This window comes from Pseudomonas sp. MWU13-3659, from assembly GCF_023757525.1.
In the GTDB taxonomy this organism is placed as follows: domain Bacteria; phylum Pseudomonadota; class Gammaproteobacteria; order Pseudomonadales; family Pseudomonadaceae; genus Aquipseudomonas; species Aquipseudomonas entomophila_E.
The window spans coordinates 1-56412 of record NZ_JAMSHW010000023.1 but is presented as its reverse complement, the minus strand read 5'-3'; the positions used below and the strand labels follow the sequence as shown (position 1 = coordinate 56412).

Genomic DNA, 56412 nt, shown 5'->3' with positions numbered 1-56412 from the left:
CGGCGCGTCGTTCGAAGGTCCTACCAAGGGACTGCTTCATCCGCCAACGCCGGATATGTGCATGGTTGCCACTTAGCAACACGTCGGGAACACGCTGATCCGCATACACCTCAGGTCGGGTGTAGTGCGGGCAATCCAGCAGACCGTCGGTGAAAGAGTCTTCCTCCGCCGAGTCCACATGCCCTAAAGCTCCGGGCAGCAGCCGTGTAACCGCATCGATCAGTACCATGGCCGGCAGCTCGCCACCGGAAAGCACATAGTCGCCAATCGACCACTCCTCATCGACATGAGCCTCGATAAAGCGCTCGTCGATGCCTTCATAACGGCCGGCAATCAGGATCAACGACTCCTGTTCGGCCAGGCCTTTGACCGCCTGCTGAGTCAGCTTGCGGCCTTGTGGCGAGAGGTAGATCACCTTCGCCGCAGCTCCAGTCGCCTGCCTGGCACTGGCCAGGGCGTCTTCCAGAGGCTTGATCTTCATCACCATGCCCGGACCACCGCCAAACGGCCGATCATCCACCGTGTGGTGACGATCTGTGGTGTAGTCCCGCGGGTTCCAGCAGGTCACTTGCAGCAACCCCTGTTTCACCGCGCGGCTGGTAATGCCGTACTCCGTGATGGCCGAGAACATCTCGGGGAACAACGTGACGACTTCTACGCGAAGGGTATCCATCGTTTAGAAATCCGCGTCCCATTCAACGCGCATCACACCGGCTTCCAGGTCGACTGCCAGCACGCATTGCCCGGTATAGGGCAACAGACGCTCGCGATCATCCAGGCTGCCTGAGCAAGGCTTGACCACCAATACATCGTTCGCGCCGGTCTCCAACAGGTGATCGATCTTGCCGAACAAGTGTTCGTCCTGATTGATGACCTTCAGGCCTACCAACTGGTACCAGTAGTACTCGTCGGTTGCCAGGTTGGGCAAAAGGCTTCGCGAAATGCAGATTTCATGACCACTCAGAAGACGGGCTTCATCACGATCATCGAGGCCTTTGAGCTTCACGACCAGGCCCTTCTGGGAGCCACGACCGCTGACCAGCTCGACCTGTTTTACCTTGCCTTCGTGCCGAAGCGTCCAGCGTGGGTAATCCAACAGGTTTTCAATCGGATCGGTAAAGGAATACACCTTCACCTCGCCGCGAACGCCGTGAACCGAAAAAATCTTGCCAACGACGATGAGGTCGTCAGCCTTTTCTGGCGTCGCGTTCATACTGCTCAGGCTGCAGCCTTGGCAGCTTCCTTCAGCAGCTGAGCAACGCGCTCAGACGGCTGTGCGCCCTGGCTCAGCCAGTAGGTGACGCGCTCTTGGTTGACCGACAGCTTGACTTCGGCGCCCGATGCGATCGGGTTGAAGAAGCCAACGCGCTCAACGAAACGGCCGTCACGGGCGTTACGCGAGTTGGTCACGGTCAGGTGGTAGAATGGGCGCTTTTTCGAGCCGCCACGGGCCAGACGAATGGTTACCATGTGAACATCGTTCCTATAGTCGGTGCTGCAAAACTGAATGCCCAATGGGCACACGGGTGCCCAAAAGGCCGCATATTCTCGGGGAATACACGGACATTTGCAAATGCCTTTTTCGGCGAGCACATGCCCGACCGCTCAGTTCTGCCGGTTTAGCCGCTCAGTTGCGGCCGTTTACCCGCCAAGGCGGGGTTTGAAGGGGCTCCCCTGCTTCTTTATATAAAGCAGGGCAACCCCTCGGTTTCACTTACATCTTCGGCATGCCGCCACCTGGCAGCATCCCGCCAAGGCCACGCATCATCTTGGCCATGCCACCCTTGGCGGAGAATTTCTTCATCATCTTCTGCATCTGCTTGTGCTGCTTGATCAAGCGGCCGATGTCCTGCACCTGGGTGCCGGAACCGAGGGCGATACGGCGCTTGCGCGAACCGCTGATCAGGTCGGGGTCGCGACGCTCGGCCGGGGTCATGGAGTTGATGATCGCCTCCATCTGCTTGAACTGCTTCTCGGCCGCGCCCTGGGCGTTACCCATCTGCGAAAGGTTCATGCCGCCGATGCTGGGCAGCTTGTCCATCAGGCCACCGAGGCCGCCCATGTTCTTCATCTGCTGCAGCTGGTCGCGGAAGTCCTCGAGGTCGAAGCCCTTGCCCTTCTTCAGTTTCTTGGCGAGCTTGTCGGCCTTGGCCTTGTCGATGTTCTGCTCGGCCTGCTCGATCAGGCTGAGCACGTCACCCATGCCGAGGATGCGCGAGGCAATACGGTCAGGGTGGAACGGCTCGAGGGCTTCGGTCTTCTCGCCCATGCCGATGAACTTGATTGGCTTGCCAGTAATGGCGCGTACCGACAGGGCGGCACCACCACGGGCGTCACCGTCGACCTTGGTCAGCACCACGCCGGTCAGCGGCAGGGCGTCGCCGAAGGCCTTGGCGGTGTTGGCGGCGTCCTGGCCGGTCATCGCGTCGACCACGAACAGCGTTTCGATCGGCTTGACCGCGGCGTGCAGGGCCTTGATCTCATCCATCATGTCAGCATCGACATGCAGGCGGCCGGCGGTGTCGACGATGACCACGTCGATGAACTTGAGCTTGGCTTCGCGGATCGCCGCCTCGGCGATGGCCACCGGCTTCTGGCTGATGTCGGACGGGAAGAAGGTCACGCCGATGTCGTTGGCCAGGGTTTCGAGCTGCTTGATCGCCGCCGGACGGTAGACGTCGGCCGACACCACCATCACGCTCTTTTTCTTGCGCTCTTTCAGGTGGCGCGCCAGCTTGCCAGCGGTGGTGGTCTTACCGGCACCTTGCAGGCCGGCCATCAGTACCACGGCGGGTGGCGCGGCGTTGAGCGTCAGCTCTTCGTTGGCCGCGCCCATCAGGCTTTCCAGTTCGGCCTGGACGATCTTGACGAAGGCCTGGCCTGGCGTGAGGCTGCGCGACACTTCGGTGCCGACCGCGCGCTCCTTGATGCTGTTGACGAAATCCTTGACCACCGGCAGGGCGACGTCGGCCTCGAGCAGGGCCATGCGCACTTCGCGCAGCGTGTCCTTGATGTTGTCTTCGGTCAGCTTGGCCTTGCCGGTGACATGGCGCAGCGTCTGTGACAGGCGGTCGGTCAGGTTTTCGAACATGGTGATCCTTTCAGGCCCAGTAAAGCCGAGGTTTTTCAGGCGCCCAGGTGAACAGGTACACGCGCTGGGCACAGCAAGGCGGCGATTATACCGAAGGCAGCCGCAAGCAGCGAGCCGCAAGCGACAAGTAAAAGCTGGCCATACGTCGATCCAATTTTGCTTGCAGCTCATAGCTTGACGCTTGCAGCTTGTGACGCAGTCTTCCTTGCCCACTGCGTTCTATGCCAAACTCCGTCCCTTTAGGGCTTGCCTGCCAGGACTTATGCTCTCTTCACCCAGCCTCATCCCCAATCTGCTCGCCGCCTTCCTTTATGTGGCCGCGACCATCTTCCAGGCCACCGGCCTGGCCCGTGGCGCCCGTGCCGACAAACGGCTGCTCGGCCTGCTCGGTACATTGGCAGTGCTCGCCCAGGGCGGCGCGCTGTTCTTCCAACTGATCACACCACTGGGCCTGAGCCTCGACTTCTTCAGTGCCGCCAGCCTGATCGCCGTGGCGGTGATCGCCCTGACGCTGGTCGCCTGCCTGAGCATTCCGGTGGAAAACCTGCTGGTCCTGCTGTTCCCGCTCGGCGCGGTGACCGCGCTGCTGGCCCAGTTCGCCCCGCCCGGCACGGTACCGTTGATCAACGAGGAACCGGGTATCCTGGCGCACATCCTGCTGTCGATCCTGGCCTATGGCCTGTTCACCATCGCCGTGTTCCAGGCCCTGCTGCTGTTGCTGCAGGACCACCAGTTGAAGAACAAGCACCCGTCCGGGCTGATCCGCAACTTCCCGCCACTGCAAACGATGGAGAGCCTGCTGTTCGGTTTCCTCTGGGCCGGCTGGGGCCTGCTTTCGCTGTCGCTGATCTCCGGCTGGTTATTCCTCGACAACCTGTTCGCCCAGCACCTGGTGCACAAGACCCTGCTGGCCTGCGTGGCCTGGATCGTCTTCAGCGTGCTGCTGTGGGGCCGCACCCGCCTGGGCTGGCGCGGCCACAAGGCGATCCGCTGGACCCTCGCCGGTTTCTGCCTGCTGATGCTGGCCTATTTCGGCAGCAAGCTGGTCCGCGAATTCATCCTGCATATCTGACGGCCGCCCATGGACACCCTGCCGTACGCCCCGCTGCTCGGCACACTCGCACTGGCACTGCTGTGGTCGGCGCTGTTCACTGCCGTGGACACCGCCCGCCAGCAACTCAATGGCCAGGCTGAGCCCACGCTGCCGGCCCAGGCCCTGGTGCTTGGCGCCAGCCTCGGCAAACTGCTGGTGCTGGGCCTGGCCTGCCTGATCGGCCAGCGCCACAACGGTGAGCATGGCTTCTGGCTCGCCGGCCTGGGCGCCACACTCATGCTGCTGGTGCTGGCCGAATACCTGCCGCGGCGCCTGGCCCGGCGCAACCCGCAAGCCTTCCTCAGCCTCGGGGCCAGCCTGCTCAAGCTGCCGCTGGCCACCCTGCTGCCCTTGGGCTGCCTGCTCGACGGCTGCGCCAAGCTGGTCCTGCGCCCGTTTCGCATCCAGCCCAACGCCGTGGCGCTGCATCCCCAGGAGCATGACGACTTCGACGAGGACACGGCGCACGATCCGGCCCGCAATGGGCTGCTCGAAGGCCTGCAGGCGCTGGACAAGGTCACCGTCAACGACATCCTGGTGCCACGCAACGAAGTGGACGGCATCAACCTCGACGACCCCATCGAGCAGATCATCGAGCAACTGATCGTCAGCCGGCATACTCGCCTGCCGGTCTACCACAACGACATCAACCAGGTCGAAGCGGTGCTCAACACCAAGCTGATCAGCCACCTGCTGCCTCGCGCCGAGCTCAGCTTCGAAAAACTCCAGGCCGCCTGCTACGAGCCCTACTTCGTCCCTGAGAGCACCCCGTTGCAGATGCAGTTGCTGAACTTCCACAAGCAGCAGCGGCGCATGGGCGTGGTGGTGGACGAGTATGGCGAGGTGCTGGGCATCGTCACCTTGGAAGACATCCTCGAAGAAATCGTCGGCGAATTCGAGGACGAGCACAGCCTCGACAACCCCCATGTACACCCTCAGCCCGATGGTACCTTCGTCATCGAGGGCACGGCGTCGCTGCGTGAAATCAACCGCACTCTGGGCTGGCACCTGCCTTCCGACGGCGGACCGAAGACCCTCAATGGCCTGGTCACCGAAGCGCTGGAAAGCATTCCGGAAAGCGCGGTTTGCCTGAAGATCGGCCGCTATCGACTGGAGATCCTCGAAACCGAGGACAATTGCGCCAGCAAGGTACTGGTCTGGACCGTGACCCGATAGCTATACTCGGGTCACGCTTACCCAGCCCTGCCGTCCCGCCTGCTACCCGCACCCGGCGCTTTAAGGCCAGTCCGCACCACTGACACGCCCCGCGGTCCTGCTTCAACACCCCGAACAGTGCCCGCTCCCCGCCTCTATCCCCTGGGCTATCGTCAGTCGGGCGACCAACAACAATACGCTCCGGCTCCCGTGTGCCCGCCACATGGGCCGTGCCCCATGGAGCATGACTGTCAGGGACCTTCGCATGACTACCAGCAGCACCTACGCCGAACCTGCTTCGGCGACCCCGGCCAACTCCCCGGCCCGGGTGGCCACCGCCAGCTTCATCGGCACTGCCATCGAGTTCTACGATTTCTACGTCTACGCCACCGCCGCCGCCCTGGTGATCGGGCCGGTGTTCTTCCCGTCCGGTTCCGGCACCGCGCAGATGCTCGCGGCGTTTCTCACCTTTGGCATCGCCTTCCTCGCCAGGCCACTGGGGTCGGCACTGTTCGGCCACTTCGGCGACCGTATCGGGCGCAAGTCGACGCTGGTCGCCTCGTTGCTGCTGATGGGTGTGTCCACCACGCTGATCGGCGTGCTGCCGGGCTATGAAAGCATTGGTGTGTGGGCACCGATCCTCCTCTGCCTGCTGCGCTTCGGCCAGGGCCTGGGGCTGGGTGGCGAATGGGGTGGCGCGGCGCTGCTGGCCACCGAAAACGCCCCGCCGGGCAAGCGCGCCTGGTTCGGCATGTTCCCACAGCTCGGCCCATCGATCGGCTTCCTGGCCGCCAACGGCCTGTTCCTTACCCTGGCCCTGGTGCTCAGCGACGAGCAATTCCGCGAATGGGGCTGGCGCATTCCGTTCTTGCTCAGCGCCGCCCTGGTGCTGGTCGGCCTGTACGTGCGTCTGAAACTGGAGGAAAGCCCGGTGTTCGCCAAGGCGGTCGCCCGCCACGAGCGGGTGAAGATGCCGGTGGTCGACCTGTTCGCCCGCTACTGGCTGCCAACCCTGCTCGGGGCCGCGGCGATGGTGGTGTGCTACGCGCTGTTCTACATCTCCACGGTGTTCTCGCTCAGCTATGGCGTGACCACGCTGGGCTACAGCCGGGAGACCTTCCTGGGGCTGCTGTGCTTCGCCGTGGTGTTCATGGCCCTGGCCACGCCGCTGTCGGCCTGGCTGAGCGACCGCTTCGGGCGCAAGCCGGTGCTGATCGTCGGTGGCCTGCTGGCCATTGCCTCGGGCTTCACCATGGAGCCGCTGCTGACCTCGGGGTCGACCACGGGCGTGGCGCTGTTCCTGGCCATCGAGCTGTTCCTGATGGGGGTGACCTTCGCGCCGATGGGCGCGCTGCTGCCGGAGCTGTTCCCGACCCATGTGCGCTATACCGGCGCGTCGGCCGCGTACAACCTGGGCGGCATCGTCGGCGCCTCGGCGGCCCCGTTCTTTGCCCAGAAGCTGGTGAGCATGGGGGGATTGAGCTGGGTGGGGGGGTATGTGTCGGTGGCAGCGGTGATCAGCCTGATTGCCGTTTTGTGCCTGAAAGAGACACGCGATACAGCGCTTTGAGCCCTTGGGGCTGCTTTGCAGCCCTTTCGCGGCACAAGGCCGCTCCTACAGGGATCGCATACCTCCTGTAGGAGCGGCCTTGTGCCGCGAAAGGGGCGCAGAGCGCCCCCAGCAATCTCAGATCAGAACTCGACCTTGACCGCTTGCGAGGCGCGGGTCGCCTTGGCACGAGCGGCCTCGACCGACTCATCGCGCGCCAGGCACACGCCCATGCGGCGGGTACCATTGATTTCCGGCTTGCCGAACAGGCGAATGGCGGTATCCGGCTCGCTCAAGGCTGCACCGAGGTTGGCGAAGCTGGTCTGCTGCGACTGCCCCTCCGGCAGGATCACCGCCGAAGCCGACGGACCGAACTGGCGAACTACCGGGATCGGCAGGCCGAGAATGGCGCGGGCATGCAGGGCGAACTGCGACAGGTCCTGGGAAATCAGGGTCACCAGGCCAGTGTCATGCGGGCGTGGCGAAACTTCGCTGAACCACACCTGGTCGCCCTTGACGAACAACTCCACGCCGAACAGGCCACGGCCACCCAGTGCGTCAGTGACCGCCTGCGCCACGCGCTGCGACTCGGCCAGCGCTTTCGGGCTCATGGCCTGGGGCTGCCAGGACTCTTGATAGTCGCCCTTCTCCTGACGGTGGCCGACCGGCTCGAGGAAGGTGGTGCCGCCCACATGGCGCACGGTCAGCAGGGTGATTTCATACTCGAAGTCGATGAAGCCCTCGATGATCACCCGGCCCTTGCCTGCACGGCCGCCTTCCTGGGCATAGTCCCAGGCCTTCTGCAGATCGTCGGCGCTGCGCAGCAGGCTCTGGCCCTTGCCCGAGGAGCTCATCACCGGCTTGACCACGCAGGGGTAGCCCAGGTCGGTGACCGCCTTGCTGTAGTCCTCGAAGGTGTCGGCGAAGTGGTACGGCGAGGTCGGCAGGTCCAGCTCTTCGGCGGCCAGGCGGCGGATGCCTTCGCGGTTCATGGTCAGCTGGGTGGCGCGAGCGGTGGGCACGACGTTGAAGCCTTCGTTCTCCAGCTCCACCAGGGTGGCGGTGGCGATGGCCTCGATCTCGGGGACGATGTAGTGCGGTTTCTCCGCCTCGATCACTGCACGCAGGGCCACGCCGTCGAGCATGTTGATCACATGGCTGCGGTGCGCGACCTGCATGGCCGGGGCATTGGCGTAGCGGTCAACGGCGATCACCTCGACCCCCAGGCGCTGCAACTCGATCACCACTTCCTTGCCCAGCTCGCCGCAGCCGCACAGCAGTACACGGGTCGCAGTCGGCGACAATGGGGTTCCGATACGGGTCATTTCAGGTCCTCGAAGGCGTCCGGGGCCGCGCCACGCTGGCTGCCGCCCGCTGAAAAATGGACCAGTATTCTACATCAGGATGCGGCGATCGCGCGCCGCGCCCGCCAGGCCATGATCAGCCACACCGCCGTGACCCCGGTGAACTTCGAGGCCAGTGCCGTGCCGATCACCGCCGGTGTCAGCGCACCGATCATGCCGAAGAAGATGAAGGTGTCCACCGGGATGCTCAGGGCCGAGCTCAGCCACAGGCGATCACGCAGGGGGCGGCGGGTGACGCTGAACACCAGCCAGTCGATCAACTCGGAGACGAAGAACGCAGTGGCGCTGGCCAGGGCGATGGCCGGCTCGGAGGTGGCATAGGACAGCACCAGCGCCACCAGCATCGCCAGCAACGCGCCGTGGCCGTAGCGGGTCTGCACCATGTCGCGCAGGATGAACACCAGCCCCCCCCAGGCGGACCAGATAACGTCCAGGTGCGGCGCGCTGGAGAAGGCGTAGTTGATCAGCACCACGCTGCTGATGTAGGCGACGAGATAGATCATGGTCTGGGTATTCAGGTGGGCAAGCCGCTCAGAGTAGCGTCGGGCCAGCCACTGGACAAGCCCGCGATCCCTTGTAGGAGCCTGCTTTGCTGGCGAATGTACGCGGGCAAGGCTACGCCTTGCGTTCGCCAGCAAGGCTGGCGCCTACAGGCCGATGATCAAGCCTGCGGCGACTGCCCGCTCGTGGCAAAGCTTGAGCACGGCACGGCGCTCCGCGTTGTCCATCCGCCCCCAGCGGGTGATTTCGGCCACCGTGCGCTGGCAGCCGGTGCAGATGTCCTGCTCGTCCAGCGCGCAGATGCTGACACAAGGCGAGGCCACCGGCTTTTCGTCACTCATCGTCAACTACCAGGTCACGGGCATAGCGCTGGGCGTTGTGCACGTAATGGGCGGCGCTGGCTTCAAGCATGCGCTTCTGCTGCTCGGTCAGCTCGCGCACCACCTTGCCTGGCGAGCCCATCACCAGCGAACCGTCGGGGATTTCCTTGCCTTCCGGAATCAGCGCGTTGGCGCCGATGATGCAATGCTTGCCGATGCGCGCACCGTTGAGGATGACCGCGTTGATGCCGATGAGGCTGTAGTCGCCCACCGTGCACCCATGCAGCATGGCGTTATGGCCGATGGTCACGCCCTTGCCGATGTTCAGCGGCGAGCCCATGTCGGTGTGCATCACCGTGCCGTCCTGGACGTTGCTATCCTCGCCGATGTCGATCAACTCGTTGTCGCCACGCAACACCGCGCCGAACCACACACTGGCACGGGCCTGCAGGCGCACCTTGCCGATCAGGGTGGCGTTGGGCGCGGCCCAACTGCTGGGGTGGGTCTCGACCCGCAGGTCGCCCAGGCGATATTTCATGTCTCGCTCCTCACGGCTTAAGCAGATGACGGGGTGGGCCCCGTTCAGTTCTGGATGAAACGTTCCGGTGGCTGGTGCAGGCTGATGCCGGCATCGAACAGCACATTGACCAGCTCGACGATCATGATCGCCGACAGCCCCCAGATCTTGTAGTCGCCGTAACGGTAGCTGGGCACGTACCAGCTGCGGCCCTGATAGTCGATGCGGTGGGTGTGCTCGCGCGGATCCTGGCGGAAGAACGCCAGCGGCACAGTGAACACGGCGGCGATTTCCGCATCGTTGGCGCGGTACTCGACGTAATCGGGGATCAGCCCGACGAACGGTGTCACCTTCAACCCATGCAACGAGATCAGTGGGCTGAGCGGACCGAGCACCTCGACCAGGCCGGGGGGCAGGCCGATTTCCTCCTCGGCTTCGCGCAGGGCGGTGAACACCAGGTCCGGGTCTTCCGGATCGCGCCGGCCGCCAGGGAACGCCACTTCTCCGCCATGGGTGGAAAGCCCCTTGGCACGGAGCGTCAGCACCAGCTCCGGCTCTTCGCCACGGGTGATGGGCAGCAGCACCGCCGCTTCGGGGAAACGGCGGTCCGTCTCCAGTGACGCGGGGGTATGGTTGCTCATTCGGCGAAGAAGCTCGTCCAGCATTACGCACTCTCGATTCCAAGGCCTGCCCTGCATGATGCACCAAAGCCGCGAGGCACCCAAGCCCCGCCCGCGGTCCGCTTGCGGTGGGCGGGTCGGGCGCGCCAAGATAGCCCGACCACACAGGAATGAAAGCATGAAATTCTGCAGCGCGTGCGGCCAGCCGGTCACCCAGCGAATCCCCGAAGGCGACAGCCGCCCGCGGTATGTCTGCGACCATTGCCAGACCATCCACTACCAGAACCCCAACATCGTCGCCGGGGTGCTGCCCACCTGGGGCAGCCAGGTGCTGCTGTGCCGCCGCGCCATCGAGCCGCGCCGGGGCTTCTGGACCTTGCCGGCCGGTTTCATGGAGAACGGCGAGACGCTCGACCAAGCCGCCCGTCGCGAAACCGTCGAGGAAGCCTGCGCCCGGGTGGGTGAAACCCACCTGTACCAGCTGTTCGACCTGCCGCACATCAACCAGGTGCATGTGTTCTTCCGCGCCGAGCTCACGGACCTCGACTTCGCCGTGGGCGTCGAGAGCCTGGAAGTGCGGTTGTTCGAAGAACATGAGATCCCATGGAGCGAGCTGGCTTTCCGGACCGTCACACGCACACTAGAATGCTACTATCGCGACCGCATCAGGCAGCTCTACCCGATTGGCCATGAATACCTGCCGCCGATGAACGTCTCGTCGTCCACCACCTAAGTCTCAGGGATACGGTTTCATGCGCTGGTTGCTTGCCCTCTTCTGCCTCAGTGTCGCCTCGGTGTCGCAGGCTGCCTTCACCGAAACCATCATTCGCAAGCCGCCATCGGCCGTGCAACCTGCCGCGACCGTCCCCCAAGGCCCCATGATCGACAAGGTGCTGGTGCTCAAGTCCGAGCGCCGCTTGCAACTGATCAGCCGCGGCGAACCGCTCAAGACCTACCGCATCTCACTAGGCAAGCAGCCCAAGGGCGCCAAGGAGCGCGAGGGCGACAAGAAGACCCCCGAAGGCCTGTACTGGCTGGACTGGCGCAAGGTCAGCGACCGCTACAACCTGGCCATGCACATCTCCTACCCGAACATCACCGATGCCGCCAAGGCTCGGCGTGACGGGGTGGCGGCCGGCAGCATGATCATGATCCACGGTACACCGATCAACGAGGAGTACCCGGAGTGGTACTTCCACACCCTCGACTGGACCGAAGGCTGCATCGCCATGCGCAACGACGACATGCGCGAGGTGTGGAGCATGGTCAAGGACGGCACCATGATCGAGATCCGCCCCTGAGCCATCGAAGCACGCCTACCCTGTAGGAGCCGGCTTTGCCGGCGAATGCGGTAGTGATCCCACCGACGCAATCGCGGGTAAACCCGCTCCTACAGGTATCGCGCGCGCCTCAAGATCTATTCACTACCACCTGATTTCCCGCTGCCCTTGCAACGTCTCGGCACCCAGCCACTGCACCCCACGCAGCACCGGTGTCAGCGCCGCGTCGGGCTGCACCTCGACACTCACCTGAGCCCGTCGCGCCAGCAGATCGCCGCTCACCACCAGACGATGCTGTCCATCCAGGCTCAACTGCCCTGATGCCCGCCAGCCATCCGCGCAGTTCATCTCGATACCACCCTGCCCCAGCCCCAACGACCACGGTTCGACCATCGCCAGGTCATTCACCTCGAGCCGCCCCTTTGCCTCACGGCATCGCCCACCACCTCCTTGCAGACGCAGCGCGCCTTGCCACTGCCCGGCCAGGCGATACCCTGGGGCGAAGCTGGGCTGGGCCCCCAAGGCCTCGACCTCGGCTTGCCACCGCCAGGGCCAGCCACTGGCATGCAACCGCCATCCCTGCCCCTGGAACCCCATCCACACCTGCGCGTCCCGGTGCCACGGCCGCAACTCCCAACGCAAGGGGCCAACCGCCCCCAGGCGCATCGCTTGCCCTTGCCACAGGCTCCCCATCACACCCTCCACCGGCAGCCCGCTTATCCATGCCAGCCAAGCCGCAGGCAGCTCGGCCAGCAGGCTCAGGCAGAACACCAGCATCAGCCAGGCCACCATACGCCGGCTCAAGGCTGCACCTGCACATCGAAGCGCAACCCGTCACCCTCTCGCGATAACCCCCACTGCACCAACCGCACACCCTCCGTACGAAGTGCCTGCAACCAGTCCTGCAAAGCCTGGGCATTATCGACCTTGCCTCGCACCTGCCAGACTTCATCCTGCGCCTGCACTTCAAGCAACTCGACACGCCGGGCCTGGGCCGACTGGCGCAGGCGCTCAAGGCTCAGCGTCGGCCCGGTTCGCATCCCGACCACCGACTCGGCCAAGGCGCGCCATTGCGCCAGCTCCCGCCAATAACCAAGCCCTTCGCGAAACACCAGGAAGCACGCCAGCAACGCAACCAGCAGCCAGGCCAGCAGCATCCGCCGTCGTTGCAACCATTCGCGGCTCATGTGGCCACCTCCAGGTCGAACACCACGTGACGGGCGCCCTCCTCGACTTGGACCTGGGCGCCCACGGCCGTCGCCATCTCCTGCCAGGGTGGAATAGCTCCGTCCCCCTCCAGCGCCAAGCGCCAATGCCGACCCTCGAAACGCACGGCCTGCAACCGCCAGCCAGGGTTCGCCTGCAGCCAGGCCTGCAACTGCGCCTGCAACCCGTCCAGCCGGCGCAGGCGTAGTTGCTCTTCGCCATGACTGTCACGCAAGCGCTTGAGCGCCTGGGCCGCCTGACGTGATGTGGCCTGCGGGCCGGTCACGGCCAGCACCTGCTCACGATAGGCCTGAGCCTGGCGCCATTGCTGGGCCAGCCAGAGACCACCCCAGGTGACAGCCAACGCGATGCAGGCAAGGGCGAGCCGTCGCTGTACCGGCGCCAGCCGAGGGAACTGACGTGGGCTTCGCGCCTCGAAAAAGCCAGGCAGGCCCTCCAACTGCGCCAGTTCCACGGGCCAGTCTCCCTCCACAAAAACCCGCGCACCTGCCGGCCAAACCATGGCGGGCACCTGGCCGAGCGAGTCGGGCCAGGCCAGCCAATGGATACGCCCCTCGTCCTCCTTCCCAAGGTGCAAGACTTGTTCGCCCCGCCGCCATTGCCAGCATTTCCCCGCCTCAGGTTCAGGCAGCAACTGAAACTCCCCCCAACAGCGCTCGACAGGCAACGCCCATTCGACGCACTGCGCACGCCATTCAAGCAATCGCTGCCGGGCCACCACCAGAAGCCGCAGTTGGCCCGCAGGCCGGTCGATGCAGGCACAATCCACTTCATCTGCCCCCTGCAACAGCCGGTCCTCCAGCAACAGCGGCCACTCCTCGCGCTTGAGCCCAGGCGGCGCGACCAACTGGAAGTGACTGCAATGTTCACCCGGAACAATCAAGGCGACCCGCGCCGACAGGCCCGCAGGTGGCATGCCCTGCCCCTGGCGCGTGGCCACGCCCTGCTCCACCAGCACCCAGTCCCACACCGGGCCTGGGCGCAGCAACAGCCATGGCCGCAGCGGCGTACGACGCCGCCACTCAAGTCTCACGAACGCCCCCAGGGCAGCACGAAGGTACAGGCATAAGGTGCTCCATCACGCACGAACTCCAGGCGCACACCCCGTCCGGGGTGCGTCGGTTGATCGGAAGGCCAGGCCAGCCACTGGCCGGACTGGTGGTAAAGCAGGCTCATCGCGCCCACCCGCTCCAGCCGTTCGCGCACCACCCAGTACGGGGCTGCGGCGGCATACAGATCGGCGGAGGTTTCCACCAGCAACTGCTGCTCACGCGGTTCGAAACGCAGGCGCTGACGTTGCAGGCGCGAACCATCTTCGGCCTGCGGCCATGCCGCGGCGGCCACCCAGAGCAGTTGCTGGCGGTCGGGCTGCCAATCGAGCCAGCGCACCGGCAAGGGCAGGCGTTGTTCATACACCCGGCGCAGCACCGGGCTGTCGAAGCGCCGCTCAAGCGCCAGGCAGAAGTCCACCACCTGGGTTTCCCGCTGCGGCTGATCGAGCCGCTCACGCACTCTCAGCCAGCCATTGACCAACGCCGCCAGCAGCAAGCCCAGCAACGCGGTCAACGCCAAAGCCACCATCAGTTCGATCAGGGTCATGCCCACCTGCCTTCGCTTCATGGGCGCTCCAGGAACACGGTGTACTGCCCCAGCGGCAGGCGCTGGTCACGGTCGGCATACAACAGCAGTTCGCCGCGGCGAAGGTCGCGCACGCCCGTGCGCCGCAACTGCAAGTGCCAATGGCAAACCTGCGCGCCCTGGGTCAGCTCGCCTGCGTCTTCATTGGCCGCAGGCCAGTACTGCTCGACCGCGAAGCGCGCCTGCAACTCACGGGCGCAGAGCACACCGAGTCGATGCTGCTGCACCGTGTCCTGCACCGCCAGGCGTTGGCGCAAGACCTGGCTGGTGATCACCGCCAACACGGCGGCGATCGCCAACGCGACGCTCACTTCAAGCAGCGTGAAACCCTGTTGCCTGCACTTCATTGGGCGCGGCTCACCTGCAAGCGGCCATCACGGCCCCAGTGCCAGCCCTGGCTGCCAGCGGCCCACTGCCAACGCACACTGACGGGCCGGGCCCAACCGTCGGGGGTGAACACCAGCACCGGCGCCGGGCTGCTTGGCCAGTCCGGGCGCAGGCCCTTGGGCCACTCGCCCAGGGCGACCGGCTCGACCACCCAGCGTCCACGCTCCTGGCGCACGAACTGCGGGCGCTGGCCGTTCCAGCGCAGGCCACGCAACTGCCCGGCATGACGCGCCAGTTCGCCCTGGGCCACGGTCGCAGTCGCCAAACGCTCCAGCGCCTGATCGACCCCGGCATTGCCGCTGTCGAGCCAGGCCACGGCCAGGCTGGTCATCAACCCGGCGATGGCCAGCACCACCAGCAGCTCGAGCAGACTGAAACCACCCTGCCGACGCACGTCACAGCGCCCAGTTGCCCAGGTCGGCATCCAGCCCTTCGCCGCCTGGCACGCCATCGGCGCCCAGCGAAAACACATCGACCCGGCCATGTTCACCAGGCATGCGGTACTGGTACGGTGTGCCCCACGGATCTTCCGGCAGGCGGCGGATATAGCCATCGCTGCGCCAGCTGCGCGGCAGCGGTTCCTGCGTGGGCTTCTTCGCCAACGCGGCCAGGCCCTGTTCGTTGCTGGGGAAGCGCAGGTTGTCCAGGCGGTACATGTCCAGCGCCTGCTCCAGGGTGGCCAGGTCGGCCATCACCTTCTGCTTCATCGCCTTGTCCTGGTTGCCCAGCACGCTGGGCGCGACCACGGCGATCAGCAGGCCGATGATGAAGATCACCACCATGATCTCCATCAGGGTGAAGCCGCCCTGGCGCTTGTGTCGTTGCTGCATCGAAGTTCTCCTTGTCACAGTTGCAATCCCTGGTTGAGCTGCATGATCGGCAGCAGCACCGCCAGCACGATGAACAGCACCACGCCACCCATCACCAGGATCATCAGCGGCTCGAACAGTGCCATCGCGGTGTCCACCTGGCGGGCGAAGCCGCGCTCCTGGTCATCGGCCACCCGTTCGAGCATGTCGGCCAGGGTGCCGCTGGCTTCGCCGCTGCCGACCATGTTCACCAACAGCGGCGGAAACTGGCCGGCGCCGTCCAGCGCCCGATGCAGGCTGGTGCCGCCTTGCACCTGCAGGCGCGCCTGCTCCATCGCCACGCGGATACGCCGGTTACCGACCGTCTCGGTGGCCACTTGCAATGCTTCGAGCAGGGCCACGCCGCTGCCGCAGAGGATCGCCAGGCTGCGCGCCAGCCGCGCGCTCTCCAGCACCTGCAGCACCTGGCCGATGCGCGGCAGGCGCAGCAGCAGGTCGTCGCGGCACAGGCACCAGTGGGGCTTGCGCAGCAGCCGGGCGGCGAACAGCGTCAGCATGAGCGCCAGCACCAACAGGTATGGCCCGGCATGGACCAGCCCCTGGCTGAGGCCGATCAGCAACGAAGTGATGAAAGGCAGGCTCTGCCCGGAATGGGCGAATTGTTCGGTGAGCTTGGGCACCACGAAGGTCATCAGGCCGACCACCACCGCCAGCGACACGCCCATCAGCACTGCCGGGTAGATCAACGCGGTGCGTGCCTTGTGGCGCTGGCGCTGCACCTGCTCGAGGTGATCGGCCAGACGCGCCAGCACCTGGCCCAGACGGCCCGAGCGCTCGCCGGCCTCGACCAGCGCGCAGTAAAGCCCAGTAAACGGCGCCCCCTGGCGCGCCAGGCTACGGGCCAGCCCCAGTCCTTCAGCGAGGGAGCCACGCAAGGCCACCAACACGGCGTGCAGGGCCGGCTGGCGCAGCTGCCGTTCCAGGGTGGCCAGGGCATCTACCAACGGGATACCGGCGCCGACCAGGGTCGCCAGCTGGCGGGTCAGCTCGCACAACTGGGCACGGCTCAAACGCTGGCGCCGTGGCTGGGCCTGGCCGGCTTCATGGCGCTGCAGGTGCCGGGCGAACAACCCCCGCTCGCGCAGCAACTGGCGCGCATGGCGCTCGCTGTCGGCCTGCACGCTGGCCTTGTGCGCCTTGCCGGCGAGGTCCACGGCCTGGTAGCGATAAGTCGGCATAGGTCAGCCCTGCACCACGCGCAACACTTCGGCGAGGCTGGTCTGGCCCTGCGCCAGGCAGTCGGCGGCCATCGCCACCAGGCTCTGCCGGCGCCCCTCCAGGTAGGCCTGCATGGCCAGTTCGCTCTGGCCGTCGTAGAGCAACGCCACCAGCCCGTCGTCCAGCTCGATGAATTCGTACAACCCCAGGCGCCCGACATAGCCGCTGCCCTGGCAACGCTCGCAACCCACCGGATGATAGGTTTCGACCAGTTGCGGCCACAGCTCGCGCTCCGCGCTATGCAGCGGCCGCGCCACCGCACAGGCGCACAGCCGCCGCACCAGGCGCTGGGCCAGCACACCGCGCAGGCACGAGGCAATCAGGAACGGCTCGACCCCCATGTCACGCAGGCGGGTCACTGCCCCCACGGCACTGTTGGTATGCAGTGTCGACAGCACCAGGTGCCCGGTGAGGCTGGCCTGCACGGCTATCTGTGCAGTTTCCTGATCGCGGATCTCACCCAGCATGATCACATCCGGGTCCTGCCGCAGGATGGCCCGCAGGCCACTGGCGAAGGTCAAGCCGGCCCGTGGGTTGATGGCGGTCTGGCCGATGCCGGCGATGGCGTATTCGACCGGGTCCTCGACGGTGAGGATGTTGCGGCTGCCGTCGTTGAGACTGTTGAGGCTGGCGTACAGGGTGGTGGTCTTGCCCGAGCCGGTGGGGCCAGTGGACAGCACGATGCCGTTGGGCCGCGCCAGGCAGCTGCGCAAGCCGCGCAGCACGGCGACGGGCATGCCCAGGTTGTCCAGCGCCAACAGGCTGGCCTGCTTGTCGAGCACGCGCATCACCACCCGTTCGCCGTGGATACCGGGCAGGGTCGAGACCCGCACATCCACCTCGCGCCCGGCGGCGCGCAGGGTGATGCGACCATCCTGGGGCTGGCGCTTCTCGGCGATATCCAGCCGGGCCATCACCTTGATCCGCGACACCAGCATCGCCGACAGCGCCCGCGGTGGGCGCAGCACTTCGCGCAGATGACCGTCGACCCGCAAGCGCACCACCAGGCTCTGCTCGAAGGTTTCGATATGGATATCCGAGGCGCGCAGGCGCAGGGCCTGGCCGAACAGGCCGTTGATCAGGCGGATCACCGGCGCTTCGTCGTCGCTTTCCAGCAGGTCCTCGATGCGCGGCATCTCGCTCATCAGGCTGTCGAGGTCGACCTGTTCGCCAATACCTTCGATCAACGCCTCGGTCGCCGCCTCGCCGGCCTGGTAGAGCTGGCCGAGGCGCTCGTCGAACTGAGCGTCGTCAAGGTGTTCCAGCGCACTTGGCTGGCCATGGACCCGCAACAGCTCCTGGAGCTGGTCACTGTCGGCGTCGCTGCGCAGCCACAACTGCCAGCCGCCTTCGGCAGGCGCCATGGCCAGGCCTGTCTGACGCGCCAGGCGATAAGGCAGCATCACCAGTCCCCGCCTTCGAGCCGCGCACGGCTGGCCGGGAACGCCTGCAGCAACGGCATGCCTTCGGCCAGCGCCGGCAGCTTGAGCGATGTGCCCTGTTGTAAACTTTGGTACTTCTGCTGGCTGAGCCCGGCCAGGCTCTCGCCGTCGCGCAGGATGCGCGGGCGGATGAACACCATCAGGTTCTGCTTGGTGCCCTTGCTGGCATCGGAACGGAACAGCCGGCCCAGGCCGGGAATATCGCCGAGTAACGGCACACGCTGGTTGCTGGTGCTCCGCTCATCGCTGATCAACCCACCGAGGATCACCAGGCCGTTGTCCTCGACCATGACCTTGGTCTTGATCTCGCGCTTGTTGGTGATCACATCGCTGGCGGCGCGGGACTCGGCAATCGACGACACCTCCTGGACGATGTCCAGGCGCACGCTGTTGTCGACGTTGACCTGCGGCTTGATGCGCAGCTTCACCCCGACTTCCTTGCGCTCGATGGTCTGGTAGGGGTTGGCGTTGTTCTGGGTGACGGAACCGGTGACGAAGGGCACTTCCTGGCCCACCAGGATCGACGCCTCGGCGTTGTCGAGGGTCAGCAGGGTCGGGGTGGACAGCAGGTTGAAGCCGCTTTTGCCCTTGAGCGCGTTGACCAGCATGGCGAAGTTGAAGCCGCCGCCGAAATGACCGAAGCCGGCCGTGGCGCCGGTGGTCGCCGACAGCAGCTTGCCGAGCTTTTCGTTGTCGCCGCTGCTGGCCGCGCCGGCGATATTGGCGATGTTCACCCCGTTGCTGCCGAAGTTGACGATGCCCGCGCCGAACTTTTCGTCGGCGAACAGCCATTGCACGCCCAACTCCTGGGCGCTGCTGTCGGAGACTTCGGCGATGATTGCCTCGACCACCACCTGCGCCCGACGGATATCCAACTGCTCGACGATGCTGCGGTAGGCGGCCAGCTCGCTGTCGGGGCCGACCATGACCACAGCGTTGGTGCCTTCTTCATATTCGAGGCGAATGCCGGAATCGCTGGCCGCCTGCAACGGCTTGTCCTTGCCCTCGCCCTCGCCGCCCTCGGTCGGGGCCGCGCCCGACTGGCTCAGCCCGCGCAGCACCTTGACCACTTCGGCGGCATTGGCGTGGCGCAGGTACATCACTTGGGTGTTGCTGCTGTGCAGGTTTTCACTGGGCCGGTCCAACTGGGCGAGCAAGGCGCGCACGCGCTCGCGGCTGTCGGCGCTGCCTCGCACCAGCAGGGCGTTGCTGCGCGGATCGGCGACCACCTGGGCGCTGTCGGCGCCCTGTTCACGGGCCAGCAGCCGGGTCACCAGCCCCGCCGTGTCAGCGGCGCTGGCATGCTTGAGCGGCATCACCTGCAATGGCTCGTCGCTGACCTGGTCGAGCTGACGCAACAGGCTGTCGATGCGCTCGAGGTTGCTGCGCCAGTCGGTAATCACCAGCAGGTTGGCGGCCGGGTATGGGGTGATCACCCCCACCCGCGGGTCGATCAGTGGCTTGAGGATGTTGAGCATCTGCTCGCTGGCGGCGTTGCGCACATTGAACACCCGGGTGGCCACGCCATCACTGCCTTCGGACTTCTTGCCGGGCCGCTCCACCGGCACCGGCTCCAGGCGCGCGGCCTGGTCGGGAACGATCTTCACGCTGCCGTTGGGCAGGTCAACCGTGGCGAAACCCTGGGCGCGCAGCTGCGCCAGGAAGATGTCGTAGATGGCGTCGGCATCATGGCGATCGACCGTGCGCACGGTGACCTTGCCCTGCACCCGCGGGTCGACGATGAAAGTGGTGCCGGTAATGCGCGACACGCTGTCGATAAACTCGCCCAGCTCGGTGTCGACGAAGTTCACCTCATACAGCGGCGTGCCGTCGTCGGCGAACACTTCCGGCTCCTCGGCCCAGGCCAGGGACAGGCCCAGGGTCAGCAACCCGGCCAGGCAGTAGCGTGCGATCATCATTCATCCTTGGCGCTTGAAGCCGGTCACGGCGGGGCGTGGCGGCCAGGGCAGGCGCTCGCGCCGCCCGTGGTTGTCGAAAATCAGGCCTTGTGCGTCGATATCCTGCAGCACGATGCCCGGCGCCAGGCGCTGGCCACGGCCCAGGGTGCGCACCTGCTCACCATGGCGCAAAACCACCACGCTGGCCGACAGCGGCTGGGCCTTGAGCCCGCCCAGGTAATGCAGGGGCAAGCGGGTGATAGGGATGACGCCATCGTCGACCGGTGCCTGCCAATGGCCCACCAGCAAGCCTGGCAACGGCGTTTCGGCCTGCGGCGCAGCCTGGGCCGGCAGTGGCTGGCGGCTGAGCAGCAGCACGCATTGCGCCGCCAACCAGGCGACGAGGGTCAGCAACAGGCCGGTGACGATGCGCTGCGTACCGATCACACCGCCTCCTGGCGCGGGTGCCAGCCGGGGTGGCCCTGCACGTAGCGCACGTCGGGCAGTTGCAACGGTGCCAGTCGCCAGCCCGGCGCCTGCCGTGCCAGCCAGGCTTCGACGGTTTGCCACAACGGCACGCCCGCCTGGGCGTCGACATGCAGGCCAAAGGTCCGGCACAGCCCCTGCACGGGTTCGAACCCGGCGATGCGCTTGCCGGTCGGGCTGTAGTTCACGTGCCAGGCTTGGGCCTGCCAGCGTGGCAGGTCCTGGCTGTTGTCCAGCAGCAGCGGGTCGCCGAACAACTGCTCGGCGGCATTCTCCAGCACCTGCTCGACAGGTTGCGCGGGCACTTCGAGCACCGGTGCGGGGTAACCCCCGGTCAGGCTGATCAGGTGTTCGCGGGTGATGGAATCACCGGCCTGCACAGGAAAGTCGTAGCGCAGGCCCGGCAGCAGCACCGGCATGCTCGAACCGTCGGCCAGGGCCTGGTGCAACAGGTTGTCCCAGCTACCGCCACGGGTATCGCGACGCCACAGCGCTTGCGGCGCCCGGGCCAGTGGTTGGTCGAGCCAGGCGGCATGGCCGCTGCGCTGTTGCTGCAACACGCCCCGCAACTGAGCGGCCCGGGTCAGGGTGCCAGAAGGGAGGCTTTGCTCGAACGCGGGGAAGAACCGGGCGTCGAACTGCCATTGCCCCCCCGTCTGCCGGCACCGTAGGCGAAACGCGCCACTGGCCCGGCAACCAGCGAACAGCACCGGCACCCGCCGTCCACTGGCCTGGGTGGCCTGCACCGGTGCAGGCCACAGGTCCTGGCCCCGGGCACACAACAGTACGTCGATTTCCGGGATTCGCTCGGCCAACCACAGGCCCGGCCCGCTGCCGACATCGGCCAGGGCCACCACCAGGTCCCCCTCGCGACGCGCCTGCTGGAAGCTGGGCAACAACGACTGGTACCACTGCTTGAGAGAGGCCTTCTGGTCCTGGGCATAGGGATCGGTGACGCCGACCACCGCCACGCGCACGCCGCCACGCTGGAACACATGCACACCCGCGACACCCAGCGCCTTGGCCTGCTCGCTGGCCAGGCCCGCGCCCAGGGTAATAGAGGAAGACTGCCGATACAGTGCTGCACTGCGCTGGGGCCAGAGTACGCGTTCGTCGCTGCTGACTCGCGCCTCGCTGCCCAGCAGTTGGCTGCCCTGCACGCCACTCTCGCCCTGGGTAAGGTAGGCCAGGCCACTGCCATTCCAACACTGACCGTTCTCCAGGGTCAGGCAGTGTTCGGCACCAGCCTCGCCACGCAACTGTTCAAGCAGCGCCGCCAGCACTGCATAGCCACCCAACCGAGCTTGCGCGGCCTGAGTGGCATCGAGCAATGGTGCCAGCTCCGGCTGCGCGGCGCGGGCATTCGGGCCGCTCATCCACGGTGCGCGCCCCAAATGGCTTACCGGACCGAGGCGAGTCGCCGGGACCACGGCCTGGCCCGGCAGGCGGGCGTCGAGCGTGTCGGCCACGTACAGCAGGTCTACCGACCGCTCACCGCCAGCACCGGGCAACGGCAGCGCGGAACAGGCGCCGAGCAGCGGTGCCAGCGCACCGATGCCCATCCAGCCGATCACGTCACGCCTGCCCAAGTTGCTTGCCATCGACCCCGCCATCCTTATCCGAGTACACGTTGGGTCCCGGATAGTGCGGCGTTCTCGTGACAGTTTAATGGCAGAAAGGTGCTGTTAATTCCAAAGCATTATTTATTCAACCCTATTAAGAACCGTCCGTTTTAACGGCACGTAACATTTCTGCAAATCAATCATCATACTTACGCCCTAAAGTCGCTGTTTCCTCCCACTCAGCCAACATAAGGACACCCTGATGAGTCGAGAATCCGGCGACAACCTGGACCGCAACCCGAGCGACAACCTGCCGATGGCCAGCGTCATGGACGCCTACCTGAGCCGTCGGAGCGTGGTGCGCGGCAGCCTCGGTGCGGCCATTGCGATGATCGCCGGCGCAGGCCTCGGCGGCTGCTTCGACAGCGGCGGCGGCTCCAACCATGACGACCCGGTCAGCGAACCACCAGTGACCACCCCGGATCCGAAACCGGAAAAACCCAAGCTCAAGCTCGGTTTCAATTCCATCGCAGGCTCGCGCACCGACGCCTGCGTGGTCGCCGCCGGCTACAGCGCCTATGTGCTGGCGCCCTGGGGCACGCCGATCAACAGCAACGGCAACCCGTGGAAGTCCGATGGCAGCAACACCTCCACCGACCAGGCCAATGCCATGGGCATGCACCATGACGGCATGCACTTCTTCCCCATCAACGGCAGCTCCGACGACGGCTTGCTGGCGATCAACTTCGAATACATCGACACCGCGGCCCTGCACCCGGCCGGCCCGACCACCGACGCCAGCGGCAAGCGCCCGGCCGAGGAAGTGCGCAAGGAGATCAATGCCCACGGCGCCGGCGTGGTGCGCCTGACCAAGGTCAACGGCCGCTGGCAGGTGATCCAGAACGACCCGCTCAATCGCCGCTTCACTACCGCCTCGCTGATGAACATCGCCGGCCCCCTGCGTGGTACCGACCACGTCAAGACCAAGTTCTCGCCCACCGGCACCCAGTGCCGCGGCACCAACAACAACTGCGGCAACGGCTACACCCCGTGGGGCACCTACCTGACCTGCGAGGAAAACTGGCCCGGCATCTTCGTCAACAAGGGCACCCGCCCGGCCAACCAGACCCGCATCGGCGTGGGCAGTTCAAGTGGCCAGTACAAGTGGGAAAGTGCGGCGGGCGATACCAGTGAAGTGGCCGACGAGTTCGCCCGTTTCAACATCACTCCGACCGGTGCCAGCGCCACCAGCGACTACCGCAACGAGGCCAGCACCTACGGCTACATCGTCGAGATCGACCCGTACAACAGCGCCACCCTGGCAGTGAAGCGCACCGCCCTCGGCCGCTTCCGCCACGAAGGCTGCTGCCCCGGCCTGCCGGTGGCGGGCAAGCCGCTGGTCTGGTACACCGGCGACGACTCCAACAACGAATACCTCTACAAGTTCGTATCCGACGCAGTCTGGGACCCGGCAGACGCCAGCCCCGCCGACCGCCTGGCCACCGGCGCCAAGTACATGGACAAGGGCAAGCTCTACGTGGCGCGCTTCAACGCCGACGGCAAGGGCGTGTGGCTGCTGCTCGACGTCGCCACCGCGACCACCAACGGCAGCACCCTGGGCGCTCTGTTCGGCGACCTGCCGGGGATCATCCTCAACACCCGTGGTGCCGCCGACGCCGTGGGCGCGACGCCCATGGACCGCCCCGAGTGGACCGCCGTCAACCCGCTCAACGGCGACGTCTACCTCACCCTCACCAACAACAGCGCGCGCACCGCCGCCAAGGTCGATGCCGCCAACCCGCGCGGGCCGAACCGCCACGGCCATATCATCCGCTGGCACGACAGCGACGATCACAAGAGCTTCACCTGGGACATCTTCGTGTTCGGCGCCAACGCCGCCGGCGCTCCGGATATCAACCGCTCCGGCCTGACCGAACTGAACCAGTTCGCCAGCCCCGACGGCATGAGTTTCGATAGCCGTGGCGTACTGTGGTTCGAGACCGACAACGGCGAAACCACCCTGACCAACTACACCAACGACCAGTTGCTGGCGGTGATCCCCACCGACCTGGTCGACGCCACGGGCAAGCAGGTGCCGATCAACGCCACCAACCAGGCCGACCTGCGGCGCTTCTTCGTCGGCCCCAATGGCTGCGAAGTGACCGGCATCACCTTCACCCCGGACAACAAGACGCTGTTCATCAACATCCAGCACCCGGACAACTGGCCCTACACCGACAAGGCCACCGACACCACCCCGGCCGGCAGCACGGTGCGCCCACGGGCCGCGACCGTGGTGATCCAGCGCAACGACGGCGGCGAGATCGGCACCGCCTGATCACGTTGCTCGAGGGGCGCCCCGCGCCCCTTTCAGCTACATGACCCGCCCATTACAGATCGGTTATCTGCGCGGATTTGCTCGCCACATGTCGTAACATCGCAGCCCTTGACCCTGATACAGCTACAGGGTTGAGAATCGCCGCCTTTCTTCCGACCGAGCCCGACCATGCGCCTACTGATCATCGAGGACGAACCCCGTACCGCCGACTACCTGCAGCAAGGGCTGCGCGAGAACGGCTACGTGGTCGACTGCGCCCACACCGGCACCGACGGCCTGCACCTGGCCCGCCAGCAGCCCTACGACCTGGTGATCCTCGACGTCAACTTGCCCGAACTTGACGGCTGGGGCGTGCTGCAGCGCCTGCGCGCCGAATCGTCCACGCGGATCATGATGCTCACCGCCCACGGTCGCCTGGCCGACCGGGTCAAGGGCCTGGACCTGGGCGCCGACGACTACCTGCTCAAGCCTTTCGAATTCCCCGAACTGCTGGCGCGCATCCGCAGCCTGCTGCGGCGCAACGACCAGCACCTGCAACCCAGCACCCTGAAGGTCGCCGACCTGGAGCTCGACCCCGGCCGCCACCGTGCCTGGCGCGGCGGCCAGCGCATCGACCTGACCGCCAAGGAGTTCGCCCTGCTGCACCTGCTGATGCGCCAGAGCGGCGAGGTGCTGTCGCGCACCCAGATCATCTCGCTGGTATGGGACATGAACTTCGATTGCGACACCAACGTGGTCGAGGTATCGATCCGCCGCCTGCGGGCGAAGATCGACGACCCGTTCGAGGACAAGCTGATCCACACCCTGCGCGGTGTCGGCTATGTGCTCGAGGCCCGGCCTTGAAACGCGCCAGCCTGTCCCTGCGCCTGGGCCTGACCGTCACCCTGCTGGGCGCGGCGCTGGTCCTGCTGCTGGCCTGCCTGGCGGTGTTCGCCCTCGACCATGAACTGGACAGCCGCGCGCGCAAGGACCTGGCGCGCAAGATGCTGCAGGTCGAGCACAACCTGCGGGTCGACCTGCGCAGCGATGACCTGGGCACCCGTGCCCACCCGCTGCTCGACCTGGTGATGGGCCATGACAACCTCAGCCTCAGCGTGATGGCCGTCAATGCACGTCACCCAGCCCTCATCAGCCTCGGCCCGGCGTTGCAGTCACAGCACCTGTTGACGCTGGACGCCGACGAGCGGTTGACCTTCCATGAGTGGCGCGACGCAGACGGCAACCAGGTGCTCACCGCCAGCCGCCTGATGCGCCTGCGCGACGACACCCCGGTCAAGGTGCTGATGTCGCTCGACCGCAGCGACGACAATGCGCTGTTGCAGGCGTACCTGAACTCCACCCTGCTGGCCCTGCCGTTACTGCTGCTGTTGATCGGCATCGTCGCCTGGAAGCTGGTGCAACGAGGCTTGCGCCCCCTGCGCCACTTCCGGCGCATCGCCGGCCAGGTCTCGGCCCAGGACCTGGGTCATCGCCTGCCCGACAGCGACTTGCCCGTGGAACTGGCAGACCTGGCCCGGGCGATCAATGTCATGCTCGACCGCCTCGACCAGGGGGTGCGCCAGTTGTCGCAGTTTTCCGACGACCTGGCCCATGAACTGCGCACCCCGATCGGCAACCTGATGGGCAAGGCCCAGGTGACACTGGCCCGCGAGCGCGATGGCGAGCGCTACCGCGAGGCGCTGGAAGACAGTGTCGAGGAACTCACCCGGCTCAACCGCATCATCAACGACATGCTGTTCCTCGCCCAGGTCAGCCAGCCGCAAACACAAGTGGCGTTGCTGCCCGTGGCGCTGGCCGACGAAGTCTTGCGGGTGAGCGAGCTGTTTGCGTTCAGTGCCGAGCTCAAGGGCATCACCCTGGAGCTCCATGGTTGGGGCACGGCCGTGGTCGACCGGCTGATGTTCCAGCGGGCACTGTCAAACCTGCTGAGCAATGCACTGCGCCACAGCCCGGACAGTCAGCCGGTGGTCGTGGGCATCGAGCGGCGGGGGAATGAAGTGGCGGCCTGGGTGGAGAACCAGGGGCCGGGGATCGCCGAGGCGCATCAGCCGCATCTATTCGAACGGTTCTACCGGGTGGGGGCCGGTCGTTCGCGGCTGGAAGGTGGGACCGGGTTGGGGCTGGCGATCGTGAAGTCGATCATGCAGTTGCATGGAGGGCGGGTCGAGGTGTGCAGCCAGGCCGAAGGGTCGACCCGGTTCACTCTGGTGTTCCAGGCCGAATAGGTGGGTTCGCCGGCAAGCCGGCTCCTACAGGTACAGCGCATGTCATGAAACGCGTGCGCGCCCGTAGGAGCCGGCTTGCCGGCGAACAAGGTCAACGCGAAGCCGCGACGATCAGCGCTTTCATCTCTGCCACCGCCGCCTTGAAACCAACGAACAATGCATGGGCCACCAGCGCATGGCCAATGTTCAGTTCATTGATGCCCTTGATCGCGGCCACGGCCTCGACATTGTGGTAGTGCAGGCCATGCCCGGCATTGACGATCAAGCCCTGCCCCACGCCAAACGCAACGCCATCGACAATACGCTGAAGCTCTTCGGCCACCTCGGTCGGGGTTTCGGCATCGGCATAACGCCCGGTGTGCAACTCGATGGCCGGGGCACCGACACGACGCGAGGCCTCGATCTGCCGTTCGTCGGCATCGATGAACAGCGACACTTCAGCGCCCGTACGCGACAGACGCTCCACCGCCGCCTTGATCCGCGCCTCCTGGCCAGCCACATCCAGGCCACCTTCAGTGGTCAGTTCCTGGCGGGTTTCCGGCACCAGGCAGATATGCGCCGGGCGAATCTTCTCGGCGAAGAGCATCATCTCTTCGGTGACGCCCATCTCGAAGTTCATGCGGGTCTGCAACACGTCCTTGAGCAGCAGCACATCACGCTCCTGGATGTGTCGACGGTCCTCGCGCAGGTGCACGGTGATGCCGTCGGCACCCGCTTCCTCGGCGTCCAGCGCGGCCTTGACCGGGTCCGGATAGCGGGTGCCCCGGGCCTGGCGCAGGGTCGCCACGTGGTCGATGTTGACACCGAGAAGCATGCGGTTGCTGTGAGTCACGAATGGGCTCTCCTGAAAGTTGAGGCCCACAGCATACGTCGTGCTCAGCGCTTGCGAAACAGTTCCCGGCTGACCAGCGGCTTTGTGCCCAGATGCACCGCCAACGCCTGGCGCATCAGGCGCTTGGCTGCCAGCAAGGCGCCCGGCGCGTCCCAGTCGGCCTCGGCCAGCGCCAGCAGCTCGCTGCCCTTGAACAAGCCGGGCTGGAACAGCTCGACCCGCTCCAGGCCGGCGTCCACCCGCAGGCGGTAGAGGCCGTCGGCATCCACCGCCGCGTCGTTGACGTCCCGGTCCAGGGAGAAGGCGTACCCCAACTCATCCAGCAGACGCCATTCGAACGAGCGCAGCAACGGCTCCAGCGGCCGCCCGGCCGCCAGTGCCTGCAAGGTCAAGGTGTAGTGTTCGAACAGCGCGGGGTACGGCGCTTCCGCCGGCAGCAGGCGCATCAGCAGCTCGTTGAGGTACAGCCCGCTGAACAGCGCGTCGCCATTCAGCCAGGCGGCGATGCCGGTGCTATCGAGGCGCCCGACGTTTTTCAGCTCGCCACGCCCGCGCAGTTCGACTTCAAGCGGCACGAATGGCCTGACCAGGCTGCCGCCCTTGCCCCGCGCCCGGCGCAGCACTGCCCGCACTCGACCCTGCGGGGTGAGGAAGTCCACCAGCGCGCTGGTTTCCTTGTAGGCGCGGCTGTGCAGTACGAAGGCGGGTTGTGGGGTGGGTTGGTCCATGATGAATCTCTAAACCCAGATTTGACGCAACCCTTGTAGGAGCGGCCTTGTGCCGCGAAAGGGTCGCGCAGCGGCCCCAGGATTTCGGCTGTTGCAAAGATTGTGGGGCTGCGATGCAGCCCTTTCGCGGCACAAGGCCGCTCCTACAGAGGGAGTCCGGGGCTTACAGGTCGCCGTAACCCAGCGAACGCAGGGCACGTTCGTCGTCGGACCAGCCGCCTTTGACCTTGACCCAGAGGTTGAGCATGACCTTGGAGTCGAACAGCACTTCCATGTCCTTGCGCGCCTCGGAACCGATGCGCTTGATGCGCTCGCCCTTGTCGCCAATGATGATCTTCTTCTGGCCGTCGCGCTCGACGAGGATCAGCGCATGGATGTGCAGCACATGGCCCTGCTGCTTGAACTCTTCGATTTCCACGGTGATCTGGTACGGCAGCTCCGCCCCCAGCTGGCGCATGATCTTTTCGCGCACCAGCTCAGCCGCGAGGAAGCGGCTGCTGCGGTCGGTGATCTGGTCTTCCGGGAAGAAGTGATCGTTTTCCGGCAGGTGCTTGGCGATCTGCGCTTCCAGCGCATCGAGGTTGTGCCCCTGCTGCGCGGAGATCGGCATCACTTCAGCATTCGGCAGTTGCTCCTGCAGCCACTGAAGGTGCGGGATCAGCTCGGCTTTCTCTTCCATGCGGTCGGTCTTGTTGACCGCGATGATCAGCGGGCCGGTCACGTACTGCACGCGCTCGAGCACCAGCTGGTCCTCGTCGGTCCAGCGGGTGCGGTCGACCACGAAGATCACCACGTCGACGTCTTTCAACGCTGCCGAGGCGTTGCGGTTCATGTAGCGGTTGAGCGCCTTGTCATTCGCCTTGTGCATGCCGGGGGTGTCGACGTAGATCGCCTGCACGTCACCCTCGGTCTTGATGCCGAGCATGTTGTGGCGGGTGGTCTGCGGCTTGCGCGAGGTGATCGCCAGCTTCTGCCCGAGGATGTGGTTGAGCAGCGTCGACTTGCCGACGTTGGGGCGGCCGACAATGGCGACGTAGCCGCAACGGGTCGAAGTGTTCTCAGTCATTGCCATTCTCCACGCCCAGGGCGATCAGTGCGGCAGCGGCGGCGACTTGCTCGGCGATACGCCGGCTCACGCCCTGCCCGCGGCTTTTCTTGTTCAGCAGGACCACTTCGCATTCGACGAAGAAGGTCCGGCAGTGCGGTTCGCCCTGGATGTCCACCACTTCGTAACGCGGCAGCTCGCAGGCACGCGACTGCAGGAACTCCTGCAGGCGGGTCTTGGGGTCTTTGTTGGTGTCGACCAGGGTGAGGCCGTCGAATTCGTCGGTCAGCCAGGCCAGGATGCGCTCGCGCGCAGTCTGCATGTCGGCATCCTGGTAAATCGCACCGATCAGGGCTTCCAGGGCGTCGGCCAGGATCGACTCGCGGCGGAAACCGCCACTTTTGAGCTCACCCGAGCCCAGGCGCAGGTAGTCGCCCAGATCGAAGCCACGGGCCAGGCGCGCCAGCGTCTCGCCTTTGACCAGACGTGCGCGCAGGCGCGACAGCTGGCCTTCACGGGCCTGCGGGAAGCGCTCGAACAGCGCTTCGCCGACCACGAAGTTGAGGATGGCATCGCCAAGGAATTCCAGGCGCTCGTTGTTGCGCCCGGCATAGCTGCGATGGGTCAGGGCCAGCAGCATCTGGTCCTGGTTCTTGAAGGTGTAGCCGAGCTTGCGCTCCAGGCGATCAAGGGAAGCGCTCATGGGGCCACCCCTGCAATGTTCAACGCGTTGTTCAAATCAACATCCTGAAAGACGGTGTGGCTGTGATCTGACGCCGGAAACGGCGAAATCTCTCGCTCCCTGAGAACACAGCCTATGTCAGAAATGCAATCGGCGCTGTCCGTGGACAGCGCCGTCGATGCTCAATGGATCAGGCCGGCCCGCGACAGGTTCGGGAGATGGCTCAGTTTCGGTTCCGGCCAACTCATCCAGACCGCGAACGCCTTGCCGACGATGTTCCGGTCCGGAACCATGCCAAGCAATTCCTTAGGAATGTTCGGATCATCCCAGTAACGGCTGTCGTTGGAGTTGTCGCGGTTGTCACCCATCATGAAGTAGTGACCGGCCGGCACGGTCCATTGCTGGTCCGGATGCATGCGGTTTAGGGTCATTTCCTTGCGGATCAGGTGCTCGGCTTCACCGAGTTTCTCCTTGTACAGCTCGGCGCTGCCCAGGGTGCCTGGCTCGCTGCCGACCAGCTGTTCGGCGATCGGCTGGCCGTTGACGAACAGGCGTTTGTCGCTGGTGTAGCGAATCTGATCGCCCGGCAAGCCGACCACACGCTTGATGTAGTTGACGTTCGGGTCGGTCGGGTAGCGGAACACCATCACATCCCCGCGCTGCGGATCCCCCACCTCGATGATCTTCTTGTCGATCACCGGCAAGCGAATGCCGTAGGAGAACTTGTTCACCAGGATGAAGTCGCCCACTTCCAGCGTGGGTTTCATCGAACCCGACGGGATCTGGAACGGCTCGACCAGGAACGAGCGCAACACCAGCACGATGAACAGCACCGGGAAGAACGACTTGCCGTATTCAACCAGCAAGGGTTCCTTGTTCAGGCGTTCGACCACGGCCAGCTCAGGCTGGCTGACACTGCCCTGGTAGTTGGTGATCGCCGCCCGCCGGCGCGGGGCCAGGAACAGCAGGTCGATCAGACCCAACAGGCCACAGACGGCGACGGCGATGACAAGCAACAGCGGGAAATTTAGCGACATAGGACCTAGCTATCCAACCTGAGCACGGCGAGGAAGGCTTCCTGTGGAATCTCCACGTTACCCACCTGTTTCATGCGTTTCTTACCGGCCTTCTGCTTCTCCAGCAGCTTCTTCTTACGGCTGACGTCACCGCCGTAGCACTTGGCCAGTACGTTCTTTCTGAGCGCCTTGACGGTCGTCCGCGCGATGATCTGGCCGCCAATGGCCGCCTGGATCGCCACGTCGAACATCTGCCGAGGGATCAGTTCCTTCATCTTTTCGGTCAACGCACGGCCTTTGTAGGCGGCGTTGTCGCGGTGCACGATCAGGGCCAGGGCATCGACCTTGTCACCGTTGATCAGCACGTCCAACTTGACCAGGTTGGCCGACTGGTAGCGATCGAAATGATAGTCCAACGAGGCGTAGCCGCGGCTGGTGGACTTCAGACGGTCGAAGAAGTCCAGGACCACTTCGTTCATCGGCAGGTCGTAACGCACCTGCACCTGGCTGCCGAGGAACTGCATGTCGCGCTGCACGCCACGCTTCTCGATGCACAGGGTGATGACGTTGCCCAGGTGCTCCTGCGGCACCAGGATGGTCGCGGTGACGATCGGCTCGCGGAAATCGTTGACCGCCGAGACGTCCGGCAGCTTCGACGGGTTGTCGACGGTGATGGTCTCGCCTGTCTTGAGCTCGAGCTCGTAGATCACGCTCGGGGCGGTGGTGATCAGGTCCAGGTCGTATTCGCGCTCCAGGCGCTCCTGGATGATCTCCATGTGCAGCATGCCGAGGAAGCCGCAGCGGAAGCCAAAGCCCAAGGCGTCGGAGCTTTCCGGCATGTATTGCAGCGACGAATCGTTCAGCGTCAGCTTTTGCAGGGCGTCGCGGAAGTCTTCGAAGTCGTCGGAGCTGACCGGGAACAGGCCGGCATAGACCTGCGGCTGGATCTTCTTGAAGCCTGGCAGCACTTCGACTTCGGGCGTGTTGGACAGGGTCAGGGTGTCACCGACCGGCGCGCCGTGAATGTCCTTGATGCTGGCGATGATGAAGCCTACTTCACCGGCTTTCAGATCAGCGGTTTGCGTGTGTTTCGGGGTGAACACACCGACGCTGTCGACCAGGTGCACCTTGCCGGTGGACTTGACCAGGATCTTGTCGCCCTTCTTGACGCGGCCCTGGCGCACCCGCACCAGCGAGACCACGCCCAGGTAGTTGTCGAACCAGGAATCGATGATCAGCGCCTGCAATGGCGCGTCGATCTCACCTTCCGGCGCGGGGATGGTCTGTACCAGGCGCTCGAGCACTTCGTCGACGCCCATGCCGCTCTTGGCGCTGCAGGCCACGGCATCGGTGGCATCGATGCCGATGATCTTCTCGATCTCGTCCTTGACGCGGTCCGGGTCGGCCTGGGGCAGGTCCATCTTGTTCAGCACGGGCATGACTTCCAGGCCCTGCTCGATGGCGGTGTAGCAGTTGGCGACCGACTGGGCCTCGACGCCTTGACCGGCGTCCACCACCAGCAGCGCGCCCTCGCATGCCGCCAGCGAGCGCGAGACTTCGTAGGTGAAGTCGACGTGGCCAGGGGTGTCGATGAAGTTCAGCTGGTAAGTCTTACCATCCTGCGCCTTGTAGTGCAGCGTGACGCTGTGGGCCTTGATGGTGATCCCGCGCTCACGCTCCAGGTCCATGGAGTCGAGGACCTGGGCTTCCATTTCGCGCGCCGTCAGGCCACCGCACATCTGAATGAAACGGTCGGCCAGCGTCGACTTGCCATGGTCGATGTGGGCGATGATGGAGAAATTGCGGATATGACTCAAATCACTCACGGGTCAACACTCGAAAAGGCTGCGAGCCGGACGCCCGCCGAAAAATAGCCGGGAATTGTACCTCAAGCTGCGGGGATATGGGAGATTCCTCTATCGGGTACACCCACACACTGTAGGAGCGGCCTTGTGCCGCGATCGGGCGCGCAGCGGCCGTACAACAGCTATCACCGCTCGCCAGGTTCGTCGAATGTGAGAGATTGCGGCCGCTGCGCGCCCGATCGCGGCTCAAGGCCGCTCCTACAGGGAATTGTGAAACATTATGAAAAAGGGCAGCCGAAGCTGCCCTTTTCCTACCTCAGAACCCGCTTATTCAGCCAGCTTGAAGGTAATGAAGCTCGCACGCCCCTGGCGCAGCACGCGCATGGACACCGAACGGTTCTTCGGCAGTTCCTTGGCGATCTCGGTGAACTGCTTGGCCGAGGCGATGGCCTGGTTGTTCAGGTGGCTGATGACATCGCCCGGACGCAGGCCGATCAGTGCCGCCGGGCCATCCTGGACTTCCTTGATGACCACGCCGCCCTTGAGCTCCAGCGACTTCTTCTGCTCGGCACTCAAGTCGGCCACGGACACACCCAGGCGGTTGCTGCTGCGTTCGGCACTGCCGTCGGCACCCAGGCCCACTCCGATGTCGGCGTCATCTTCCGGCAGTGCGCCGATGGTGATGTCGAGGTTCTGGCGTTTGCCGTTGCGAATGATCTCAAGCTTGGCCTTCTCGCCATCCTTGAGGCTGCCGACCAGGTGCGGCAGGTCGGCGGACATCACGATCGGCTGGCCATTCATGCTCAGGATCACGTCACCCACCTGCAGGCCGCCCTTGGCTGCCGGGCCGTTTTCCAGGACCTGGGCCACCAGGGCGCCGGCCGGCTTGTCCAGGCCGAAGGATTCGGCAAGGTCCTTGTTGACCTCCTGGATCACCACGCCCAGCCAGCCACGGCTGACCTTGCCGTCTTTCTTCAGCTGGTTCGACACGTCGATCGCCACGTCGATCGGGATGGCGAACGACAGGCCCATGAAGCCACCGGAGCGGGTGAAGATCTGCGAGTTGATCCCCACCACCTCGCCCTTCATGTTGAACAGCGGGCCACCGGAGTTGCCCGGGTTGATGGCCACGTCGGTCTGGATGAACGGTACGTAGGTGTCGTTGGGCAGGGTACGACCCTTGGCGCTGACGATACCTTTGGTCACCGAGTGGTCGAAGCCGAACGGCGAACCGATGGCCAGCACCCACTCACCGACTTTCAGCTTCTCGGAGTCACCCAGCTTGACGGTCGGCAGGTTCTTGCCCTCGACCTTGAGCAAGGCCACGTCGGTGCGCGGGTCGGTGCCGACCAGCTTGGCCTGCAACTCGCTGCGGTCGGACAGGCGGACGATGATCTCGTCGGCGTCGGCCACCACGTGGTTGTTGGTCAGCACGTAGCCGTCGTCGGAGATGATGAAGCCCGAGCCCAGCGACTGCGCCTCGCGCTGGCGGTCGCCACGGGGCGAGCGCGGTTGCTGCGGCATGTTGCGCTCGAAGAACTCGCGGAACATCGGCGGCAGGCCTTCGAGGTCGGGCATCTGCCCGGCGGCGATGCGGCGGTCCGGCAGTTTCTGCTTGGTACTGATGTTGACCACCGCCGGCGAGGCCTGCTCGACCAGGGTGGTGAAGTCCGGCAGGGACTCCTCGGCCTGGGCGCTGAGCACCTGGCCAAGCATGAGCACGGCGGCGAACATCGAGAGATAGGTTTTCAAGCGTGGTATTGACATACGGCTCCCGTCACAACGAGCGTAGTTAGCAGTAAGGTCCCTGCAGAAGCAGGAAAGGCCAGACTCCGAGAAGCCTGACCTATAGAAAATTTGCGGCAGGATTGCAAATGACAATGCTTTAATTTCATGTCAGCTCTGTGTAACAAGAGCTGTCAGGACGCGTACCGTCATTGACGCGCCTGGGCATCCTGGGCCCGCATCGACAGTGCAACACGCTCGGCGGTACCCAGGGGGATCTCGCCGACCACGGTGACCATCACCTTGCCCTTGGGGGTAGTGAGCCGGCGCGAGACCGCCACGGTCGGGCCGAGCTGCGTACGGATATCATTGCCGCCACTGTCACTGATCGGTTCGAGGAAAACCGAGAAGCGTGCCAGGCCATCATCGTACATCAAGCTACTGACAGTGCTCTTGCGCTCCGGATCTCGACGCACGGCACTGCTGATCAGCTCAAAACCTGGCGGCAGCCAGTCGGAACGCCAGCCGGCAACCGCCTCTGATGAAGTGGTCGCGACACGCTCGACAGGCTTGCACGCCGCGCTGGCGCTGAGGTCGGCATCGGTTGGTTGATCGTCGGTATCCAGGCGGGTCATCTGGAAGCGCTCGAGCAACTGGCCCTTGTCGTTGAGCATCAACGAACGCAGGGGCAGCCCAGTGCGACGATCCAGATGCAGTTCGAAAGCGTACCGGTGCTGGTCGCGCGGGGTGAGCGTCACGATCACCGCGTCGCGGTCGGCGACGCGTGACTTGCCGGCCACGCTCAGGTCATACCAGCCCATCAGTTTCAAAGGATCGAGTACACGCGGCGCGGAATCGGGCGGTGAACCCACTCCGCTGGCCAAGGCGCCACTGACGCATTGCACCTTGCCATCGACCCGGACGATCTCCTGGGCAGCGCCATCGAGCTGCAACAACCGTTCGCTGACCTTGCCGTCGCGGACGCGATGCCAGATATCGTGGGTGGAGAAGCTGCCATTGCGTTCGTAGACGAAGGCGCCCTGGTAACTCTGCTCTTGTTCAGCTCGTGCCAGCCTGTTCAACCATTCACTCGCCTCAGGCGAGGAGTTGGCCGCCAGGGCCTGCACCGTGAGGCTGCTGCCAAGCAGCAGCGACAGGAGAGGTAGCGCGCGCATGATCCTCCTTACTTAGCGGTTTTCCAGGCTGGCGGCGCGGGCGTAAGGGAGTGCGGTCTCATTACCCTTGAGTGCCGATTCCTGGGCATGCTGGCGCAGATAGCCCGGCAGGCGCTGATCCCAGCCGGCCTGGTTCTGCAGGACACCGTTGGCCATTGGGCCAGTCGGTTGTTCGCTGCTTTCACTATAGCCTGCCAAAACAGCCGGCCCCTGGGTCTGAGGCATGCTCAGGCCTTGTTGCACAGGCTGCTGTGCAGCCAGTTCGGCGCCGGTGATCTCGTCCTGATTGTAGAAGCGCACACCCGCCAGCACGGCGACGGTTACCGATGCGGCCACGGCCAGGCGGCCAATGCTACGCCACGGGCCTTGCTTGACCTTGGCTGGCACGGCTTCGTCGGCCAGCGCCGCAGACACCGCCGAGGCGATATCCAGCTTGGGCAGCAACAGCTCCTTGTGCATCGCCGCGCGGGCGACCTGGTAACGCGACCAGGTGGCACGGGTTTCGGTATCGTCCGCGGCGTTCAGCACGCGACGCAGTTCAAGCTCGTCCGCTTCGTTATCCATCACCGCGGACAGCGATTCCTGCAAAGCTTCACGACTCATGGCGGTTCCTCTCTTGGCTATCGCCGCTGTCTCAGGATTCCTGCAACAACGGTTGCAGGGCTTTATCTATGGCCTCCCGAGCGCGAAAAATTCGAGAGCGCACGGTACCCACCGGACATTGCATGACACTGGCAATGTCTTCGTAACTCAGACCATCGAACTCGCGCAGCGTTAGTGCCGTACGCAAATCTTCTGGCAGTTGCTGGATGGTGCGATGGACAGTGCCTTCGATTTCATCCCGCAACAACGAGCGCTCTGGGGACTCGAGATCCTTGAGACCATGATCGCCGTCGTAAAACTCCGCATCCTCGGAGCTCACATCGCTGTCTGGCGGCCGTCTTCCACGGGACACCAGATAGTTCTTCGCCGTGTTGATGGCGATGCGGTACAGCCAGGTGTAGAACGCACTGTCACCGCGAAAATTACCGAGCGCCCGGTAGGCCTTGATAAAGGCTTCCTGCGCCACGTCTTGCGCTTCATGGGTGTCGTGGACAAAACGCACGATCAACCCGAGAATCTTGTGCTGGTACTTCAACACCAACAGATCGAACGCTCGCCTGTCGCCGCGCTGCACGCGCTCGACAAGCTGCTGATCCTCTTCCTGGGTTAGCATGAACACTCCTCAATGAACTCGAAGGAGCGTTGCGACAGCCATCGTTCAGGCTTGCAAACATAGACTCGGGCTTTGCGCAAAAGTTCTCCCCTCCAAGCAAGTTTCCTGCGGCCCTCGGTCGGCTCGCACGAAAGACGCGGCGCGGTCACGGCCGGCAGCGTCGATAATCTGGTTTCATACACGCAGGTGTCAGCCCGGGATAGAGCTGCCGCCCTGCGTCGCCGCGACAAAATGTGGCGTGCGGACAGCCTTCATAGGATTTGCGGCACCGCCGGAAAGTTCCCCGAAACGTCGCCATTGCTCCGCAAGCGCCATTGGAAATCAGGCACCCGGGGCTGCTATAAAGGCATCCCCGGCCAGGTTTCACGATAGTTTCACAATGCCATCTGCGCTCGACTATTGTGCCGTGCCCCTCCCAAAGATTACTAGTGTCCCGACATGAGCAAACAATTCCAACATGATGTCCTGGTGATCGGCAGTGGTGCCGCCGGTCTCAGCCTGGCACTGAACCTCCCTGGCCACCTGCGCATCGCCGTGCTGAGCAAGGGCGACCTGGCCAACGGTTCGACCTTCTGGGCCCAGGGCGGTGTCGCCGCGGTACTGGACGACACCGACACCGTGCAGTCCCATGTCGAGGACACCCTCAATGCCGGGGGCGGTCTGTGCCACGAGGACGCGGTGCGCTTTACCGTCGAGCACAGCCGCGAAGCCATTCAATGGCTGATCGAGCAAGGCGTGCCGTTTACCCGCGACGAACACTACAGCGTCGATGATGGCGGTTTCGAGTTCCACCTGACCCGCGAGGGCGGCCACAGCCACCGGCGCATCATCCATGCCGCCGACGCCACGGGCGCAGCCATTTTCACCACCCTGCTCGAACAGGCGCGCCAGCGCTCGAATATCGAACTGCTCGAACAACGCGTGGCGGTGGACCTGATCACCGAGCGCCGCCTGGGCCTGGAAGGCGAACGTTGCCTGGGCGCCTATGTACTGGATCGCAACACGGGCGAAGTCGACACCTTCGGTGCGCGCTTCACGGTGCTGGCCACAGGTGGCGCGGCCAAGGTGTACCTCTATACCAGCAACCCCGACGGGGCCTGCGGCGATGGCATCGCCATGGCCTGGCGCGCCGGCTGCCGGGTGGCAAACCTGGAGTTCAACCAGTTCCACCCGACCTGCCTGTACCACCCGCAGGCCAAGAGCTTCCTGATCACCGAAGCCCTGCGCGGCGAAGGCGCGCTGCTGCGCCTGCCCAACGGCGAGCGCTTCATGCCGCGCTTCGACCCCCGTGAGGAGCTGGCGCCACGGGATATCGTCGCCCGCGCCATCGACCACGAGATGAAGCGCCTGGGCGTGGACTGCGTGTACCTGGATATCAGCCACAAGCCGGCAGACTTCATCAAGGGCCACTTCCCCACGGTTTACGAACGCTGCCTGACCTTCGGTATCGACATCACTCGCCAGCCGATCCCGGTGGTGCCCGCGGCGCACTACACCTGCGGCGGGGTCATGGTCGATGACCGTGGCCATACCGATGTGCCGGGCCTGTACGCCATCGGCGAGACCAGTTTCACCGGCCTGCACGGCGCCAACCGCATGGCCAGCAACTCCCTGCTCGAGTGTTTCGTCTACGGCCGCGCCGCCGCCACCGACATCGAGGCGCACCTGGAACAGGTTGCCATGCCCCGTGCCCTGCCCTGCTGGGATGCCAGCCAGGTCACCGATTCGGATGAAGACGTGATCATCGCGCACAACTGGGACGAACTGCGGCGTTTCATGTGGGACTACGTGGGCATCGTGCGCACCAGCAAGCGCCTGCAACGCGCCGAGCACCGGGTACGCATGCTGCTGGACGAAATCGACGAGTTCTACAGCAACTACAAGGTCAGCCGCGACCTGATCGAGCTGCGCAACCTGGCACAGGTGGCCGAGCTGATGATCCGTTCGGCGATGCAGCGCAAGGAGAGCCGGGGGCTGCATTACACGCTGGACTACCCGGGCATGTTGCCCGAGGCCAAGGATACGATCCTCAGCCCGGTTGTCGGCTAACGCGCATCCGATGTAGGAGCCAGCTTGCTGGCGAACCAGGGCCTGCACGAGCCCCAAGCCCGGAGGTGGTCCCGGTTCGCCAGCAAGCTGGCTCCTACGAGTTGGTGTGCCCGGAGGCTGGTTGAGACCACCTGCGTCGGCTGAATTTCAGCCGCACTCTCAGACGGCGATGCTCGTCTGGGGCAAGTGCGTCCCTGGCAATGCACTGGCTCTCGCCCAACCATCGCCCTTGGCGAACGAAACGCAGCACCACCAATCCCGGCAACGCCACGCTATCTCGGCACAGCCGCACCGGCTGCCAGCCTCGGGCCCGGCAATACAGCTGCCAGCCTTGCGCGTCACGACGCAAGCCGGTGATGGCTTCAGGATGAGTGAGCAAGATACGACGGGGAATAGCCCAGCCTGCATGGGCAAGGCACGCCATCAGCAACAAGCCGCTTAGCCAGGCAGGTATCGCAACAACGGCAAGCGTGACGGTCGCCAGCGCCAGGCTGGCGAGGTAGGCCGCCAGCAGGCGACCAGAGCCCTGCCAACGGCACTCGAAGCGATCACTTGGGCTGGACACGGTCCAGGATGATGCGGACCATGCGCTGCAGCTCCGGGTCTTCCGACTCGCTGCGCTCCATGAACCAGCCGAACATGTCCTGGTCTTCACAGGTCAGCAGCCGACGGTACAGTGCCCGGTCATCTTCGCTCAGGCTTGAGTAGACTTCCTGGGTGAACGGTACCAGCAGCACGTCCAGTTCCAGCATGCCGCGGCGGCTGTGCCAGAAAAGCCGGTTGAATTCAGTTTGTTCGACCATGGGGCCCTCCTCGAATGGTCGCGCAGTATACCGCGCAGCGGACGAAGCGACACAGGGCGTTGGTCTAGTCACCTACCTATTTTGTTACTGGCGTTCTATGATGGCCGCCAGTCTTTAGCTACCGCGATGACCATGGCCGATTCCGTTTTCTTCTGTACGCTCTCCCACGAAGGCATCCTCGCAGTCCGCGGCTCCGACGCCGGCAAGTTCCTGCAAGGCCAGCTGACCTGCAACCTCAACTACCTCAGCAATGAGCACGCGAGCCTTGGCGCGCGGTGCATGGTCAAGGGCCGCATGCAGTCGAGCTTCCGCATCCTGCCCGAAGGCAATGGCTACCTGCTGGCCATGGCCAGCGAGCTGCTCGAGATGCAACTGGCCGACCTGAAGAAGTACGCGGTGTTCTCCAAGGCCACCTTGGCCGACGAAAGCGCGGCCTGGGTGCGCTTTGGCTTGCAGCAGGGCGACAACGCGCTTCAGGCGCTGGGCCTGAAGGTACCGGGCGAAACTGGCGCAACCGCTCGCCATGAAGGCCTGATCGCTGTGACCGCCTCCACCGCTCGCGTGGAACTGTGGGTGCCCGCCGACCAGGCCGCCAATGTTCGCGAAAAACTCGCGGCGCTATTGCCCGAGGGTACTCTCAACAACTGGCTGCTGGGCCAGGTGCGCGCCGGTATCGGCCAGGTCATGGGCCCCACCCGCGAACTGTTCATCCCGCAGATGATCAACCTGCAGGCGGTCGATGGCGTGAGCTTCAAGAAAGGTTGCTACACCGGCCAGGAAATCGTCGCGCGCATGCAGTACCTGGGCAAGCTCAAGCGCCGCCAGTACCGCCTTGCGCTCGACGAGACAGCGGTACCCGCGCCGGGCGCCGAGATCTTCTCGCCGACCCACGGCTCGTCGGTCGGCGAGGTGGTGATCGGTGCCAGCACCGGCAATGCCGTCGAACTGCTGGCCGTGCTCAGCGCCGATGCGGTAGCTGATGACAACCTGCACCTGGGTAGCCTGGAAGGCCCGCGCCTGACGCTGCTCGACCTGCCTTACGAACTGGACCGCGACCGGGAAATCCAACGCTGACCAGCCCGCCCCGTCGATGTGGCGGGGCCGCACCACCTTTGCGGTAGAGAAGTCCATGAACAAGCTGGCCGAGATGGTCCAAGCGCAATTGCTCGCAGCCATCGACAACGACGACCTGGTCCTGCCGACGCTTCCGGAAGTCGCCCTGAGCATCCGCGAAGCCGCCGAAGACAGCGAGATCAGCGTGTCCGCCCTGAGCAAGGTGATCGGCCGCGACGCCGCGCTGTCGGCGCGCCTGATCAAGGTGGTCAACAGCCCACTGCTGCGCGCCGCCGTCGAAGTCACCGACCTGCACACCGCGATCACCCGCCTGGGTATCAACTACAGTTGCAACCTGGCCATCGGCCTGGTGATCGAGCAGATCTTCCATGCCCGTTCGCCGGCGGTCGAGCAGAAGCTGCGGGATATCTGGGCCAACAGCCTGGAAGTGGCGGGCATCAGCTATGAACTGTGCCGACGCTATACACAGCTCAAGCCCGACCAGGCCACCCTCGGCGGCCTGGTGCACCAGATCGGCGCGCTGCCCGTGCTGATTTATGCCGAAGAGCACAACGAACTGATTTCCGACCCGGTGTGCCTGCATTATGTGATCGAGCAGATCCAACCGGCGCTGGGCGACAAGATCCTCAGTGCCTGGGAGTTCCCCGAGCAGTTGGTCAAGCTGCCCAGCGAGATCCAGGACCTGGACCGGCGCACCGACACCCTCGACTACATCGACGTGGTGCAGATCGCCCGTTGCATCAGCCAGCGCGGGCGCAGCCGGCCGTTGGCGGCCCTGCCCGCCTATCGGCACCTGGGGCTGCCGTTCGGTACCGAGCTGGATATGGAAGAATTGCTGGATGCGCGCAGCATGTTGCGCTGACCCGGTGCGCCTGTAGGAGCGGCTTTAGCCGCGATGCTGGCGCCGCGTTATATGGCACCCGCTTCGCGGGTGATCGCGGCTGAAGCCGCTCCTACAGAGCGCGCAGCGTCAATCGGCGATGAAACTTACCCGCACTTTCAAACCGCCCCGCTCGCCGTCATGCAGGCTGATCTGCGCCAGGTGTGCCCGGCAGATCTCGCCGACGATGGCCAGGCCCAGGCCACTGCCCTGGGCACTGCGCCGATAGAAGCGCTCGAATACCCGCTCGCGCTCCCCCTCGGGAATCCCCGGCCCGTCGTCCTCGACTTCGAGCACGGCCGGCGCCAGCACCCGCAGGATCACATCACCACCCGGCGGCGTATGGGCCAGGGCATTGTCAACCAGGTTGCTGAGCAGCTCGTTGAGCAAGGTCGGCTCGCCCTTGAGCCACACCGGCGCCTCGGCTTCCAGCGCCAGGGACACGCCGCGGGCGTGGGCCAACGGCGCCATGGCCATGCCCAGCTCCCGGGCCAGCTGGCTCAGGTCCAGGCGCTGGGCGCCGCCCTCGGCGATGGCCCGCGCGCCGTTTTCCACCCGCGCCAACGACAGCAGCTGGTTGGCCAGGTGGGTCAGGCGATCAGTGCCCTGGGCTGCGGCCTCCAGCGTCTTGCGCCATTCGTCGGGCTCTTTTGATCGCAAGCCCAATTCGACCCGAGCCTTGAGCGCCGCCAACGGTGTGCGCAGCTCATGGGCGGCGTCGGCGATGAACTGCGCCTGGCGCTCGAACTGCCCCCGCAGGCGCTCGGTGAAATGGTTGAGCGCGCGCACCAGCGGGCCCAGTTCACGCTGCACCTGCACCACCGGCAGCGCACGCAGATCATCCGGCTGGCGCTCCTCTACCGCCCCACGCAGCCGCTCAAGCGGACGCAACGCCGCGCTGACCGCGAACCAAACCATCACCAATGCACACAGCGCCAGCATCCCCAGGCGCAGCAAGGTGTCGGCCATGAGGCCGCGAGCCATGCGCACCCGCGCCTCTTCGGTCTCGGCTACGCGGATCTCGGCCATGCCGTTCATGTTCGGCTCGCTCACCGGCTTGAGCAGGCTGACCACGCGTACATCCTGGCCGAGGTAGGTGGCGTTGTAGAAACGCGCCAGGGCCGGGTAGTCGTCGGTGCGGGGGGTGCCCGGAGGCGGCGCGGGCAGGTTCTCGTAGCCAGAGATGAGCTTCTGGTGGATATCCAGCACCTGGTAGTAGATGCGCCCGGCGCTGTCGTAGGCGAAGGTGTCCAGGGCCACGTAGGGCACATCGGCGCTGAGGGTGCCGTCGCGCTGCGACAAGCCCGCAGCGATGGTGCGCGCCGAGGCCAGCAAGGTACGGTCATAGGCGGTGTCGGCAGCCTCTCGACCGTTCCAGTAGGCGCTCAGGCCGCTGGCCAGCATCAGCACCACCAGCAGCAGCGCCAGGTTGCCCAGCAGGCGACCGCGCAGGCTGACGTTGTCACGCATCGCGATGCTCGAGCAGGTAGCCCAGGCCGCGGAAGGTGACGATAGCCACCGGATGGCCGTCGAGCTTCTTGCGCAGGCGGTGGATGTAGATCTCGATGGCGTCGGGGCTGGCCTCCTCGTCCAGGCCGAACACCTGGGCGGCGAGTTGCTCCTTGCTCATCACCCGCCCGGGCCGGGCGATCAACGCCTCGAGCACGCTCTGTTCGCGTTGAGTCAAGGTCAGCGGCTCATCGACCAGGGTGAAGCGGCGCGTGTCGAGGTCATAGACCAGCGGCCCGCAACGCTGCTGGCGCTCGCCGCCGAGCACGCTGCGGCGCAGCAGCGCCTTGACCCGCGCTTCCAGTTCGGTCAGCTCGAACGGTTTGGCCAGGTAGTCGTCGGCGCCCAGGTTCAGGCCGTGAACCCGGTCCTTCACATCGCTGCGCGCGGTGAGCATCAGCACCGGCAGGGTCTTGCCGCGCCCGCGCAGGCGCGCCAGCACCTCGAAACCATCCAGGCGCGGCAGGCCGACATCGAGCACGGCCACGGCATAGTCCTCGCTGGCCAGGGCCAGGTCGGCAGCCACGCCATCGTGCAGCACATCCACGGTCAGGCCCAGGCTCTTCAGTGCCTGGGCCACGCTTTCAGCCAGTTGCAGGTGGTCTTCGACCAGCAGCACACGCATCGGATTCTCCCAGCTCGGGTGGGGCGGTTGGCGCGGAGTGTACCGCCGTGAGGGGGCCTGTGAAGCCCTCGCAAGAAACCTTTCACGCTGAAAGGTTAGCGAAAGGTTGGTTACCTAGCATCGCACCACGGTCGCCCCGCGCGCCGCATAAAGCACCAGCAAGGTGCAACACATAAGAACAATAAATGGAGTCACCGACGATGCTGTCCATGCAGCCGCAGGCGTTCGCGCCTACCCGTTCGTTCGCCGCCCGACCTTCCGCCCTCGCCAGCGCCTTCGCCCTTGCCGGGGTCGCGCCCCTGAGCCAGGCCGCCTTCTTCGAAGACAGCACGGCCACCTTCGAAACCCGCAACATGTACTTCAACCGCGACTTCCGCGACGGCACCAGCGCGCAGCAATCCAAGCGCGACGAATGGGCCCAGGGTTTCATGCTCAACTTCGAGTCCGGCTACACCGACGGCACCGTGGGCTTCGGCCTGGACGCGCTGGGCATGGTCGGGGTCAAGCTCGACTCCAGCAAGGACCGCACGGGCACCGGCCTGCTGCCCACCCATGACGACGGCAAGGCAGCCGACGAGTACTCCAAGCTGGGGCTCACCGGCAAGGTGAAAGTGTCGAAGACCGAACTGAAGATCGGCACCCTGATCCCCGAGCTGCCCACCCTGCAGCCCAACGACGGGCGCATCCTGCCGCAGACCTTCGAAGGCGGCCTGCTCACCTCGAACGAGATCAAGGGCCTGACCTTCACCGGCGGGCGCGTGGACAAGGCCAAGGACCGCGACGACACCAACTGGGAAGACCTGGCCCTCAACAACAAGAACGGCCGTTTCGGTGGCACTTTCAGCGCCGACAACCTCGACCTGGGCGGCGTCGACTACAAGTTCACCGACCGCATCACCGGCAGCTACCACTTCGCCCAGCTCGAAGACATCTACCGCCAGCACTTCATCGGCATGGTCGCCACCCAGCCCTGGGGCCCGGGAACCTTCGGCGCCGACCTGCGCCTGGCCGTCAGCGACGATGCAGGCTCCGCCAAGGCCGGGCGCATCGACAACACCACCTTCAACAGCATGCTCAGCTATGGCCTGGGCGGGCACAAGGTCAGCGCCGCCTGGCAGCAGTTGTCCGGCGACAGCGCCTTCCCCTATGTCGATGGCGCCGACCCGTACCTGGTCAACTTCGTCCAGATCAACGACTTCGCCGGTGCCGACGAGCGCTCCTGGCAGGTGCGCTACGACTACAACTTCGCTGCCCTCGGCATTCCCGGGCTGACCTTCATGACCCGCTACATCAACGGCGACAATGTCAGCCGCGCCGATGGCAGCGAGGGCAAGGAGTGGGAGCGCAACACCGAGTTCAAGTACGTGGTACAAAGCGGCCCGTTGAAAAACGTCGCCGTGCGCCTGCGCAACGCCACCTTCCGCTCCAACTTCACCCGCGACGCGGATGAAGTGCGGCTGCTGGTGAGCTACAGCGTGGCGCTGTGGTAAGCGGTAACCCATAACAACAATGCTCATGGAGTTAGACGATGACTTTTTCACTGCGCCGCCTCGTCCTCGCCACCGGTTGCCTGCTGCTCGCCGGCAACGCCCTGGCCGCTGAACCGAAACGCCCCGAATGCATCGCCCCGGCCTCGCCCGGCGGCGGTTTCGACCTGACCTGCAAGCTGGTGCAAAGCGCCCTGGTCAACGAGAAGATCCTCAGCAAGCCCATGCGCGTGACCTACATGCCCGGCGGTGTCGGCGCGGTAGCCTACAACGCCGTGGTCGCCCAGCGCCCGGCCGACGCCGGCACGCTGGTGGCCTGGTCCAGCGGCTCGCTGCTGAACCTGGCCCAGGGCAAGTTCGGCCGGTTCGACGAGAACGCGGTGAAATGGCTGGCGGCGGTGGGTACCAGCTACGGTGCAATCGCGGTGAAGAGCGATTCTCCCTACAAGACCCTCGATGACCTGGTCGCGGCCTTGAAGAAGGACCCGAGCAAGGTGGTGATCGGCTCCGGTGGCACTGTGGGCAGCCAGGACTGGATGCAGACCGCGCTGATCGCCAAGGCCGCCGGCATCAACCCGCGCGACCTGCGCTACGTGGCCCTGGAGGGCGGCGGAGAGATCGCCACGGCGCTGCTGGGTGGGCATATCCAGGTCGGTTCCACCGACATCTCCGACTCCATGCCGCACATCCAGAGCGGCAACATGCGCATCCTCGCGGTGTTCTCCGAAAAGCGCCTGGACGAGCCGGAGATGAAAGACATCCCCACCGCCAAGGAGCAGGGTTACGACATCGTCTGGCCGGTGGTGCGCGGTTTCTACCTCGGGCCGAAGGTCAGCGACGAGGACTACGCCTGGTGGAAGGCCTCGTTCGACAAGCTGCTGGCCTCGGAAGACTTCGCCAAGCTGCGTGACCAGCGCGAGCTGTTCCCGTTCGCCATGACCGGCGAAGAGCTCGATGGCTACGTGAAGAAGCAAGTGGCGGACTACAAGGCGCTGGCCCGTGAGTTCGGGCTGATCCAGTAAGCCCGCCACCCGATCCTTGTAGGAGCGGATTCATCCGCGAAACAGGCACCTAGGTGCATGGCCAGGGCTGCGCCCTGGATCGCGGGTAAACCCGCTCCTACAGCGACCGCGTCGTTATCTCGACAGAGGATTCCCCCATGATCCTGCAACGCCTCTTCGCCCTGGCCCTGCTGGCGCTGTGCGCCGTGCTGGCCGTGATGGCCTGGCCCTATCAGGCCGCCTTCTCCTACGAACCGGTGGGCCCGCGCGCCTACCCGCTGCTGATGCTCGGCCTGATGAGCCTGGGCCTTTTGTACCTGGCGATCCGCCCCACGCCCATCGTGCGCAAGGACGACGAACCCGAGCTGGACCGCGAGACGCTGATCAAGATCAGCGCCTGCGTCGGCCTGCTGATCGTCTTCGCCAGCACCTTCGAAGCGCTGGGCTTCATCCTCAGCGCCATCCTCGTCGGCGTGCCCATGGCCCGCCTGTACGGCGGCCGCTGGCTGCACAGCGCCCTCGTGGTGGTCGGCATGAGCCTGTTTCTCTACTGGCTGTTCGACCGCGTGATGGACGTGCCCCTGCCCCTTGGCCTGCTCGACGTACTGGAGAACTGACACATGGATACCTTGAGCTACCTGGGCCAGGGCTTCGGCGTCGCCCTGAGCCCGTACAACCTGGTCACCGCCCTGACCGGCACCCTGATCGGCACCGTGGTCGGCCTGCTGCCGGGCCTGGGCCCGATCAACGGCGTGGCGCTGCTGATCCCCATCGCCTTCGCCCTCGGTTTGCCGCCGGAGTCGGCGCTGATCCTTCTGGCCGCGGTGTACCTGGGCTGCGAATACGGCGGGCGGATCAGCTCGATCCTGCTGAACATCCCCGGCGAAGCCTCCACCGTGATGACCACCCTCGACGGCTACCCCATGGCCCGCCAGGGCCTGGCCGGCGTGGCCCTGTCGCTGTCGGCCTGGAGTTCGTTCATCGGCGCCTTCATCGCCACCTGCGGCATGGTGCTGTTCGCCCCGCTGCTGGCGAAATGGGCGATCGCCTTCGGCCCGGCGGAGTACTTCGTGCTGATGGTGTTCGCCATCGTCGCCCTCGGCGGCATGGCCGGCGACAAGCCGCTGAAGACCTTCATCGCCGCGCTGATCGGCCTGTTCCTGTCGGCAGTGGGCATCGACGCCAACAGCGGCGTGTACCGCTTCACCGGCGACAGCGTGCACCTGGCCGACGGCATCCAGTTCGTCGTGCTGGTGCTGGGCCTGTTCTCCATCAGCGAAATCCTGCTGCTGCTGGAGAAGACCCACCACGGCCACATCGCGGTCAAGGCCACCGGGCGCATGCTGTTCAACTTCAAGGAAGCGGCGTCGGTGTTCTTCGTCAACATCCGCTGCGGCCTGCTGGGCTTCTTCATGGGCGTGCTGCCCGGTGCCGGCGCGACCCTGGCCAGTGCCGTGGCCTACATGACCGAAAAACGCCTGGCCGGTGACAAAGGCAAGTTCGGCAAGGGCGACGCCCGTGGCCTGGCCGCGCCGGAAACCGCCATCGGCGCCTCCTGCTGCGGCGCCCTGGTGCCGATGCTGACCCTTGGCGTACCCGGTTCCGGCACCACCGCGGTGATGATCGGCGCACTCACCCTGTACAACATCACCCCCGGCCCGCTGCTGTTCGAGCAGCAGCCGGACATCGTCTGGGGCCTGATCGCCTCGCTGTTCATCGCCAACCTGATGCTGATCATCCTCAACGTGCCGATGATCCGTGTGTTCACCCGCATCCTCGCCGTGCCGAACTGGGCGCTGGTGCCGGTGATCGCGATCATCACCGCGATTGGTGTGTACGCCGTGCATGCCACCACCTTCGACCTGTTCCTGATGGTCGGCATCGGCATCATGGGCTACATCCTGCGCAAGCTGGACTTCCCGCTGTCGCCGATCCTGCTCGGGTTCATCCTCGGCGGGCTGATGGAGCAGAACCTGCGCCGCGCGCTGTCGATCTCCAACGGCGAGCTGGGCATCCTCTGGTCGAGCCCGATCAGCATGGGCGTGTGGGTGCTGGTGGTCTGCATGCTGAGCCTGCCGCTGCTGCGCATCTGGCGCAAACGTGCCCTGCAACGCCGGGCCATGGCCGATGCCTGACCGGTCGTTGCCGCTGTTCTGGGCCACGGGGCTGGTCGGCCTTGCAGGCGGGTTTCTCGCCAGCAAGGTCGGCTGGCCCTTGCCGTGGATGGTCGGCTCGCTGCTGGCGATCATCCTGGTGCGCTGCCTGACGCCCTGGCAGTTGAGCGAAATCCCTAACGGCCGCAAGTGCGGCCAGTGGATCATCGGCATCGGCATCGGCCTGCACTTCACCCCGGCGGTGATCGAGCAGGTCGCTGACCACTTTGCATTGATCTTTTTCGGCGCACTGTTCACCACACTGTCCAGCGTGATCAGCGTATGGCTGTTGCGGCGCACCGGCGAGGACCGTGCCACGGCGTTCTTTGCCAGCATGCCGGGCGGTTCGGGGGAGATGGTCAACCTAGGCGCGCGCAATGGCGCGGTGCTCAGCCAGGTGGCGGCGGCGCAGAGCCTGCGGGTGCTGGCGGTGGTGCTGTGCGTGCCGGCACTGTTCAAGTTCCTGCTGGGTGATGGCGTGCCGCTGAATCATGCGGGCAGTGTCAGCTGGGGGTGGCTGGCGTTGATCGCGCCGCTGGGCGTGGTTGTCGCACTGATCTGGCAACGCCTGCGCCAACCCAATCCGTGGCTGTTCGGGCCGTTGCTGGTGGCCGCCACGGTGAGCCTTGCCGGCAACCTGCAGATCGGCCTGCCCAACGGCGCCAGCCAGATCGGTCAGTGGCTGATCGGCAGCGGCCTGGCCTGCCACTTCAACCGGGCGTTCTTCCGCCGCGCACCGTCGTTCCTCGGGCGCACCTTACTGGCAACGGGGTTGTGCATGCTGATCGCCGCTGGTGCGGCGTGGGCGTTGAGCCTGCTGACGCACCTGGACCTGCGTTCGCTGACCTTGGGGATGATGCCGGGGGGCATCGCGGAGATGAGCCTGACGGCGGAGACGCTGCAACTGTCGGTGCCTTTGGTGACAGCGTTGCAGGTGATGCGGTTGTTGTTCGTGCTGTTTCTGGCGGAGCCGTTGTTTCGGCGTTGGAATGCGAGCAGCGGCTGAGCAAAATGAACAACTGTTATTTTTGCCAGTTTCACTGATCAGAACCGAGGCGTTGAATGGGAGCTCCTCAGGCGCGTAGGAGTACACTCAATGGCCATGGTTCCGTTGACCGATCTGGAAGCCCTCGTCTCACTGGTAATACAGAGTCACCAGCCCAAGCCATGCATGGTGCTGATCCACTCCGACCAATGCCCACCTTGCATAGCGCTTCATCCGAAGCTATCGAGATTGGCCAGTGAAATGGAGGGATACACATTCTACGCATTCAACGTGGATACTTGCGAAACTCCTTGGATGGACTATGTGCTGACCTTGCTGTTCAAGGAGTGGGACGTGAAGTACCTGCCTACACAGGTACTTCTCGCCACCGGCAGAGCGCGCAAGGTCATCTTCACCACGAATCTGGACACCATCAAGAGCGAGCTTGCCGCTCTCGATGGTACGCGTGCACAGACCCCGCTTTAGAAGTCGTAACGCACGCCCACATTCACACCGTAAGGCTGTTCGATGTTCTTGCCGTTGCTGTACTCCACATCGGCATGCACACGGAACTGCTTGGACAGCGCCAGCGATACACCAGCGCCCAGCTCGGCACGCGAGCCGGACAGGTCATTGTTGAACACGTTGTCATTGACCCTAACCTGGTTGCGCTGGGCGAACTCGTGGGCGAAGGCGCCCTTCACGTAAGGCTGCACCATGGCCCCGCCATCGAGCGGGATGGTCTTGCCGACGGTGGTGCCCACCTTGCCGAGCAACGACTTGGCCATGTCGCCTTCGGCGCGCAGGCCGTTGTCGAAGGTGTAGTCCTTGCTAGCGACGGCAGCAGTGGCCACCTGGACGAAGGGCTCGATGAAATAACCGTCGTTGAGCTTGATGTGCTTGCCCGCCTCTACCGACGCGCTCACACCGTGGGTATCGTAGTCACCCTTGCTGCGAGTGTGGTCACTCATGCCAACCTTGGCATTGTTCTGGTAGCGGTTGTACTTGAGCACGGTGTCGACGTAGAAGCCGGTCTCGCGGTCCAGCCAGGTGGCGTAGCCGCCCACGTAGTAGCTGTCGACGGTACCGGAAGTGCCGTAGTCGAGGTTCAGGTCCGAACGGCTGCTACCGGCCAGCACGCCCACCAGCCAGTCGCTGTCGGACAGTTGCATATCGGCGCCCAGGCTCATACCGCGCTGGTTCTGCTGGTAGCCCGCGCCCAGGGAGGCGCCGCTGACGTTGTACTGGTTGCCATAGGCACGCATCCACACACCGGCATTGCGCCCTTCGCTGTAACGCAACTCGCCCATGCGGCTGCGAAGCGAGCTGAGTTCGCCGTAGGCCACGGTGATCGGGGTGTTGAACAGCGCCATGGCGGCCATGGTGATCGGCGCGACGGTGCGGGTCTCACGGTTCAGCACCCAGTCGTTGCCGTTCTGCGCCAGTTCGTAGGAGTAGGCACCCACGTCGACCCGCTCGCGGTCGTTGAGCAGGTGGAACTGTGCGCCGCCGTCGGCGGTCTGGACCAGGCGCAGCGACTCGACGCTCGCCTCTTGACCGCTGCTGCCTACCAACAGGCCATGGTTGCCGCTGGAGGAACCAGTAACGACCAATTGATCAGCCTGACCCGTTTCAAAGTCACCGGCCATATGGAAGTTGCCATTGCCGGTGAGGTTGGCCACGGTCAATTCATGGAAGCTGCCATTGTCGCCAAACACTACGGTGCCACCCTGTACATCCAGGTCTTTCACCGTGCTGTTGCCACTGAGTGTCCAGCTGGAGGTATCGCTGATCGACATCCGCCCCACCTGGGTTGCCGCACCCTGGAAGCTGGAACCACCGGCCAGCGAGAGCGACTGCAGGTTTTCGACATTACCCTTGAGTGCGCTGCCGTTCGACAATGCCGCACGCACGGTGCTGCTGGCATCGGCAGTAATACTGCCTTCGAGCGCTGCCTGATCGAGTGTCATATCCAACGTTGCGCCGTCGCTCGCCTGCACGGCGCCTTTCATCGCGCTGCCGTTACGCAACGCCACTTGGGTGCTACTGCCGGAGCCGGCGGTGATGTTGCCTTCCAGCGTCGCTCGGTCGAGCGTCAGGTCAAGCTTCGCGGCGTTACCTACTTGCAGGTTGCCTGCCAGCCCGGAGGTTTCGACCGACATCGTCGTCGTTGCTCGGTCCTGAACGTCCAGCAGCGTGCCATTGCCAGCATGCAATGCCGCACCGTTGCGCAGGGTGATGCCAGCAACGGTATCGGTGCCAACCTGGATGGCCGAACCTGCTTGCCCGGTTACCGACGTGCCATCCAGGGTCAGGCTTGGAGCGGTAGGGGTAGCGGCAGATTCGCGGCGCAACTCGATCCCCAGGTTGCCCCCGGTGATCGAGCCTCCGGTGACTTGGGCCGAGCCCCCCGAGAGCAGTAGCCCCCTGCCCGCCGAGTGGTTCGCCGTAACCACGGTGCCATTCATCGACACCGTGCTGCCGGCGGTAACCCGAACGCCAATGCCAGCACCCGTGATGCTTCCGCCGTTCACGATGGCACTCGATGCGAGGTTGTTCAACCTGGCCACCGACAAGCCGGTACTGCCTGTTGAAACCAATGTGGCATTGTTCAGTGTCGCCTGGCTGCCAAACAGCTGAACCGCCGTCAGGTTGCCTCCGGAAATCGTAGCGCCATCGACATTGAGCGTTGAACGATTGGCGGTGATATCCAGGGCCCCTGCCCCGGGTGTCATATTGAGTGTCGAGCTATTTTGCAGAATATAGTTTTCAACCCCATCGCCAGCCCCCACAGTTCTTGTTTCTCCTACAAGAACGGCCGCATGTGCCTGGATACCAGAGAACAATAAAGTAAAGGCAAACACCTTGGCGGTATTTCTTGAGTTGGCATTACGCGACATTGACTTGTATTGATTCATGGATAGATGCCGTTCCTGATTCACAAAGACCTGAAGTCGACTGACCACAGAATTAAGGCTGCGCATCCTATGTGGGAAAATGGAGAAAATATGTAGGAATTTTCCTCACCTACTGACTTGCTGAGTTAACGGCATGCCGTCAGAAGACAGCATGCCATCAACACTTTTCTTTATGCGGCGGGGAGGCAGTTGGCACCACCATTCAAGGTCAATACATAACGCACAGCCGACAGTGGAGAGTCCTCATCCAGGTTTCCAGCAGCCCGCTTGACATTCCACTGTGCAATGATCGAGCCGCGAGTGATATAGCTCCCTGGCGCGGCAGGATTTTCGAAGAAGGCCCGAGGCAGTAGTTTTCTGGAAAGCGTGATCAGCCCTGTGCGTGCCTGAGTGCCATCTACAACTAATTCCAGCAAAAGAGTGTTGTCGGGCAGCGGCGTGTCTCCAACATCATCCCGGCTGAGAGTGAGGGTGATGGTGATAGCATCGCGCTCCTGCAAGATACCAACAGGCTCCTTGATTTGCAGACTCACACCATTCTGAATGGGTTCGATACCCTGGCAGTTCAAGCGCCCAAGTACCGCTCCCGGTCCAGGCTCCTGAGTGGCGCCCCCCACTCGACCGGTGAAATTGGCCAGGGTGGTGATGCCGATGGTGCGGAATGTCACCTCCACCGAACCATTAGGTGCGTCTTGGAAGTTACCCGTGGTTGCCGACTCACGAACCCGGTAACCAATGGCAACCGTGCCGTTGCTTCCGTTATCAAGGAAAGCCTGCGGAATAGGGACTTCAATAGTCGGCCCCGCCTCGTTCCCTACAATAGTGTAGGTAAAGGTATTCGTCGGGTTTTCATACCAAAGCTCATAGACATGCCCAGCAGCTGTTAAATCAATCGGTGTGAGCACCCAGAATGCATTGGTATCCCCAGCTTGGATAAAACCGGGTACGCCGGAAGGCCGGCCAACGGCGGCCGGTGGTGTCAAGGTGTTGGGGTCGACAACCAGTTGACTCAGATCCACCACGACTGTGGCTACAGCCGAGTCCACCGGTACGGCCCCTTCACGCAGCACCTGGTATCTCAATGTGGCGTTAGTCAGAGGGCTGCCAATGGCACCGAAATCGGTCCCGGAAAATGACTGCCGGTCGAGCGGCCAACTGAATTGACGACGGGCTAACACACCATTCAGGTCAAGGAGCATGATGATGGTATCGCCATTGCGCAGGGTCGCATTCGGTGGAACGATCCCCTCGACCCCCTGATCGCGAGCCGGAATGAACACGGGCGACGCCATCTGCGGCGCCAGCAGGTTTTCAGGTGCCTGCACCATGCTGATCGTCACGTCGACTTCAACCGACGAGTCTGTACGATTTCCGGCTCGGTCCGTAAATCGCACGACCAGCTTGCCTGTGTACCCCTCTGGCAGACCGCTGCGAATTGTGGCCATGTTGATCCTGACCAGGAAGGGATCGCCTGCGTCTCCCGGGGGTACATTCCCAGTGAACAGAGGCGAGGCATGCCCAACCACATATATCTGAAAAGTATCCAGTGGAAGATGATCGACAGGTCGAATAGCGTTAACTTCAAACCCATCATTGTCTTCCAGATAACGCAGATCAAACACACCATTCCTAGCGACATCGACAAATACCAGAGCATCGGGATTAGCGCCTTCCGCCGGGTCAATGAGGTCGAGCGTCACGATCTGCTGCGGCGAAGAGTTACTGTTACCGGTATCGGTATTGACGACAGTATAGTGGATGGCTTTTAGCCCATCCCCCCCACGTCGCAGGCTGAGATAAGGAACAACGAAAGCGCCAGGAAATCGGGAAAAGTCGGCAGGGTAATCGAATTTATTGGTATATCTGTATGTTATGCCGTCGATCTCTTCTTCAACATTGACTACAGGATTGCCGTCCACATATAGCGTGAAAATATCGTACGACCCCGGAACTCCTTCTGTATCTCCCCAGGCGTTTGCCAAGGTAATCAAGAGCCCATCGACACGTGCAGAAAGCGGAAAAAGGTTCTCCTTACCGTCAGCATCAGGCGGAAGCACATTGGAAAGTTTAAAAGCATCCAACGTATCATCCGTCTGAACACCAATACCTGAAGGCCGCAGGCTATAGTTATACGCATCTCTTTTAGCTCGAGCCGCCACCAAATTTTTCGTATATTCGACATTTGAAGTGGCCTTGGCTTCTTTTCTATACTGCTCATCAAGCTGGTCTTCTACATACTCTTTTTTGACACCTTCAATATTTTCGACACTGGTCATTGTCTTTCTCCCAGATAAACATTCAAGACAAAACATAATCCCCACGCCAAATAAAGGCGCAGCGCAAAACATTTAAAAACCCTTCCCGATACAGCATCAAGCCAAGCACTGAATACTTATAAATCGTTCCTCCATATCCCCCCACCCGGTCGTTGAAGGTCAATTCTTACCGTTGCGCTGGTGGACGCCCTGCCTGCCTGGCCAGCCATCATGTAGTCCACAATTGCGCGGCACATGAAGTCTTTTCCATCCGCCTTCCCTGCCGCTTCCAACGGTGCCGCCAACCAAGGCTCGAACAGGTTTGCCGGCAGTTCCGTCTCGAAACCATCAAGGTCATCGCTGTGCAGTAAGTACGTTGTAAGGCGACGTTTATCGACCAGAACCGGATCCTTTGCAGGATCACCATTTGATTGGTCGGTATGATTTCGACGTACTTCGAAGAATACTTCCACTGACTCACCCGCGAACCACTGCCCACGGTTTCCAGGCACCTTGATCTTGATCCCGTTCCACGGGCGTTGGAGACTGCCGATCCAGCCCCACAGGTTTTCTGCTGGAAAGGTCACCGGTCGCAGCGCAGCTTGTGCCTGGCGCAAGTCGACAGTGAAGGCTGTTGGGCCAGAACGCTGTGACCGTCCGCCTTGCACGACGAGGTAATCCACGGTGCAAGGAAAAACGCGGCCATCACCGTCCTTGAAGATCTCCGCTTGAGATACCGGGATACTGACGGGCCACGTCGTAGTTTGATCAATGGTGACAACGGGCAGCGGCCGACCATTCCAGAAGGCATGCACCTCATCAAGGGGCTGCAGTTCCGGGATGTGCCGTATCTCCACCGTGACATCATTGCTCGTGGCTTCAGTCCGATTGACTACCCCATCCGAAGCCAATGGCACCACAGGAAGCGGTAGATTGAAGGACGCACCCAGTTGCAAGTTGATTTCCAGTGCAAACGAAAACCATCCATGATTGCCTGCGCGGTCAAGTAGCGAGTAGTAAAGGAATTCCCGGCCATTGGCTCGGCGGCGTAAGTTCGCAGCCGGGATCGAAATTTCCAGGAAATCATCAAAAGTTTCACGCACCGTCACAACCGGTACGATCGGCTCCACCGGTTGCGCAGCGGTCGGTTCCATGCACAACTTAGCCTGGTCTTCAAGGTGAAAGCCGTCCCACCGTGGAACTTTAACGACCAGCTCATTGTTATTGTTCGCCAGGTACTGATCATCAATAACAGCAGCGGGATTTTTCAGTACCGGCCTTTGCCCGGATTGACCGTCATGTGGCGCCGTCTTGTCCAGAAAGACTTTTACCGACCCAGACTTCGAAGCGTTTCCGTCCTGGGTTATCCACACCTTGTAAAAGAGTCTGAACACCCCTTCGGTACGCAAGAACCGCTCGGGGATCGCAAACTCACCCTCAAACAAGAGTGGAAAAAGCTGCCCAGGGTCTTCCGGCATGTCCACTGTGCGATCAGGGACAACCTGATTCTGTATCCCAATCCCCAACCCTGAGATCATCCAGATCTGGAACGTCAAGGTCGCCCCAGGAAAGTAATTGTCCCTGTAGTGATCCCACGCATGCGGAATTTCGACTTTCAAGGCTTGAGATTGAAACTTACGAGGTATCGTGAAGATACCTTCTTCGTCGA

The 56412-nt window shown here is 64.0% G+C and carries 55 protein-coding genes (1 of these 55 only partly in view); 17 read left to right on the top strand and 38 right to left on the bottom strand.

What is annotated here, in order from left to right:
- The 4 genes from trmD to ffh all read right to left on the bottom strand — a co-directional run.
- Window positions 1-673: the 5' portion of a tRNA (guanosine(37)-N1)-methyltransferase TrmD gene (gene trmD / locus NGM28_RS22265; protein WP_011535316.1), read on the bottom strand. It extends 80 nt beyond the left edge of the window; only the first 673 of its 753 coding nucleotides appear in the window; the start codon lies at window positions 671-673; its stop codon lies off the left edge, out of view.
- A 3-nt stretch (window positions 674-676) separates the two neighbouring features.
- The gene (gene rimM, locus NGM28_RS22260) at window positions 677-1213 is read right to left on the bottom strand and encodes a ribosome maturation factor RimM (protein ID WP_240065105.1); all 537 of its coding nucleotides are present in this window, start codon (window positions 1211-1213) and stop codon (window positions 677-679) included.
- Window positions 1214-1218: 5 nt separating this feature from the next.
- Window positions 1219-1470 carry a 30S ribosomal protein S16 gene (gene rpsP, locus NGM28_RS22255; RefSeq protein WP_011535318.1) on the bottom strand — a complete coding sequence of 84 codons (252 nt, stop codon included), beginning with the start codon at window positions 1468-1470 and terminating at the stop codon, window positions 1219-1221.
- A gap of 244 nt (window positions 1471-1714) precedes the next feature.
- Window positions 1715-3091, bottom strand: a complete 1377-nt coding sequence (gene ffh, locus NGM28_RS22250; protein ID WP_011535319.1) for a signal recognition particle protein — start codon at window positions 3089-3091, stop codon at window positions 1715-1717.
- Window positions 3092-3353: 262 nt separating this feature from the next.
- Here ffh and NGM28_RS22245 point away from each other — a divergent pair, with 262 nt between their 5' ends.
- The 3 genes from NGM28_RS22245 (at window position 3354) to NGM28_RS22235 (ending at window position 6909) form a co-directional block, all read left to right on the top strand.
- Window positions 3354-4163: a cytochrome C assembly family protein gene (locus tag NGM28_RS22245; RefSeq protein WP_240065104.1), complete on the top strand. Its 810-nt coding sequence runs from the start codon at window positions 3354-3356 to the stop codon at window positions 4161-4163.
- 9 nt (window positions 4164-4172) lie between these two features.
- A complete protein-coding gene (locus NGM28_RS22240) occupies window positions 4173-5360 on the top strand; it encodes a transporter associated domain-containing protein (protein WP_252091473.1) in 1188 nt (395 codons plus the stop codon).
- A gap of 244 nt (window positions 5361-5604) precedes the next feature.
- Window positions 5605-6909, top strand: a complete 1305-nt coding sequence (locus NGM28_RS22235) for an MFS transporter (RefSeq protein ID WP_240065102.1) — start codon at window positions 5605-5607, stop codon at window positions 6907-6909.
- 122 nt (window positions 6910-7031) lie between these two features.
- On the opposite strand, the gene purT is transcribed toward NGM28_RS22235, so the two are convergent.
- The 5 genes from purT to NGM28_RS22210 all read right to left on the bottom strand — a co-directional run bounded on the left by purT (window position 7032) and on the right by NGM28_RS22210 (window position 10255).
- Window positions 7032-8213, bottom strand: coding sequence for a formate-dependent phosphoribosylglycinamide formyltransferase (purT, locus tag NGM28_RS22230; protein ID WP_252091471.1), 1182 nt, complete (start codon window positions 8211-8213; stop codon window positions 7032-7034).
- 74 nt (window positions 8214-8287) lie between these two features.
- The gene (locus NGM28_RS22225) at window positions 8288-8755 is read right to left on the bottom strand and encodes a VUT family protein (protein ID WP_252091469.1); all 468 of its coding nucleotides are present in this window, start codon (window positions 8753-8755) and stop codon (window positions 8288-8290) included.
- Window positions 8756-8899: 144 nt separating this feature from the next.
- Complete coding sequence (locus tag NGM28_RS22220; protein ID WP_240065100.1) at window positions 8900-9094, bottom strand: DUF1289 domain-containing protein; 195 nt, start codon at window positions 9092-9094, stop codon at window positions 8900-8902.
- Window positions 9087-9611 carry a gamma carbonic anhydrase family protein gene (locus NGM28_RS22215; RefSeq protein WP_240065099.1) on the bottom strand — a complete coding sequence of 175 codons (525 nt, stop codon included), beginning with the start codon at window positions 9609-9611 and terminating at the stop codon, window positions 9087-9089. The genes NGM28_RS22220 and NGM28_RS22215 overlap by 8 nt, the downstream gene beginning before the upstream one ends.
- A gap of 44 nt (window positions 9612-9655) precedes the next feature.
- On the bottom strand, window positions 9656-10255 hold the full coding sequence (locus NGM28_RS22210) for a CoA pyrophosphatase (protein WP_240065098.1): 600 nt from the start codon (window positions 10253-10255) through the stop codon (window positions 9656-9658).
- 133 nt (window positions 10256-10388) lie between these two features.
- Here NGM28_RS22210 and NGM28_RS22205 point away from each other — a divergent pair, with 133 nt between their 5' ends.
- A complete protein-coding gene (locus NGM28_RS22205; RefSeq protein ID WP_240065097.1) occupies window positions 10389-10943 on the top strand; it encodes an NUDIX hydrolase in 555 nt (184 codons plus the stop codon).
- A 19-nt stretch (window positions 10944-10962) separates the two neighbouring features.
- Window positions 10963-11511, top strand: a complete 549-nt coding sequence (locus NGM28_RS22200; protein WP_213658047.1) for a L,D-transpeptidase family protein — start codon at window positions 10963-10965, stop codon at window positions 11509-11511.
- A gap of 123 nt (window positions 11512-11634) precedes the next feature.
- Here NGM28_RS22200 and NGM28_RS22195 read toward each other — a convergent pair whose 3' ends face one another.
- Genes NGM28_RS22195 through NGM28_RS22140 form a run of 12 tightly spaced genes read right to left on the bottom strand, consistent with a single transcriptional unit; the run spans window position 11635 to window position 22256 of the window.
- Window positions 11635-12294 carry a type II secretion system protein N gene (locus NGM28_RS22195; protein ID WP_252091467.1) on the bottom strand — a complete coding sequence of 220 codons (660 nt, stop codon included), beginning with the start codon at window positions 12292-12294 and terminating at the stop codon, window positions 11635-11637.
- A complete protein-coding gene (gspM, locus tag NGM28_RS22190) occupies window positions 12291-12677 on the bottom strand; it encodes a type II secretion system protein GspM (RefSeq protein ID WP_252091465.1) in 387 nt (128 codons plus the stop codon). Before gspM ends, NGM28_RS22195 begins: the two co-directional genes overlap by 4 nt.
- Window positions 12674-13750, bottom strand: coding sequence for a GspL/Epsl periplasmic domain-containing protein (locus NGM28_RS22185; protein ID WP_240065094.1), 1077 nt, complete (start codon window positions 13748-13750; stop codon window positions 12674-12676). Before NGM28_RS22185 ends, gspM begins: the two co-directional genes overlap by 4 nt.
- Entirely contained in the window at window positions 13747-14337 is a 591-nt protein-coding gene (locus NGM28_RS22180; protein ID WP_252091463.1) for a prepilin-type N-terminal cleavage/methylation domain-containing protein, read from the bottom strand. Before NGM28_RS22180 ends, NGM28_RS22185 begins: the two co-directional genes overlap by 4 nt.
- Window positions 14334-14702, bottom strand: coding sequence for a type II secretion system protein GspI (locus NGM28_RS22175; RefSeq protein WP_240065092.1), 369 nt, complete (start codon window positions 14700-14702; stop codon window positions 14334-14336). Before NGM28_RS22175 ends, NGM28_RS22180 begins: the two co-directional genes overlap by 4 nt.
- Window positions 14699-15136, bottom strand: coding sequence for a type II secretion system minor pseudopilin GspH (gene gspH / locus NGM28_RS22170; protein ID WP_252091493.1), 438 nt, complete (start codon window positions 15134-15136; stop codon window positions 14699-14701). Before gspH ends, NGM28_RS22175 begins: the two co-directional genes overlap by 4 nt.
- A 1-nt stretch (window position 15137) precedes the next feature.
- Window positions 15138-15572 carry a type II secretion system major pseudopilin GspG gene (gspG, locus tag NGM28_RS22165; RefSeq protein WP_240065091.1) on the bottom strand — a complete coding sequence of 145 codons (435 nt, stop codon included), beginning with the start codon at window positions 15570-15572 and terminating at the stop codon, window positions 15138-15140.
- A 14-nt stretch (window positions 15573-15586) separates the two neighbouring features.
- Complete coding sequence (gene gspF, locus NGM28_RS22160; protein WP_252091461.1) at window positions 15587-16789, bottom strand: type II secretion system inner membrane protein GspF; 1203 nt, start codon at window positions 16787-16789, stop codon at window positions 15587-15589.
- Between the two features lie 3 nt (window positions 16790-16792).
- Entirely contained in the window at window positions 16793-18232 is a 1440-nt protein-coding gene (locus tag NGM28_RS22155; protein WP_252091491.1) for a GspE/PulE family protein, read from the bottom strand.
- Window positions 18232-20187, bottom strand: a complete 1956-nt coding sequence (gene gspD, locus NGM28_RS22150) for a type II secretion system secretin GspD (RefSeq protein WP_252091460.1) — start codon at window positions 20185-20187, stop codon at window positions 18232-18234. Before gspD ends, NGM28_RS22155 begins: the two co-directional genes overlap by 1 nt.
- A 3-nt stretch (window positions 20188-20190) precedes the next feature.
- Window positions 20191-20616, bottom strand: a complete 426-nt coding sequence (locus NGM28_RS22145; protein WP_240065088.1) for a pilus assembly protein PilZ — start codon at window positions 20614-20616, stop codon at window positions 20191-20193.
- Window positions 20613-22256 (bottom strand): bifunctional UDP-sugar hydrolase/5'-nucleotidase, encoded by a 1644-nt coding sequence (locus tag NGM28_RS22140; RefSeq protein ID WP_252091459.1) that lies wholly within the window; start codon window positions 22254-22256, stop codon window positions 20613-20615. The genes NGM28_RS22145 and NGM28_RS22140 overlap by 4 nt, the downstream gene beginning before the upstream one ends.
- 223 nt (window positions 22257-22479) lie before the next feature.
- On the opposite strand from NGM28_RS22140, the gene NGM28_RS22135 reads away from it, so the two are divergent.
- The 3 genes from NGM28_RS22135 (at window position 22480) to NGM28_RS22125 (ending at window position 26780) form a co-directional block, all read left to right on the top strand.
- On the top strand, window positions 22480-24555 hold the full coding sequence (locus NGM28_RS22135; protein ID WP_252091458.1) for a PhoX family protein: 2076 nt from the start codon (window positions 22480-22482) through the stop codon (window positions 24553-24555).
- Window positions 24556-24723: 168 nt separating this feature from the next.
- The gene (locus NGM28_RS22130; protein ID WP_011535343.1) at window positions 24724-25398 is read left to right on the top strand and encodes a heavy metal response regulator transcription factor; all 675 of its coding nucleotides are present in this window, start codon (window positions 24724-24726) and stop codon (window positions 25396-25398) included.
- On the top strand, window positions 25395-26780 hold the full coding sequence (locus tag NGM28_RS22125) for a heavy metal sensor histidine kinase (RefSeq protein ID WP_252091457.1): 1386 nt from the start codon (window positions 25395-25397) through the stop codon (window positions 26778-26780). Before NGM28_RS22130 ends, NGM28_RS22125 begins: the two co-directional genes overlap by 4 nt.
- Before the next feature lie 91 nt (window positions 26781-26871).
- On the opposite strand, the gene pdxJ is transcribed toward NGM28_RS22125, so the two are convergent.
- From pdxJ to rpoE, 10 genes are all read right to left on the bottom strand, one after another.
- Window positions 26872-27594 carry a pyridoxine 5'-phosphate synthase gene (gene pdxJ / locus NGM28_RS22120; protein ID WP_275679291.1) on the bottom strand — a complete coding sequence of 241 codons (723 nt, stop codon included), beginning with the start codon at window positions 27592-27594 and terminating at the stop codon, window positions 26872-26874.
- 62 nt (window positions 27595-27656) lie between these two features.
- On the bottom strand, window positions 27657-28340 hold the full coding sequence (gene recO, locus NGM28_RS22115) for a DNA repair protein RecO (RefSeq protein ID WP_252091455.1): 684 nt from the start codon (window positions 28338-28340) through the stop codon (window positions 27657-27659).
- A gap of 163 nt (window positions 28341-28503) precedes the next feature.
- Complete coding sequence (era, locus tag NGM28_RS22110; RefSeq protein WP_011535347.1) at window positions 28504-29406, bottom strand: GTPase Era; 903 nt, start codon at window positions 29404-29406, stop codon at window positions 28504-28506.
- On the bottom strand, window positions 29399-30088 hold the full coding sequence (gene rnc, locus NGM28_RS22105; protein WP_011535348.1) for a ribonuclease III: 690 nt from the start codon (window positions 30086-30088) through the stop codon (window positions 29399-29401). Before rnc ends, era begins: the two co-directional genes overlap by 8 nt.
- A 161-nt stretch (window positions 30089-30249) precedes the next feature.
- Window positions 30250-31104, bottom strand: a complete 855-nt coding sequence (lepB, locus tag NGM28_RS22100; protein WP_252091453.1) for a signal peptidase I — start codon at window positions 31102-31104, stop codon at window positions 30250-30252.
- A 5-nt stretch (window positions 31105-31109) separates the two neighbouring features.
- Entirely contained in the window at window positions 31110-32909 is a 1800-nt protein-coding gene (gene lepA, locus NGM28_RS22095) for a translation elongation factor 4 (protein WP_110739522.1), read from the bottom strand.
- Between the two features lie 306 nt (window positions 32910-33215).
- Window positions 33216-34622: a DegQ family serine endoprotease gene (locus tag NGM28_RS22090; protein WP_502943882.1), complete on the bottom strand. Its 1407-nt coding sequence runs from the start codon at window positions 34620-34622 to the stop codon at window positions 33216-33218.
- Between the two features lie 200 nt (window positions 34623-34822).
- Complete coding sequence (locus tag NGM28_RS22085) at window positions 34823-35788, bottom strand: MucB/RseB C-terminal domain-containing protein (RefSeq protein ID WP_252091449.1); 966 nt, start codon at window positions 35786-35788, stop codon at window positions 34823-34825.
- A 12-nt stretch (window positions 35789-35800) separates the two neighbouring features.
- On the bottom strand, window positions 35801-36391 hold the full coding sequence (locus NGM28_RS22080) for a sigma-E factor negative regulatory protein (RefSeq protein ID WP_252091447.1): 591 nt from the start codon (window positions 36389-36391) through the stop codon (window positions 35801-35803).
- A 31-nt stretch (window positions 36392-36422) separates the two neighbouring features.
- A complete protein-coding gene (rpoE, locus tag NGM28_RS22075) occupies window positions 36423-37004 on the bottom strand; it encodes an RNA polymerase sigma factor RpoE/AlgU (protein WP_011535354.1) in 582 nt (193 codons plus the stop codon).
- A 438-nt stretch (window positions 37005-37442) separates the two neighbouring features.
- Between rpoE and nadB the strand changes: the two genes are divergently transcribed.
- Complete coding sequence (nadB, locus tag NGM28_RS22070; protein WP_240065080.1) at window positions 37443-39053, top strand: L-aspartate oxidase; 1611 nt, start codon at window positions 37443-37445, stop codon at window positions 39051-39053.
- Window positions 39054-39147: 94 nt separating this feature from the next.
- On the opposite strand, the gene NGM28_RS22065 is transcribed toward nadB, so the two are convergent.
- Window positions 39148-39618, bottom strand: a complete 471-nt coding sequence (locus tag NGM28_RS22065; protein WP_252091445.1) for a protein YgfX — start codon at window positions 39616-39618, stop codon at window positions 39148-39150.
- Window positions 39602-39856 carry an FAD assembly factor SdhE gene (locus NGM28_RS22060; protein WP_252091444.1) on the bottom strand — a complete coding sequence of 85 codons (255 nt, stop codon included), beginning with the start codon at window positions 39854-39856 and terminating at the stop codon, window positions 39602-39604. Before NGM28_RS22060 ends, NGM28_RS22065 begins: the two co-directional genes overlap by 17 nt.
- A gap of 132 nt (window positions 39857-39988) precedes the next feature.
- On the opposite strand from NGM28_RS22060, the gene ygfZ reads away from it, so the two are divergent.
- Window positions 39989-40930 (top strand): CAF17-like 4Fe-4S cluster assembly/insertion protein YgfZ, encoded by a 942-nt coding sequence (gene ygfZ, locus NGM28_RS22055; RefSeq protein ID WP_252091442.1) that lies wholly within the window; start codon window positions 39989-39991, stop codon window positions 40928-40930.
- Between the two features lie 55 nt (window positions 40931-40985).
- The gene (locus NGM28_RS22050; RefSeq protein WP_240065077.1) at window positions 40986-41792 is read left to right on the top strand and encodes an HDOD domain-containing protein; all 807 of its coding nucleotides are present in this window, start codon (window positions 40986-40988) and stop codon (window positions 41790-41792) included.
- A 108-nt stretch (window positions 41793-41900) separates the two neighbouring features.
- Here NGM28_RS22050 and tctE read toward each other — a convergent pair whose 3' ends face one another.
- Both tctE and tctD read right to left on the bottom strand, forming a co-directional pair.
- Entirely contained in the window at window positions 41901-43280 is a 1380-nt protein-coding gene (gene tctE, locus NGM28_RS22045; RefSeq protein WP_252091440.1) for a two-component system sensor histidine kinase TctE, read from the bottom strand.
- Window positions 43273-43944 carry a two-component system response regulator TctD gene (tctD, locus tag NGM28_RS22040; RefSeq protein WP_252091438.1) on the bottom strand — a complete coding sequence of 224 codons (672 nt, stop codon included), beginning with the start codon at window positions 43942-43944 and terminating at the stop codon, window positions 43273-43275. Before tctD ends, tctE begins: the two co-directional genes overlap by 8 nt.
- 200 nt (window positions 43945-44144) lie before the next feature.
- Here tctD and NGM28_RS22035 point away from each other — a divergent pair, with 200 nt between their 5' ends.
- The 6 genes from NGM28_RS22035 to NGM28_RS22010 all read left to right on the top strand — a co-directional run bounded on the left by NGM28_RS22035 (window position 44145) and on the right by NGM28_RS22010 (window position 50056).
- Window positions 44145-45434 carry an OprD family porin gene (locus NGM28_RS22035; protein WP_252091436.1) on the top strand — a complete coding sequence of 430 codons (1290 nt, stop codon included), beginning with the start codon at window positions 44145-44147 and terminating at the stop codon, window positions 45432-45434.
- A 38-nt stretch (window positions 45435-45472) separates the two neighbouring features.
- Window positions 45473-46453 carry a Bug family tripartite tricarboxylate transporter substrate binding protein gene (locus NGM28_RS22030; RefSeq protein ID WP_217867033.1) on the top strand — a complete coding sequence of 327 codons (981 nt, stop codon included), beginning with the start codon at window positions 45473-45475 and terminating at the stop codon, window positions 46451-46453.
- 137 nt (window positions 46454-46590) lie between these two features.
- Window positions 46591-47049 carry a tripartite tricarboxylate transporter TctB family protein gene (locus NGM28_RS22025; RefSeq protein ID WP_011535364.1) on the top strand — a complete coding sequence of 153 codons (459 nt, stop codon included), beginning with the start codon at window positions 46591-46593 and terminating at the stop codon, window positions 47047-47049.
- 3 nt (window positions 47050-47052) lie between these two features.
- Window positions 47053-48567: a tripartite tricarboxylate transporter permease gene (locus NGM28_RS22020; protein WP_213658074.1), complete on the top strand. Its 1515-nt coding sequence runs from the start codon at window positions 47053-47055 to the stop codon at window positions 48565-48567.
- Entirely contained in the window at window positions 48560-49591 is a 1032-nt protein-coding gene (locus tag NGM28_RS22015) for an AbrB family transcriptional regulator (protein ID WP_252091434.1), read from the top strand. Before NGM28_RS22020 ends, NGM28_RS22015 begins: the two co-directional genes overlap by 8 nt.
- A 90-nt stretch (window positions 49592-49681) precedes the next feature.
- Window positions 49682-50056 (top strand): thioredoxin family protein, encoded by a 375-nt coding sequence (locus NGM28_RS22010; protein ID WP_252091432.1) that lies wholly within the window; start codon window positions 49682-49684, stop codon window positions 50054-50056.
- Here NGM28_RS22010 and NGM28_RS28825 read toward each other — a convergent pair.
- The 3 genes from NGM28_RS28825 to NGM28_RS21995 form a co-directional block, all read right to left on the bottom strand.
- Entirely contained in the window at window positions 50053-52104 is a 2052-nt protein-coding gene (locus NGM28_RS28825) for an autotransporter outer membrane beta-barrel domain-containing protein (protein WP_252091430.1), read from the bottom strand. The genes NGM28_RS22010 and NGM28_RS28825 overlap by 4 nt on opposite strands.
- Before the next feature lie 554 nt (window positions 52105-52658).
- Complete coding sequence (locus NGM28_RS22000) at window positions 52659-54764, bottom strand: hypothetical protein (RefSeq protein ID WP_252091428.1); 2106 nt, start codon at window positions 54762-54764, stop codon at window positions 52659-52661.
- Window positions 54765-54880: 116 nt separating this feature from the next.
- Window positions 54881-56412: hypothetical protein (locus NGM28_RS21995; protein WP_502943880.1), on the bottom strand; the 1532-nt coding region annotated here is incomplete at its 5' end.

Coding starts and splice junctions, on each gene's coding strand:
- era (WP_011535347.1), bottom strand. CDS start 29,406: ATGACTGAGAACACTTCGACCCGTTGCGGCTACGTCGCCATTGTCGGC.
- NGM28_RS22020 (WP_213658074.1), top strand. CDS start 47,053: ATGGATACCTTGAGCTACCTGGGCCAGGGCTTCGGCGTCGCCCTGAGC.
- ffh (WP_011535319.1), bottom strand. CDS start 3,091: ATGTTCGAAAACCTGACCGACCGCCTGTCACAGACGCTGCGCCATGTC.
- NGM28_RS22135 (WP_252091458.1), top strand. CDS start 22,480: ATGAGTCGAGAATCCGGCGACAACCTGGACCGCAACCCGAGCGACAAC.
- NGM28_RS22180 (WP_252091463.1), bottom strand. CDS start 14,337: ATGAAGCGAAGGCAGGTGGGCATGACCCTGATCGAACTGATGGTGGCT.
- NGM28_RS22080 (WP_252091447.1), bottom strand. CDS start 36,391: ATGAGTCGTGAAGCTTTGCAGGAATCGCTGTCCGCGGTGATGGATAAC.
- gspF (WP_252091461.1), bottom strand. CDS start 16,789: ATGCCGACTTATCGCTACCAGGCCGTGGACCTCGCCGGCAAGGCGCAC.
- NGM28_RS22245 (WP_240065104.1), top strand. CDS start 3,354: ATGCTCTCTTCACCCAGCCTCATCCCCAATCTGCTCGCCGCCTTCCTT.
- rnc (WP_011535348.1), bottom strand. CDS start 30,088: ATGAGCGCTTCCCTTGATCGCCTGGAGCGCAAGCTCGGCTACACCTTC.
- NGM28_RS22210 (WP_240065098.1), bottom strand. CDS start 10,255: ATGCTGGACGAGCTTCTTCGCCGAATGAGCAACCATACCCCCGCGTCA.
- NGM28_RS22015 (WP_252091434.1), top strand. CDS start 48,560: ATGCCTGACCGGTCGTTGCCGCTGTTCTGGGCCACGGGGCTGGTCGGC.
- NGM28_RS22035 (WP_252091436.1), top strand. CDS start 44,145: ATGCTGTCCATGCAGCCGCAGGCGTTCGCGCCTACCCGTTCGTTCGCC.
- recO (WP_252091455.1), bottom strand. CDS start 28,340: ATGGACCAACCCACCCCACAACCCGCCTTCGTACTGCACAGCCGCGCC.
- NGM28_RS22225 (WP_252091469.1), bottom strand. CDS start 8,755: ATGATCTATCTCGTCGCCTACATCAGCAGCGTGGTGCTGATCAACTAC.
- NGM28_RS22025 (WP_011535364.1), top strand. CDS start 46,591: ATGATCCTGCAACGCCTCTTCGCCCTGGCCCTGCTGGCGCTGTGCGCC.
- purT (WP_252091471.1), bottom strand. CDS start 8,213: ATGACCCGTATCGGAACCCCATTGTCGCCGACTGCGACCCGTGTACTG.
- gspG (WP_240065091.1), bottom strand. CDS start 15,572: ATGCAGCAACGACACAAGCGCCAGGGCGGCTTCACCCTGATGGAGATC.
- NGM28_RS22010 (WP_252091432.1), top strand. CDS start 49,682: ATGGCCATGGTTCCGTTGACCGATCTGGAAGCCCTCGTCTCACTGGTA.
- NGM28_RS22030 (WP_217867033.1), top strand. CDS start 45,473: ATGACTTTTTCACTGCGCCGCCTCGTCCTCGCCACCGGTTGCCTGCTG.
- NGM28_RS22155 (WP_252091491.1), bottom strand. CDS start 18,232: ATGCTGCCTTATCGCCTGGCGCGTCAGACAGGCCTGGCCATGGCGCCT.
- gspM (WP_252091465.1), bottom strand. CDS start 12,677: ATGAGCCGCGAATGGTTGCAACGACGGCGGATGCTGCTGGCCTGGCTG.
- NGM28_RS22200 (WP_213658047.1), top strand. CDS start 10,963: ATGCGCTGGTTGCTTGCCCTCTTCTGCCTCAGTGTCGCCTCGGTGTCG.
- gspD (WP_252091460.1), bottom strand. CDS start 20,187: ATGATCGCACGCTACTGCCTGGCCGGGTTGCTGACCCTGGGCCTGTCC.
- NGM28_RS22215 (WP_240065099.1), bottom strand. CDS start 9,611: ATGAAATATCGCCTGGGCGACCTGCGGGTCGAGACCCACCCCAGCAGT.
- tctD (WP_252091438.1), bottom strand. CDS start 43,944: ATGCGTGTGCTGCTGGTCGAAGACCACCTGCAACTGGCTGAAAGCGTG.
- NGM28_RS22220 (WP_240065100.1), bottom strand. CDS start 9,094: ATGAGTGACGAAAAGCCGGTGGCCTCGCCTTGTGTCAGCATCTGCGCG.
- NGM28_RS22130 (WP_011535343.1), top strand. CDS start 24,724: ATGCGCCTACTGATCATCGAGGACGAACCCCGTACCGCCGACTACCTG.
- NGM28_RS22060 (WP_252091444.1), bottom strand. CDS start 39,856: ATGGTCGAACAAACTGAATTCAACCGGCTTTTCTGGCACAGCCGCCGC.
- NGM28_RS22240 (WP_252091473.1), top strand. CDS start 4,173: ATGGACACCCTGCCGTACGCCCCGCTGCTCGGCACACTCGCACTGGCA.
- NGM28_RS22085 (WP_252091449.1), bottom strand. CDS start 35,788: ATGCGCGCGCTACCTCTCCTGTCGCTGCTGCTTGGCAGCAGCCTCACG.
- NGM28_RS22235 (WP_240065102.1), top strand. CDS start 5,605: ATGACTACCAGCAGCACCTACGCCGAACCTGCTTCGGCGACCCCGGCC.
- nadB (WP_240065080.1), top strand. CDS start 37,443: ATGAGCAAACAATTCCAACATGATGTCCTGGTGATCGGCAGTGGTGCC.
- tctE (WP_252091440.1), bottom strand. CDS start 43,280: ATGCGTGACAACGTCAGCCTGCGCGGTCGCCTGCTGGGCAACCTGGCG.
- lepB (WP_252091453.1), bottom strand. CDS start 31,104: ATGTCGCTAAATTTCCCGCTGTTGCTTGTCATCGCCGTCGCCGTCTGT.
- NGM28_RS22050 (WP_240065077.1), top strand. CDS start 40,986: ATGAACAAGCTGGCCGAGATGGTCCAAGCGCAATTGCTCGCAGCCATC.
- NGM28_RS22000 (WP_252091428.1), bottom strand. CDS start 54,764: ATGACCAGTGTCGAAAATATTGAAGGTGTCAAAAAAGAGTATGTAGAA.
- pdxJ (WP_275679291.1), bottom strand. CDS start 27,594: ATGCTTCTCGGTGTCAACATCGACCACGTGGCGACCCTGCGCCAGGCC.
- rimM (WP_240065105.1), bottom strand. CDS start 1,213: ATGAACGCGACGCCAGAAAAGGCTGACGACCTCATCGTCGTTGGCAAG.
- ygfZ (WP_252091442.1), top strand. CDS start 39,989: ATGGCCGATTCCGTTTTCTTCTGTACGCTCTCCCACGAAGGCATCCTC.
- NGM28_RS22175 (WP_240065092.1), bottom strand. CDS start 14,702: ATGAAGTGCAGGCAACAGGGTTTCACGCTGCTTGAAGTGAGCGTCGCG.
- rpsP (WP_011535318.1), bottom strand. CDS start 1,470: ATGGTAACCATTCGTCTGGCCCGTGGCGGCTCGAAAAAGCGCCCATTC.
- rpoE (WP_011535354.1), bottom strand. CDS start 37,004: ATGCTAACCCAGGAAGAGGATCAGCAGCTTGTCGAGCGCGTGCAGCGC.
- NGM28_RS22205 (WP_240065097.1), top strand. CDS start 10,389: ATGAAATTCTGCAGCGCGTGCGGCCAGCCGGTCACCCAGCGAATCCCC.
- NGM28_RS22090 (WP_502943882.1), bottom strand. CDS start 34,622: ATGTTCGCCGCCGTGCTCATGCTTGGCCAGGTGCTCAGCGCCCAGGCC.
- NGM28_RS22140 (WP_252091459.1), bottom strand. CDS start 22,256: ATGGCAAGCAACTTGGGCAGGCGTGACGTGATCGGCTGGATGGGCATC.